Annotated in this window: 52 protein-coding genes and 1 other RNA gene (2 of these 53 cut by a window edge); 9 read left to right on the top strand and 44 right to left on the bottom strand. The window is 40.4% G+C overall.

Features of this window, described 5'->3' with window-relative positions; all coding sequences use genetic code 11:
* The 21 genes from ACO1XM_RS05490 to ACO1XM_RS05590 form a co-directional block, all read right to left on the bottom strand.
* Positions 1 to 744, bottom strand: partial view of a glutamine synthetase III family protein gene (locus ACO1XM_RS05490; protein WP_486226660.1) — the beginning only. It extends 1419 nt beyond the left edge of the window; the window shows 744 of its 2163 coding nt (coding positions 1-744); the start codon lies at positions 742 to 744; the stop codon falls past the left edge of the window.
* Between the two features lie 274 nt (positions 745 to 1018).
* Entirely contained in the window at positions 1019 to 1645 is a 627-nt protein-coding gene (locus ACO1XM_RS05495; protein ID WP_486226662.1) for a hypothetical protein, read from the bottom strand.
* Between the two features lie 383 nt (positions 1646 to 2028).
* On the bottom strand, positions 2029 to 4431 hold the full coding sequence (locus ACO1XM_RS05500; protein WP_486226664.1) for a serine hydrolase: 2403 nt from the start codon (positions 4429 to 4431) through the stop codon (positions 2029 to 2031).
* Between the two features lie 87 nt (positions 4432 to 4518).
* Positions 4519 to 5550 carry a helix-turn-helix domain-containing protein gene (locus ACO1XM_RS05505; protein WP_486226666.1) on the bottom strand — a complete coding sequence of 344 codons (1032 nt, stop codon included), beginning with the start codon at positions 5548 to 5550 and terminating at the stop codon, positions 4519 to 4521.
* A 162-nt stretch (positions 5551 to 5712) separates the two neighbouring features.
* Complete coding sequence (locus ACO1XM_RS05510; protein ID WP_486226668.1) at positions 5713 to 6369, bottom strand: 3-oxoacid CoA-transferase subunit B; 657 nt, start codon at positions 6367 to 6369, stop codon at positions 5713 to 5715.
* Positions 6370 to 6413: 44 nt separating this feature from the next.
* Positions 6414 to 6791, bottom strand: coding sequence for a four helix bundle protein (locus ACO1XM_RS05515; RefSeq protein WP_486226670.1), 378 nt, complete (start codon positions 6789 to 6791; stop codon positions 6414 to 6416).
* A 61-nt stretch (positions 6792 to 6852) separates the two neighbouring features.
* Positions 6853 to 7551, bottom strand: a complete 699-nt coding sequence (locus tag ACO1XM_RS05520) for a CoA transferase subunit A (RefSeq protein WP_486226672.1) — start codon at positions 7549 to 7551, stop codon at positions 6853 to 6855.
* Between the two features lie 19 nt (positions 7552 to 7570).
* The gene (locus ACO1XM_RS05525) at positions 7571 to 8497 is read right to left on the bottom strand and encodes a bifunctional riboflavin kinase/FAD synthetase (protein ID WP_486226674.1); all 927 of its coding nucleotides are present in this window, start codon (positions 8495 to 8497) and stop codon (positions 7571 to 7573) included.
* Positions 8498 to 8509: 12 nt separating this feature from the next.
* Positions 8510 to 9190 carry a tRNA pseudouridine(55) synthase TruB gene (gene truB, locus ACO1XM_RS05530; protein WP_486226676.1) on the bottom strand — a complete coding sequence of 227 codons (681 nt, stop codon included), beginning with the start codon at positions 9188 to 9190 and terminating at the stop codon, positions 8510 to 8512.
* Entirely contained in the window at positions 9190 to 9981 is a 792-nt protein-coding gene (locus ACO1XM_RS05535) for an undecaprenyl-diphosphate phosphatase (RefSeq protein ID WP_486226678.1), read from the bottom strand. The genes truB and ACO1XM_RS05535 overlap by 1 nt, the downstream gene beginning before the upstream one ends.
* 37 nt (positions 9982 to 10018) lie before the next feature.
* Entirely contained in the window at positions 10019 to 10228 is a 210-nt protein-coding gene (locus ACO1XM_RS05540; RefSeq protein ID WP_486226680.1) for a DUF3098 domain-containing protein, read from the bottom strand.
* 22 nt (positions 10229 to 10250) lie between these two features.
* Positions 10251 to 11165, bottom strand: a complete 915-nt coding sequence (locus ACO1XM_RS05545; protein ID WP_486226682.1) for a cell division protein FtsX — start codon at positions 11163 to 11165, stop codon at positions 10251 to 10253.
* Between the two features lie 148 nt (positions 11166 to 11313).
* Positions 11314 to 12183, bottom strand: coding sequence for a hypothetical protein (locus ACO1XM_RS05550; protein ID WP_486226684.1), 870 nt, complete (start codon positions 12181 to 12183; stop codon positions 11314 to 11316).
* A 4-nt stretch (positions 12184 to 12187) separates the two neighbouring features.
* Positions 12188 to 12748, bottom strand: coding sequence for an RNA polymerase sigma factor (locus tag ACO1XM_RS05555; protein ID WP_486226686.1), 561 nt, complete (start codon positions 12746 to 12748; stop codon positions 12188 to 12190).
* 55 nt (positions 12749 to 12803) lie between these two features.
* A complete protein-coding gene (locus ACO1XM_RS05560; protein WP_486226688.1) occupies positions 12804 to 13226 on the bottom strand; it encodes a DUF2147 domain-containing protein in 423 nt (140 codons plus the stop codon).
* Between the two features lie 83 nt (positions 13227 to 13309).
* Positions 13310 to 15622, bottom strand: coding sequence for a sodium-translocating pyrophosphatase (locus tag ACO1XM_RS05565; protein ID WP_486226690.1), 2313 nt, complete (start codon positions 15620 to 15622; stop codon positions 13310 to 13312).
* Between the two features lie 169 nt (positions 15623 to 15791).
* Positions 15792 to 16166 carry a hypothetical protein gene (locus ACO1XM_RS05570; protein WP_486226692.1) on the bottom strand — a complete coding sequence of 125 codons (375 nt, stop codon included), beginning with the start codon at positions 16164 to 16166 and terminating at the stop codon, positions 15792 to 15794.
* Positions 16167 to 16168: 2 nt separating this feature from the next.
* Entirely contained in the window at positions 16169 to 16696 is a 528-nt protein-coding gene (locus tag ACO1XM_RS05575; RefSeq protein WP_486226694.1) for an acyl-CoA thioesterase, read from the bottom strand.
* On the bottom strand, positions 16696 to 16935 hold the full coding sequence (locus tag ACO1XM_RS05580) for a type II toxin-antitoxin system HicA family toxin (RefSeq protein ID WP_486226696.1): 240 nt from the start codon (positions 16933 to 16935) through the stop codon (positions 16696 to 16698). Before ACO1XM_RS05580 ends, ACO1XM_RS05575 begins: the two co-directional genes overlap by 1 nt.
* The gene (locus ACO1XM_RS05585; RefSeq protein WP_486226699.1) at positions 16932 to 17135 is read right to left on the bottom strand and encodes a 2-oxoisovalerate dehydrogenase; all 204 of its coding nucleotides are present in this window, start codon (positions 17133 to 17135) and stop codon (positions 16932 to 16934) included. The genes ACO1XM_RS05580 and ACO1XM_RS05585 overlap by 4 nt, the downstream gene beginning before the upstream one ends.
* 75 nt (positions 17136 to 17210) lie before the next feature.
* Positions 17211 to 17861 (bottom strand): protein-L-isoaspartate(D-aspartate) O-methyltransferase, encoded by a 651-nt coding sequence (locus tag ACO1XM_RS05590; RefSeq protein WP_486226701.1) that lies wholly within the window; start codon positions 17859 to 17861, stop codon positions 17211 to 17213.
* Between the two features lie 105 nt (positions 17862 to 17966).
* Here ACO1XM_RS05590 and ACO1XM_RS05595 point away from each other — a divergent pair, with 105 nt between their 5' ends.
* From ACO1XM_RS05595 to ACO1XM_RS05605, 3 genes are all read left to right on the top strand, one after another.
* Positions 17967 to 18386, top strand: a complete 420-nt coding sequence (locus ACO1XM_RS05595; protein WP_486226703.1) for an HYC_CC_PP family protein — start codon at positions 17967 to 17969, stop codon at positions 18384 to 18386.
* A 70-nt stretch (positions 18387 to 18456) separates the two neighbouring features.
* Positions 18457 to 18822 carry a heavy-metal-associated domain-containing protein gene (locus tag ACO1XM_RS05600; protein ID WP_486226705.1) on the top strand — a complete coding sequence of 122 codons (366 nt, stop codon included), beginning with the start codon at positions 18457 to 18459 and terminating at the stop codon, positions 18820 to 18822.
* A 10-nt stretch (positions 18823 to 18832) separates the two neighbouring features.
* Positions 18833 to 21166, top strand: a complete 2334-nt coding sequence (locus ACO1XM_RS05605; protein WP_486226707.1) for a TonB-dependent receptor — start codon at positions 18833 to 18835, stop codon at positions 21164 to 21166.
* Positions 21167 to 21211: 45 nt separating this feature from the next.
* Here ACO1XM_RS05605 and argH read toward each other — a convergent pair whose 3' ends face one another.
* The 9 genes from argH to ACO1XM_RS05650 form a co-directional block, all read right to left on the bottom strand.
* Complete coding sequence (argH, locus tag ACO1XM_RS05610) at positions 21212 to 22543, bottom strand: argininosuccinate lyase (RefSeq protein ID WP_486226709.1); 1332 nt, start codon at positions 22541 to 22543, stop codon at positions 21212 to 21214.
* Between the two features lie 226 nt (positions 22544 to 22769).
* On the bottom strand, positions 22770 to 23825 hold the full coding sequence (locus ACO1XM_RS05615) for a M20 family metallo-hydrolase (RefSeq protein ID WP_486226711.1): 1056 nt from the start codon (positions 23823 to 23825) through the stop codon (positions 22770 to 22772).
* A gap of 9 nt (positions 23826 to 23834) precedes the next feature.
* Positions 23835 to 24623 carry an acetylglutamate kinase gene (argB, locus tag ACO1XM_RS05620; RefSeq protein ID WP_486226713.1) on the bottom strand — a complete coding sequence of 263 codons (789 nt, stop codon included), beginning with the start codon at positions 24621 to 24623 and terminating at the stop codon, positions 23835 to 23837.
* A 9-nt stretch (positions 24624 to 24632) separates the two neighbouring features.
* On the bottom strand, positions 24633 to 25586 hold the full coding sequence (locus ACO1XM_RS05625; protein WP_486226715.1) for an N-acetylornithine carbamoyltransferase: 954 nt from the start codon (positions 25584 to 25586) through the stop codon (positions 24633 to 24635).
* A complete protein-coding gene (locus tag ACO1XM_RS05630; protein WP_486226717.1) occupies positions 25583 to 26704 on the bottom strand; it encodes an aspartate aminotransferase family protein in 1122 nt (373 codons plus the stop codon). The genes ACO1XM_RS05625 and ACO1XM_RS05630 overlap by 4 nt, the downstream gene beginning before the upstream one ends.
* 58 nt (positions 26705 to 26762) lie before the next feature.
* Complete coding sequence (gene argC, locus ACO1XM_RS05635) at positions 26763 to 27740, bottom strand: N-acetyl-gamma-glutamyl-phosphate reductase (protein ID WP_486226719.1); 978 nt, start codon at positions 27738 to 27740, stop codon at positions 26763 to 26765.
* Positions 27741 to 27776: 36 nt separating this feature from the next.
* Entirely contained in the window at positions 27777 to 28973 is a 1197-nt protein-coding gene (gene argG, locus ACO1XM_RS05640; RefSeq protein WP_486226721.1) for an argininosuccinate synthase, read from the bottom strand.
* Positions 28974 to 28977: 4 nt separating this feature from the next.
* Complete coding sequence (locus ACO1XM_RS05645) at positions 28978 to 29760, bottom strand: GNAT family N-acetyltransferase (RefSeq protein ID WP_486226723.1); 783 nt, start codon at positions 29758 to 29760, stop codon at positions 28978 to 28980.
* A 455-nt stretch (positions 29761 to 30215) separates the two neighbouring features.
* A complete protein-coding gene (locus tag ACO1XM_RS05650) occupies positions 30216 to 30617 on the bottom strand; it encodes a TerB family tellurite resistance protein (protein ID WP_486226725.1) in 402 nt (133 codons plus the stop codon).
* A 146-nt stretch (positions 30618 to 30763) separates the two neighbouring features.
* Between ACO1XM_RS05650 and ACO1XM_RS05655 the strand changes: the two genes are divergently transcribed.
* On the top strand, positions 30764 to 31444 hold the full coding sequence (locus ACO1XM_RS05655) for a head GIN domain-containing protein (protein WP_486226727.1): 681 nt from the start codon (positions 30764 to 30766) through the stop codon (positions 31442 to 31444).
* 25 nt (positions 31445 to 31469) lie between these two features.
* Here ACO1XM_RS05655 and ACO1XM_RS05660 read toward each other — a convergent pair whose 3' ends face one another.
* The gene (locus tag ACO1XM_RS05660; RefSeq protein ID WP_486226729.1) at positions 31470 to 32384 is read right to left on the bottom strand and encodes a hypothetical protein; all 915 of its coding nucleotides are present in this window, start codon (positions 32382 to 32384) and stop codon (positions 31470 to 31472) included.
* A gap of 33 nt (positions 32385 to 32417) precedes the next feature.
* Here ACO1XM_RS05660 and ACO1XM_RS05665 point away from each other — a divergent pair, with 33 nt between their 5' ends.
* On the top strand, positions 32418 to 33407 hold the full coding sequence (locus ACO1XM_RS05665) for an acyl transferase (protein WP_486226731.1): 990 nt from the start codon (positions 32418 to 32420) through the stop codon (positions 33405 to 33407).
* A 212-nt stretch (positions 33408 to 33619) separates the two neighbouring features.
* Here ACO1XM_RS05665 and ACO1XM_RS05670 read toward each other — a convergent pair whose 3' ends face one another.
* The 7 genes from ACO1XM_RS05670 to trhO form a co-directional block, all read right to left on the bottom strand.
* Positions 33620 to 34771 carry a sigma-54-dependent transcriptional regulator gene (locus ACO1XM_RS05670; RefSeq protein WP_486226733.1) on the bottom strand — a complete coding sequence of 384 codons (1152 nt, stop codon included), beginning with the start codon at positions 34769 to 34771 and terminating at the stop codon, positions 33620 to 33622.
* Between the two features lie 77 nt (positions 34772 to 34848).
* An RNA gene (gene rnpB / locus ACO1XM_RS05675) (RNase P RNA component class A) lies at positions 34849 to 35227 on the bottom strand.
* 18 nt (positions 35228 to 35245) lie between these two features.
* A complete protein-coding gene (locus tag ACO1XM_RS05680; RefSeq protein ID WP_486226735.1) occupies positions 35246 to 35662 on the bottom strand; it encodes a YybH family protein in 417 nt (138 codons plus the stop codon).
* A gap of 95 nt (positions 35663 to 35757) precedes the next feature.
* Entirely contained in the window at positions 35758 to 38433 is a 2676-nt protein-coding gene (locus tag ACO1XM_RS05685; RefSeq protein ID WP_486226737.1) for a DUF2225 domain-containing protein, read from the bottom strand.
* Between the two features lie 2 nt (positions 38434 to 38435).
* Entirely contained in the window at positions 38436 to 39383 is a 948-nt protein-coding gene (locus ACO1XM_RS05690) for a hypothetical protein (protein ID WP_486226739.1), read from the bottom strand.
* A 272-nt stretch (positions 39384 to 39655) separates the two neighbouring features.
* Positions 39656 to 40636: a M23 family metallopeptidase gene (locus ACO1XM_RS05695; protein ID WP_486226741.1), complete on the bottom strand. Its 981-nt coding sequence runs from the start codon at positions 40634 to 40636 to the stop codon at positions 39656 to 39658.
* A 16-nt stretch (positions 40637 to 40652) separates the two neighbouring features.
* The gene (gene trhO, locus ACO1XM_RS05700; RefSeq protein ID WP_486226743.1) at positions 40653 to 41708 is read right to left on the bottom strand and encodes an oxygen-dependent tRNA uridine(34) hydroxylase TrhO; all 1056 of its coding nucleotides are present in this window, start codon (positions 41706 to 41708) and stop codon (positions 40653 to 40655) included.
* A 355-nt stretch (positions 41709 to 42063) separates the two neighbouring features.
* Between trhO and ACO1XM_RS05705 the strand changes: the two genes are divergently transcribed.
* Genes ACO1XM_RS05705 through ACO1XM_RS05715 form a run of 3 tightly spaced genes read left to right on the top strand, consistent with a single transcriptional unit; the run spans position 42064 to position 48465 of the window.
* Complete coding sequence (locus tag ACO1XM_RS05705) at positions 42064 to 42495, top strand: T9SS type A sorting domain-containing protein (protein WP_486226745.1); 432 nt, start codon at positions 42064 to 42066, stop codon at positions 42493 to 42495.
* Between the two features lie 4 nt (positions 42496 to 42499).
* Positions 42500 to 43132, top strand: a complete 633-nt coding sequence (locus ACO1XM_RS05710) for a hypothetical protein (protein WP_486226748.1) — start codon at positions 42500 to 42502, stop codon at positions 43130 to 43132.
* Between the two features lie 11 nt (positions 43133 to 43143).
* Positions 43144 to 48465, top strand: a complete 5322-nt coding sequence (locus ACO1XM_RS05715) for a tail fiber domain-containing protein (RefSeq protein ID WP_486226750.1) — start codon at positions 43144 to 43146, stop codon at positions 48463 to 48465.
* A gap of 274 nt (positions 48466 to 48739) precedes the next feature.
* Here ACO1XM_RS05715 and ACO1XM_RS05720 read toward each other — a convergent pair whose 3' ends face one another.
* From ACO1XM_RS05720 to ACO1XM_RS05730, 3 genes are read right to left on the bottom strand one after another with little or no spacing between them, the layout of a single operon-like run.
* Positions 48740 to 50203: a TolC family protein gene (locus ACO1XM_RS05720; RefSeq protein WP_486226752.1), complete on the bottom strand. Its 1464-nt coding sequence runs from the start codon at positions 50201 to 50203 to the stop codon at positions 48740 to 48742.
* On the bottom strand, positions 50196 to 51575 hold the full coding sequence (locus ACO1XM_RS05725; protein ID WP_486226754.1) for an ABC transporter permease: 1380 nt from the start codon (positions 51573 to 51575) through the stop codon (positions 50196 to 50198). The genes ACO1XM_RS05720 and ACO1XM_RS05725 overlap by 8 nt, the downstream gene beginning before the upstream one ends.
* A gap of 1 nt (position 51576) precedes the next feature.
* Positions 51577 to 52899 carry an efflux RND transporter periplasmic adaptor subunit gene (locus ACO1XM_RS05730; protein WP_486226756.1) on the bottom strand — a complete coding sequence of 441 codons (1323 nt, stop codon included), beginning with the start codon at positions 52897 to 52899 and terminating at the stop codon, positions 51577 to 51579.
* Between the two features lie 629 nt (positions 52900 to 53528).
* Between ACO1XM_RS05730 and ACO1XM_RS05735 the strand changes: the two genes are divergently transcribed.
* A complete protein-coding gene (locus ACO1XM_RS05735; protein WP_486226758.1) occupies positions 53529 to 54302 on the top strand; it encodes a hypothetical protein in 774 nt (257 codons plus the stop codon).
* A gap of 1719 nt (positions 54303 to 56021) precedes the next feature.
* Here the strand turns inward: ACO1XM_RS05735 and ACO1XM_RS05740 are convergent.
* The 3 genes from ACO1XM_RS05740 to ACO1XM_RS05750 all read right to left on the bottom strand — a co-directional run.
* Positions 56022 to 56474 (bottom strand): DUF6438 domain-containing protein, encoded by a 453-nt coding sequence (locus tag ACO1XM_RS05740; protein WP_486226760.1) that lies wholly within the window; start codon positions 56472 to 56474, stop codon positions 56022 to 56024.
* A gap of 43 nt (positions 56475 to 56517) precedes the next feature.
* Entirely contained in the window at positions 56518 to 57357 is an 840-nt protein-coding gene (locus tag ACO1XM_RS05745) for a substrate-binding periplasmic protein (RefSeq protein WP_486226763.1), read from the bottom strand.
* Positions 57358 to 57536: 179 nt separating this feature from the next.
* A protein-coding gene (locus tag ACO1XM_RS05750) for a hypothetical protein (protein WP_486226765.1) crosses the window boundary here: on the bottom strand, positions 57537 to 57671 show its 3' portion. It continues 99 nt past the right edge of the window; 135 of the gene's 234 nt are visible here — the last part of the coding sequence; the start codon falls outside the window, past its right edge; the stop codon is at positions 57537 to 57539.

Consider the following 57671-nt stretch of genomic DNA (forward strand, 5'->3'; position numbering starts at 1 on the left):
CTCTAACTGCTGACCACGCGCAGGGGCATGACCAAATACTGAACGACCGGCCATTACCAGGTCAGGACGCGCCATGTATAAAGCCTCGTCTACCAGGAAATATTCTTGTTCAATACCCAAGGACGCAGTAACCTTTGTTACTTCTCTGTCAAATAATTGCGCCACTTTAGTAGCTGCTTTATCAACTACTTTGATTGCTTTTAATAAAGAAGCTTTTGTGTCCAGCGTCTCACCAGTGTAGGAAACAAAAATAGTTGGGATGCACAAAGTCTTTCCGTATAAAAACATAGGAGAAGAAGGATCCCAGGCTGTATAACCACGGGCTTCGAATGTGCTGCGGATACCACCACTTGGGAAAGAAGAAGCATCCGGTTCCTGTTGTACTAACTCGCTTCCTTTAAATTTTTCGATGCCAGAGGTACCATCAAAAAAACTATCATGTTTTTCAGCAGTACCACCTGTTAATGGCTGGAACCAGTGTGTAAAATGCGTAGCACCTTTAGTGATAGCCCAGCTTTTAGCAGCTGAGGCCACTGCATCGGCAGTTACTTCATCAATTTTTTCACCATTGCGAATAGCTTGGCTTACTTTTTTAAATACTGCTGGAGCTAAAGTCGCTCTCATTTCTTCAATGGTGAAAACACTTTCACCAAAGAAATCAGAGATTTTAGCAGCAGGCAATTCAACATGAATTTTAGGCCTTGTCGCTAGTTGGTCAAGGGCTTTGAATCGTAAATGTGCCATAAGTGGTTATTTTTTTAAGCTATTATGGCGGCAAAAGTAGTTATTTTCTGCCATGAAGGGTTAAAAACTAACTAATTTTTAAAAATAGTGTTAAATTATCTTGTTTATGAGGTTTTTTTAAGGGTTTTGAGTGAGACCCATCAACTTACACCCCATAGCGTATAAAGATGATGGTCTCACATAGGAAAATAGAAGGGGCTGGAGGATGCAGACTACAGAGGTGCATCCTTACGCTTTAGCCAACAATTAGCTTCTAGTAATTTTTACTAGTCTTTCAGCTTCTGAAATAATAGGATACCCCTAGATTCACACCGCCATAGTAAAGTGTAAATTGATTTGTTTTAGTTTCTGTGGTGAGGTTTCTACTAAAGCTATGATTAAGGGAGGCCAGGCTTAATTTAAAACCCCATTGAGGAGAAGGTAAGAAAAAAAAGGTAGGGCGTAGTGAAGAGTTGATCGAGTAATGCAATGTTTTGTAATCAATATATCCTCCTGTTAATGGATCATATTGTGGTGAGATATTATTTCCTCTGGAGAAATTAGATTGTACAAGGAATGCGAAAAGAAACTTATCAGTCAGGGGAAAATATTTTTGTGCATACAAACCTGTTGTTAATGATTGGGATTTTGAAGTATAGTCAATAGAGCTTGCACTGGCATCAACACGCTGGTAATATGAACTGTAGCCGAGAGCTCCGCCAATTTCTAACTTTTCATTTATAAAAACACCCAGATGAGGGAGTACAGAGAAATTCCTGTATCGATATTCCGATCCATCTACGTTTCCTTGGTCGCTTGTATTGAGTTCCAAATTGCCACCCAATACTTTAACGCCCTTGGTAAATTGAGCTTGCGTGCATAAAGGCAGCGTAACTAAAATCATTAACAAAATCTTTTTCATGGTTGACTGGGTTTAGTAAGTTATTATTTTTTTACAGAGAATCTCTATCAAGTATTGCTGCAGCAAAGCCTCGAAGTAAATTCGATGCTTAAGAACAATATTCTTGCCAATTGCTTAGTGAATTGATTCGGTGATTGTGTCGAAAATATTTTTATGGAGTTTATTAGCGAAAATCGAATATAACTTTCTGAACCTAATCTGATTTTAATCTGATCTTAATGTAAATCTAATCTGCTCAGCCTCACGCATCATAATAGCGAGCGAGACTGAGCAGAGAAATGATCAAAGAACTACTTCTGCGCATACGCTGTATAGAAAATTTTCTATCAGAGTAGATGATTTAGATCTATTGCTGTTTATCAGCATCTGTGACTAAGTAAGCATTACTGTATTTTTTCGAAAAAAAGATTTTTAATCCGATCAGAATCTATATAGAACCCTGAAATGCTATGTTGCTTGTCACGAACAAACCGAATACCTCCAAAATTTCTGGCACTACTTAAGAATAAGTCTGCTTGAATAGGTGTGAAGCTTATAGTGGGGTGATTTTTATTGCTTGTAAATAAACCCGTTGAATTTTGAGACAATGTGTACGTTGTCTTTAGCGCATCGCAGTAAAATGTACCTGTGTATTCATTCAGGGTAGCAGGCGAGTGTTTTACAGCGTTGAAGACTTCATATACATATTCATCACTTTCGCCTGAAGTGTAAACCATTTTTAAGACATTCGCTTCTTTACGAAATTTCACCTTCCGTATATCATCACCATCAACCACCATTTGGAAAACATTCTCTGATAGCGGTACTAACAGACTTTCGTCCAAGCTGCCTAAAATTTGGTAGTGTAGTGTATCATTTTTTACATACACGCTGCGAGCCGCTACATGCTCATTGTCCCAGTAGTAACCGCTGAACTTTTCTAATTGTTGGTTTGTCAGCTTTATGACTTTAAGCCTACTGAAATCAATACTTGGAGGTTCCGGAAATACGTCACCCATCACTTCAATCGCCATGTTCATGGCAAGACTGCCGTTGTATCTATTGTTGTTGCCAAGCACAAAAGCAGTTACATTTTGACCAGGGAAAATGAAAATATTGCTTGCATAACCATCCTCTAAACCAAAAGCCCAAATTTTGGCAACACCTCGCTCTGCATGAAGATGTTGTTGCCCGTACAGCAATCTTCCGGCTGTAGGATTAAAAGTGGTGACACCATCATTGAGTGTAACTGGTGACGTCATTGTTTCAATCAATTTTTTGCTGCCTACTTTGGGGTTTTCAAAATTGAGATACCAACGACTTAGATCTGCCACCGAAGTGTAAAGATTGGTAGTTCCGGTAATGGAGTTGTTGCTACGACTATTCTTTATCCCGGCTTTACCAGCTTGATAAGCAACAGCCACGTTGGGTATTATCAATTCGGAGTCATCAGAAAATAGGGTGTTGGTCATGCCCAAGGGCTGAAAAATATTTTGTTGAGCAAAGACAGCCAGGGTTTGTCCTGTAATTTGCTGCACAACTTCAGTCAATAAAATAAGTCCTGATGAAGTCTGAGAGAATTTTGTACCCGGTACATAATCCAGTTTCTTTTGCTGAAAGATTAAACCCAACGCATCTTTTTGTGTGAAAACATCTTTATCTCTCCACCCTGCAATTTCTTTCAGAGCTAAAATATCATGCAAACCACTTGATTGACTTAGTAAATGTTTAAGGGTGATGGTATACCCGAAATCAGGCAGTTGAGGAATGTATTTACGAACATCATCAGATAATGAAAGTTTACCCTGTTCTTCCAGCAGTAAAATGGCAAAGGCTGTAAATGGCTTTGACATGGCACCTAGGTTAAATTTGGTATCTGTTGTTATGGGTAATTGGTGATTAACATCAGCACTTCCGAAACCTTTTAAATAGATAACTTTACCATCCTTTATTAGTCCTGCTGCAACACCTGGTTTAAGAGTTGCATTGCTCCACTCCAAGAATACCTTGTCAAGATTTTTTAGTCTTGCTTTCTCAATAGGATTTGTGTTGGCTTCAATAAGCGCTATGATTTCATAAGCCATTTTTGTTGCAGAACTAGGATCTTGTCCAGTTACAAATCTGCCATCAACAACCGTAAAGCTGTCCCAACCCTTATCAGAATACACAAAGTTGCCATTATTGCTTTTTATGGCTTGGTCAATGGCAAAAGGAAATGTTTTGTAATATTCTTTTTCCTTGCTTTCAAACTTGTCAGGAAAGCCGGTTATTTTCTTTCCACTGTACAACGATTCTCCAGCATCACCTTTCAGGTAGGCTAAGCCTGCTGTACCGTGACAAATAGCAGCAATAACTCCATTCGTATTATAAATTTTCCTTGCAATGCGTTGAATCTCCTGGTTTTCGGCTACACCAAACATGGCTGCTCCACCGCCACTATAGAAAATCGCACTATAATTATCTGCGTTGATAGCTGATGGCTTGAAGGTATGCTTCAGCTTGTTCATAAAAAGGGCATCATAGAGATGTTTTTTCTGAATACTATCAGAGGAATTGATATAGCCAATCGGAATGGCGCCTCCCATGGGACTAATGAAATCTACGGTAAATCCTGCTTTTATAAATTGATCATAGGGAATGACAATTTCTTCAAAGTGATTGGCCGTAGTAATTTTACTGTTTCCGTAAAACGCCTGGTTGGATGTTACAAACAAAACCTTTTTTTGAGCGTAGCCAGATGTAAGCCATGCGCAGAATAAAATGCCCATAAAAAGCACTCGATAAAATTTAGATGTTGATCTATACATAATTTTTTTTTGGCGTAAATGTATAGGGACACTTTGCCCTTCAGGGCTTAGTTCGCAATATGAGAGTACGGTTTTATAGATCCGAACTCATTTTGAGTACTTTTTCTGATATTCAGCAGGCGTTAGGCCTGTTGTTTTTTTAAAGGCGGCAAAGAAGGTTGACTTGGAGGTAAAACCACTATCGTACCCTAAACTTTCGACTGTGTAGTTTTTTTGGGTTTCTAGTAGTTTTTTTGCTTTTTCAATTCTAAAATCTTTAATAAGTGTTGAAAACGATTTGCCTAATACTTCATTTACATACTGAGACAATAGATGCTTTGCAATTTTCAGTTCTTTTGCGGCTTCGTCAAGACTGAAGTCTGGATTGAGATATAGTTCCTTATTAATGATGATAGCTAGTTTTTGGCCAATTAAATCCAATGTTTCCGCATCCATCTCCTTGTTTTTGTATTTCTCTTTTTCTTGAAAAAAAGTAGACTCGTTACTGTTTCTAAAAATCAGGAGTAGGACAAGTAAATACAAGATAAAAGTAAAGGATAAGGCACCTACTATATAAGACGTGTAGGCTGCAATGATATAGGCTAACCAAATACATACAACCCCAAGGTAGATGCTAAGCGACCAGATGTCGATTCTTTTTAAATTTTCTCTGCCTTTAAATTTTTGAATAATGGGCTGAAGGTATTTTAAGGCCAAAACAAGGTAGAGAAACCATTGAGCGTATATAACACTTACAATCCATCCGCTCCAGATTTCAACATGCTCAACATATGGATAAAAAACTCCTAAAATTGTGATGACTGCCAAATAAGGAATCACATGTATTGTCCACTTTTGCTTTTTATCTTCTGCGAGTGCTTTTAGGTACAAGAAAAGAAATGGCCCAATCAGTACGCAAGAAGAAAGACCGATCTGAATGAAGATATTGGATAAGTCAGGATTAAAATAAAAAAACACTGATTTGGCAATTCTAATGCTTAACACCAGTAAGAGTAAGGATAGAAAATAGTTTGTGAAAATTTTCTTTTTAGCCTGGAGGGCAAAATATATAGAAAGTAAGAAGCCATTGAATGCTCCCAATGCGCTGAAGAAGAAAAGCAACTGATTTGCCCCTGTCATTAGTAAGTTAAATTAATAATTGGTTCAGTAAGACTGCTGAGACTTTTTGTGCTTAGTGAGTTTTAGAACAAAGACTGAACCTTATATATCTATGGATACCGAAATCAGCACACCAACTCATTAGCACATTATCGAGTCTTCAAATTTTCAAATCATTTCTGATTAAATCACCATCTCCTTCACATCCCCCTCAATCAACAACCTCCCTGCAGTCGCGTTCTTAATTTCTTCTACAGATACGCCTGGGGCACGCTCCAGTAATTTAAATCCGCCTTCAGGTAATACATCCAGCACAGCCAGATCGCTCACAATCTTTTTTACACATTTAATACCTGTTATTGGGAGAGTACATTCTTTTAATAATTTGGATGCGCCATCCTTACTGCAATGCTGCATGGCCACGATGATGTGTTTGGCCGAAGCAACCAGGTCCATAGCACCCCCCATACCTTTTACCATCTTACCGGGTACTTTCCAGTTAGCAATGTCTCCCTGCTCAGATACCTCCATGGCACCAAGAATAGTTAAATCCACATGACCGCCACGGATCATGGCGAAACTTTCGGCAGAGCTGAAGAGTGCGGAGCCGGGCATCATGGTAATGGTTTGTTTACCGGCATTGATCAGATCCGGATCAACTTTATCCTCGGTAGGGAAGGGGCCAATACCCAGCAATCCATTTTCTGATTGGAGTACTACATGAAGGTTTGCAGGGATGTAATTGGCAACGAGCGTAGGGATACCAATACCCAGGTTGATGTACATACCATCTCTTACTTCTTGTGCAATGCGTTTTGCTATTCCGGTTTTATCTAACATAAACTTGATTTTTTGATGTGCTAATGTGTTGATGTGCTTATGGATTAATGTACTGATGATTTTGAAGAGGAGATGATTTTGGATAATACTTTTTTGATACTCAAAACCTGCTCAAGAAGGTTTCCGCAATTTGGGTAGGATTCTGTTTGCTGACAAATCTCTAACCAGTACTCGGTCTCCTCTGCTTCTTTTGCAGCGATTTTTAATTTATGGATAAAATCAGCTTTTGATTCTGCGTGCTGTGCTTCGCGAACATTGGCACCGATAGAGGTGCCGGATTTGATGAGTTGATTTGCAACAGCATATTTTCGATTGTTCTCTAGTATTTCGACAAACTTTACAATCTCTAAAGCAAATTGAAAAGTCAAAGAGACAATCAAATTCTCTTTTTCAACTGAATCGGTGTTCTTGGTAGTCCCCATTTTCATCAGCTAATTATCACATAAGCACATCACCTCATCATATCTTCAAATCCTTTAATCCTCAAATTTTGGTTATGGTGCGCTGTTCAATCCGCTTCTCATAATCTTTGCCTTGAAAAATACGCTGAACATAAATACCTGGTGTGTGAATATTGTTAGGATCTAATTCGCCTAGTGGTACAAGTTCTTCTACTTCGGCTACAGTAATTTTTCCTGCAGCGGCCATCATTGGGTTAAAGTTACGTGCCGTGCCTCTGTATACAAGGTTACCTGCCGTATCGCCCTTCCAGGCCTTTACAATAGAGAAATCAGCACGGAGCCAACGCTCCATTAAATACATCTTGCCATCAAATTCTCTTGTCTCTTTTCCAATAGCCACTTCGGTACCGTAACCTGCAGGTGTAAAGAAAGCCGGAATACCCGCACCGCCCGCCCTTACTCTTTCAGCAAGCGTGCCTTGTGGAATTAACTCAACCTCCAATTCTCCTGATAATAACTGGCGCTCAAACTCTGCATTTTCACCAACATAAGAAGAGATCATTTTCTTTACTTGTCTTGTCTTAAGGAGTAGGCCAATGCCAAAATCATCTACACCGGCATTGTTTGAAATACAGGTTAGACCCTTCACGCCTTTTTTCAGAATAGCCGAAATACAATTTTCTGGTATACCGCTAAGTCCGAAGCCGCCTAACATCAACACCGCATTGTCATTCATGTCGCGTAAGGCTTCGTCTGCATCTTTTACAACTTTGTTGATCATAGCATTTATCTTAATATCATTAATTTAATAAGCGAAGCGCATCAATTTTATCTAATGCTAACTGTTTGCTGAGTCCCTCCAGATCACTGAACTTACTATCATTTCTGATCAGGTGGTGGAAAGAGATGGTTAGTGTATCACCGTAAACATCCTGATTGAAATCAAAGATATTCACTTCAATATTTCTTTTAACACCATTCACTGTAGGTCTGTTACCGATGTAGAGCATGCCTTTGTAGACTATGCTTTGGTAATGGACCTTAACTGCATAAATGCCGTCTGCAGGCACTAATTTAAACTTAGTGTCCATTTCAATGTTGGCGGTAGGGAATCCCAACAGTCTCCCAAGCTTATCGCCAGGTACAACACGTCCCGTCAACTGGTAGTTGCTGCCTAAAAAATGATTGGCCGTTGCAATGTCGCCTGCTTCTAATGCTTTTCTGATTTTAGTAGAGCTGACACCTACGTTGTCAACATCCTGTCGGGATATTTCTTCCACTTCAAAACCATAGCGTGGAGCATTCTCTTTTAGCTGTTCAAAACTGCCTTCACGATTTTTGCCGAAATGGTGATCGTAACCAATAACCAATTTTTTTGTGCCGATTTTGTTTACAAGAATTTCAGTGATGAATTCTTCGGAACTCATCTGTGAAAATTCCTTAGTGAAAGGAATACGCACCAGGTGTTTAACACCATGTTGACTTAATAACTCAGCCTTTTCTTCAAAAGTGTTAAGCAATTTCAAAGAATCGTCTTCCGGGTGTAAAACAAGGCGTGGGTGTGGCCAAAATGTAATCACCACTGTTTCAGCTGTATGCTGTTTAGCTACTTCAAGCAAGCGATGTAGAATTTTCTGATGCCCAATATGAACACCATCAAAAGTACCACTGGTGACCACCGCAAAGGGTAGTGTTGAAAAATCAGCTATACCATGGTAAATCTTCATACGTAAATGTATCTATTCTGAAGCAAGTGTCTGCGGTGGAGGCATTACTTCTTCTACCTGTAATGCATCTTCTAATTTGAAAGTTCCAATTCGGGTTCTGCATAAAGCAGACAGGTAAGCACCTACGCCCAGGGCTTCACCCACATCGCGCGCCAAGCTCCTGATGTAAGTGCCTTTCGAGCACACAACGCGAAAGTCTATACGCGGCAAATCTATGGCAACCACTTCAAATGCTTTGATCTCTACTTCACGCTTTTTCAACTCAGTCACTTCACCGGCACGCGCCAGTTCGTATGCTCGCTTGCCATTTATCTTAATAGCTGAGTGGAGTGGAGGCGTTTGCTGAATCAAACCAATAAAGCTGTTAACAACGTTTTGAATAGCCTCTGCGTTGATGTGTTTAATATCAACAGGGTCTGTGGGGGGTGTTTCTAAATCATAGGAGGCAGTAGTTTGCCCGATAATCAAACTGCCTGTGTATTCCTTCTCCATGCCCATAAAGTCGTTGATGCTTTTGGTCATTTTACCACTGCAAACAATGAGAAGACCTGTAGCTAATGGATCAAGTGTACCGGCATGCCCGATCTTCTTGATTTTAAGTTTGTAGCGTAGTTTTTTAACGACATCAAAAGAGGTCCAGCGCAATGGCTTGTTAATAAGCAGTACCTGCCCTGGTTGTTGATTTGCTTGCATTAAACAATTGATAATTCAACGCCACTGTATAAGAGAATCAAAAGAATAATACCAAGGATAATGCGGTAATAACCGAATATCTTAAAGCCATGTTTTGTTAAAAAATTAATAAAGGAACGAATGGCCAACAGTGCAACCACGAATGCAACCACATTGCCAATAACCAATAATGTAATCTCTGAGCCACCAAAACTGGCCCCACTATCAAAATACTTATACATCTTGTACAACGTAGCAGCAAACATGGTGGGTACAGCCAAAAAGAATGAAAATTCTGCTGCCGTTTTTTTATTCAACCCTTGCGACAATCCACCGATAATGGTAGCTGCAGACCTGGAAACACCAGGCAACATGGCAATGACCTGAAAGAAACCTATGCGAATGGCTGTAAAGTGATTGATGGTTTTTTCCTTCTTCTCATTTTCTTCAAATAGCTTATCGACAAACAGGAAGATAATACCACCTGCTATCAGCATGTAAGCAACAATATCAACGCGCTCTAATAATTGATCGATGTAATCGTTAAATAAAAAACCCATAATGGCAGCAGGCAAAAACGCCAGGAAAAGTTTTACGTAAAAATCGATCGTTTGAAAGAATCTTTTCCAATACAACACAATCACCGACAGAATAGCGCCAAACTGTATAGCCACGGTAAACATTTTAGTGAACGGATCTGCAGCAATGCCCATCAACGAAGAGCCGATAATCATGTGCCCAGTGGAAGAAACCGGGAGGAATTCGGTCAACCCTTCAATAATGGCTAGTATAATGGCATGAAAAATATCCATGATGGAATTTTTTTACAAAAGAAAAAAGAACAGAAGTTTATGCAGACTTCTTTGGTGAATAAAGAATGGCTACAATGCCTAAGATAAACCCGGCCATTACTACAATAGGGCCAAGGGTAATGCCAAGGAAACCAAAACCAAATGGTTCTGAATCAATGGACATAATAATGAAACCAGTTACCAGTGTGATGAGGCCTGCAATCATCAATTGATAGTTTTTTTTGCTAAAGGGAAGTTTTGAATCCACGGTTTGATGATTTAGTTAATGACTAGAATAATTCGTCTAATGATAAATGTAAGTATTTGCGAATAGAGAAAAAGGAACTGATAACGGAGATGAGTACACCAGTTAAAACCATACTCCCCCCCAGGATGATGAAGTGCTCCTGATTGTGTAGTAAGGTTAAATCCTCTATTTCCGATTGAGCATAACTGATTACTGAAAACAGAAGCGCTATGGCGATAATGGAGCCGACAAGACCAAGCATGGCGGCTCTGAGTAAAAAAGGCCTTTGAATAAAACTTTGACGGGCGCCCACCAATTGCATGCTGCGGATTAAAAAACGCTGGGAAAACAATGCTATGCGCATAGTATTATTGATTAGCAGGATGACTGTGAGTAGCAGCAGACTGACCAGCCCGAGAAGTATAAGACCTATTTTTTTGATATTTTGATTAATAGATTCAATGAGTCCTTCTACGTACGAAGCTTCAAATACCCCGTTTATCTTTTCAATGTCTTTCTTGATTTTTTCAATGTCTGACTTAGAGTGAAAACCCGGATCAATACTGATCAGGAAAGCATCTTTTAGCGGATTGTCACCAATGAATTTGGTGAAATCTTCTCCTGTTTCGCCAATAAATTTTTTAGCCGCCTCTTCTTTAGAAATGTATACCATCCCTTTATTGTCTCCGCTTTTGTTTACGAAGTTCATAGAAATGATTTTGTTTTCAATCTGAAGTCTTTGGGTTTCGGTCAGGTTGCCATTTAAGTATACCTGCATTTTTACATTTTCTCTGACAACCCTTTCTAACTGGACTGAGTAAATGATAAGTAAACCGAACAAGCCAACAACAAACAGCGCCAGTGTAATGCTTACGATTACACCAATAGTGGGATAGCTGCCTAGTTTTTTGCGCGAAGTATACTTCATGACTTCCAAAGGTATAGTTTTTAGAAGCATGCCCAAGGGGATGAGTAAAAAAAATACCCATTACCCCCGTTAAGTGACAGTTAAGAAGATATCCTTTATGAAGAACAGAAAGGTGTAAATGCCAGTTCTTTAAGAACGGCATCGGTTAAATGCCCAGCCTGGCTTTTTTGAAGGAAACTTAATTCTTGGTTCTATACTGCCTTAATTTGTTGAGGAGGGCGGGATCTTGTACAGGCGTAAGGGCCAGGGTCTTGTCAGTTTCTTTTAGATAATAGTAAGATTTTTTATAGTACAAGAAGGCCGTTCGTTTATTGTCGCTGATAAACTCGAGAATTTCAAATAAATTTCTCTCGAATGGCCCATAGAGTAACAGGGCATCTTCCTCTAGTTTGTAGTGGAAATTATGCCTGCGACTGGTGGAGTCCACCGTAACCATTATGCTGGGCTCAAACGTTGAAGGAATATCATCATTTGTTAAAATCTCTGACTCACCTGGCTCATTGGAATTATCGTCTAATTCAGCCGTGGGATCAAACACTTCAATTTTAGGGTCGGCAACTGGTGCTGGGGGCACCTCTTTTTTTGCCTTTTTTATACTATTTGAAGCTTGAGTCTTTTTGTTTTCTTCTTCTTCTACTATCGCTGGTTGTTCTGATAGCGCTCCCGGTTGCTCATTTTGTGGCTGAGGAACTTCTGTCTTACTAACCTCATTTTGTATTGGAACCACCACTTCCTGTTTCGCGGGCTGATTCAAGAAATAATAAATGGATGTTCCGATTAAAGTAGTGATGGCTACACCTGCAGCTACTTTTATGAATGCAGTGCTGGTACTTCCCGGCAAATTATGAACTGGGACATTATTCAGCAAGTTTTTCAGTTCGGCCATGCGTGCATTCCGCAAAGAGGTAACAATATCTTGTTGAAGTTGTACTTCTTTTTTAAGACCAGCTTCAGCCTCTATTCTTTTTTCAAAAGCAGCACGCTCCTCTACCGGCATTCTGTTTGCCAGGTAATCATCCATCAATTCCAAATCTTTTTCTACTGCCATGATATCAATCCAGGAAATCCTGCTCGCTGTATTGTGATTTTACCAATTCATCAAGCTTTTGTTTACACTTATATTTTTTTGTTTTTGCTGTATCGGTGTTGGCGAAACCAAGCTTGTCTGCAATTTCCTGCATTGAAAGTTCATCGAAGTAATAATACATCAACACTTTCTTACAAGTTTCACCTAGCTGATCAATACAACGCGCTATTATCTTTTCTCGTTCTGCCGATTCCGTGTCAATGGCCACCGGCATATCTTTTTCTTCGTTAGAGAGTCGCTTTTTTCTGTCCAGCTCTTTTCTCCACAGATTTTGACAAATACTGTAGATATAGGTGCTGATCTTAGAAGTCATCACCAGATTACCTGATGTACACTTTTGCCAGAATACGATCAGCGCCTCTTGGTAGATGTCGCGAGCCTCTTCTTCCGTACCACTGTTGGTGATCACCATTTTGGTCATCATACGGTAGTATTTTTTGTAGAGGTATTCAAGAGCCTTTTCATCACCGCCTTTAATGCGGTCAAAAATCTCTGTCTCACTCATCTCAGTCGACTTAGATGCCATGTCGGGGTTAATTGTAACCAGCTATGTTACTTTAATATTAAATTTATCTTTGAATCTACTTAAAAGGCAGCCAGGTTTGTGTTCTGTAAAATGGGCCCAGGTATCCTCTCACCTTTAACTCGCTGCCTTCAATCCATATTTTACACCGGTAAACCTTGCCATTGTTGGGGTCGAGAATGGTGCCTTCGGCAAATTCAGTTCCAGCCTTTTTCATATCTCGAATGATCTCCATACCTATAATTTTCTTTTTGTAACGATCATCTTCTTCATCGCATTCCAGGCAAATGGGGTCCTGATCCTCGCCTTTTTCACGGAAAAGCTTGGTTATTTTACCATATACCTTTCCACCCTTTTCAAAAATCTCCACCACCGATTTTTCCTTACCAGTCTCATCATCAATGGTTTTCCATTTACCTATTACAGCGTTTTGTGCATAACCAGACGCAGAAATGAACAGAAGTGCCAATAATAATCGCATAATTTTTTATTCAGTTGACCAAAAATAACAAAAGCCCCGACAATTGCTTGTCAGGGCTTTCGGATAACGTATAAGAGCCTGGCTTATTGCTGCTCAGTAACGCCTTCGCCTTCCGCTGAAACTTCCTCAGCAGGTGTTTGGCTAACCACTTCAATGGTTGGCTTTACCGCTGCCGTTTTAGGTTCTTTGTCAAGGGCGATGAGTGGCGCAATAACAAGGGCCACAACCGACATTAACTTTAATAATATATTCAATGAAGGGCCAGAAGTGTCTTTAAACGGATCACCTACTGTATCTCCTACAACAGCTGCTTTGTGTGGCTCAGACTTCTTGTAATACATCTGTCCGTTGATTTCCACACCCTCTTCAAAGCTCTTCTTGGCATTGTCCCAGGCACCACCGGCATTTGATTGGAAGATCGCCATCAATACACCCGACACAGTAACACCGGCCAGCATACCACCTAAGGCTTCTACACCAAAACCAGGTAAGAAGGCAATGAGCACTGGAATTACTACGGCCATTAAGCCTGGTAATACCATTTCGCGGATCGCAGCTTTAGTAGAAATATCAACACATTTAGCATATTCTGCTTTCCCATCAGCTTCATGGAAAGTTTTCTGGTCCTCTGCAGTCCAGTCTTTCATTTCCTTGTCGCCATTTTTACGCATCACATCCAAAGCAGCCTTTAGCGCAGGAATGGTGGTAAATTGTCTTCTCACTTCTTCAATCATGCTCATGGCTGCACGACCTACCGCACCCATTGCCAAAGCAGAGAATACAAAAGGAAGCATACCACCAATGAATAGGCCTGCCATTACATTAGCCTTCGAAACATCAATTGTACTTACGTTGGCTGTGGTCATAAAAGCACCGAAAAGTGCAAGGGCTGTCAATGCAGCTGAAGCAATTGCAAAACCTTTACCGATAGCCGCGGTTGTGTTACCCACAGCATCCAATTTATCTGTACGCTGACGAACTTCTTTAGGAAGCTCAGACATTTCAGCAATTCCACCGGCATTGTCAGAAATAGGTCCGTAAGCATCTACCGCTAACTGAATACCTAAATTAGATAACATACCTACAGCAGCAATGGCGATACCATACAAACCACCGAAGTGGAATGCACCGATGATAGAAAGTGCAATAATGATGATGGGAATAGCGGTAGACATCATACCCACGCCTAAACCTGCGATGATGTTGGTAGCAGCACCTGTAGAAGATTGACGTACTATTGAAAGTACCGGCTTTTTGCCCATGGCTGTGTAATACTCAGTTACTAAACCAACCAACACACCTCCAACAAGACCAATCACTGTTGCCCAGAATACACCAAGAGAGGTGTAATGATTTCCAAGCTCAGGATTTTCCCATGCATACAAAGGATCTTTAAACCACCATTCGGCAGGTAGCATCCATGTAATGATAAAATAAGAAGCGGCCACCATTAAGGCAGAAGAAATGAATTCACCACGGTTCAATGCAGCTTGTGGATCGCCACCTTCTCTTACTTTTACAAAGAAGGTGCCCAGGAATGACATCACAATACCAACCGCTGCTAAGGCCAAAGGCAATAATACAGCAGAAAGACCACTGAAGTTATCTGTAAAACCGGGCACCATAAAGGCAGCACCCAATACCATAGTACCTACAATAGAACCGATATATGATTCAAATAAGTCGGCACCCATACCGGCCACATCTCCTACGTTATCGCCTACGTTATCGGCAATGGTAGCAGGGTTCAGTGGATGATCTTCAGGGATACCCGCTTCAACTTTACCAACAAGGTCAGCACCTACGTCAGCAGCTTTGGTATAGATACCACCACCTACGCGTGCAAACAAGGCAATAGAGGAAGCACCAAAAGAGAAACCGGTTAAGACAGTAATTACTTGATTTAAATTAGCTTGTGTATCAAGACCAAAAATAGAAGCATAAATAATGAATAAGGTACTAAGACCAAGAACACCCAGTCCAACTACGCCCATACCCATAACAGAGCCGCCTGTGAAGGCTACTTCCAGGGCTTTACCTAAAGAAGTGCGTGCTGCGTTTGTAGTGCGTACGTTAGCTTTTGTAGCTACACGCATACCAATGAACCCAGCCAGGGCTGAGGTGAAGGCACCCAATACAAAAGAGACTGCAACTAAGGGTGATGAAGTTTCGCTATTTGCTGTTACGCCTAAAAGTATGGCTACACAGATTACGAAGATGGCGAGCACTTTGTACTCAGCTTTCAAGAAAGCCATAGCACCTTCAGCGATGTGTCCGGCAATTTTTTTCATTTTGTCCGTGCCGGCATCCTGTTTAGCAATCCAGGCGCTCTTCCACACTACGAAGATCAGACCCAGTGCCCCGAAAACAGGCAAAGAATACAGTACATTTTCCATGATATAGTTAGGTTTCAGTTAACAATAAAAACCATCTGCCCGATGTAATCGTAGGCAAGGTGGTCTTTTAAAGCGTGGCAAAGATAGGAGAACTCACAAAACACGCAAATACGTTTTGTTTGACTTATTAAGCTGATAATCAGGTTAATGTAAATTAAGAAAAGCCTGACTAGGCAAACATCTGTTTCAATGCACCCCAAAGGTTCTTTTTCTTTATATCATCCAGTGCTGATAATGCATCGGAAGTAATAAAGGCAGTTTCACCTTGTTTCTGATTTTTGTAGGGTGCTTCGCTTTCTGAAATAATTGTCCCGAAGGCAATTATTCTGGAAGGATTGTATTGAATTAAATTGGCCAGACTTATTTTATCCGCCTGAAGAATATTTACCTGATCCATAGAAATCTTAACTGATCCAAGAATTTTACTCAATAAAACCTTGTCAGCTTCACTCATGCTTGACCATGGCTGGTTGATCAGCACCATTGTAGTATCTGCAGCCTTGTATAAATCTTCAGGGTATAAAAATTCGTATGCATTACTCATGCCTAAGCGTCTTTAATGTCAAATAGAGACTTTAGTTCATTCGCTTCACTGGGCTTCATACGACCTGCCAGGATAAGGCGAAGTTGTCTTCTGCGTAAGGCACCATTGTAATACTCTTTTTCCAGTTCGTTTTCTGGTTCTATCTCAGGTACGTCTATGGGTCTTCCGCTTTGATCAACCGCGACAAAAGTAAAATAGGCACTATTACTTTCTACCTTTTGACTTGCTGGTATGTCTTCAGCATCTACATCGATGCGTACTTCCATAGATGAATTGAAGGCGCGTGTTACCCTTGCTTTCAAAGTCACCACATTGCCCAGGCGAATAGGATGTTTAAAAGAGATATTATCCACAGAGGCCGTTACCACAATTCTGTTGGAGTGCTTCTGCGCAGAGATGGCCGATACAATATCCATCCAATGCATGAGTCGTCCACCCATTAAATTATTAAGCGTATTGGTGTCATTAGGCAGCACGAGTTCAGTCATGCTTACAAAGGATTCGCTGGGTGTCTTTTTCTTTTTTGCCATTAAAATAACTCTTTTATAATCTCCTCTTTAGACTTGTTAAAATGCTCAGCTACATCTTGTAAGATTGCCGAAAGTGTTCCAATTTTAATTGGATCGTGATTAGGTATTGTTAAATGGTGCTCTCCCTTCTCCAGTGTAGTAAGCCTGATATGACTGCCTGATTGCCTTGTAGGAATGTAATGATACTTTTTTAAGGCTTTGATCAAATCAGCTGCACTGATATCACGGGGTAACTTCATGCGGCAAAAACAAAATCTTTGACGACATGGAGTCTTACTAGACGAGGCTTTTGCTCATCAAAGTGGCAGCGGATGGCATCCTTGATTTTGTCTTGCAAAGCCTCGATTGAATCGGCCTCAGTAAAAATGGAGAAGCCCAAAGCTTTTGCAGTGAGACCTCCTTCAGGGCTCTCTTCAACTAAAAAAATGATTTCTTCCATCTTGATAAAACTAAAATGATTACAAATAACGGCATTTTTGAAGGAATAAGAGTATAGAAAAATGTCAGAGTTATCTTACTTATTCCAGCCCTGCTCACCCAACAGAGGAACAAAAGCAAAATAATCAAAGTCTTCGCGAATCAGTTTGCCATGCTTCTTACGGATGCGAACCATTTGCTGTTTTTCCTTGTCGCCAATTGGTATAATCAAAATACCCCCCTCCGCCAGTTGATCGGTAAGCGCATCAGGAAGTACCGGAGCTCCGGCTGTTACGATAATCTTATCAAAAGGTGCTTTGGCAGGTAAGCCTTTAGAGCCATCACCATAAAAAAAGTAAGGTTTGTATCCCAATTCGGGAAGAAATTTTTTAGTCCGTTCAAAGAGCACCTTATTGTACTCAATTGTGTAAACAGTGGCTCCTAATTCAGCTAAAATGCAGGCCTGGTAGCCTGAACCGGTGCCAATTTCCAAAACCTTGTCTTTTGGCTTTATTTCCAACTTCTCACTTTGAAAAGCCACCGTATAGGGCTGAGAGATGGTTTGTCCTTCACCAATCGGAAAAGCTTTATCCTGGTAGGCATGTTCTAATAAAGCGTTCTCAAAAAAAACATGTCTGGGAACTTTTGCGATGGCTTGCAAAACGCGTAAATCTGTAATCCCCTTATTTTCAAGGACTTTCACTAATTTGTTGCGTAAACCGCGTGTTTTATAGGTATCTGGAGCCATGCTATTTTGGCACGAAAAAAGCCAATTTTTCCGCTTTAACAAAGTTTCTAAAATTCTTTAGGAAAAGTGAAACCTACCCCGTTATTTTAGGGTTCTCTCCACACAGTGATAAAGCTTTTTGCCATAGCGTTCACATGTGTTTACCTGCACCTGTCAGTAGGAGTGGTTAAAACCACCCACTACTGCATGGGCAGGGAGAGTTCCTCTATTTTCTATACTTTCGAGGCTAAACGATGTGGTTGCAGCCTATTTCTCCCAAATTCGGAAAAAAATTCATGCTGTCATGACGAGTCTGAGCTCATCGTAATAGACGAGGATCAAACCCTCGCTTCATCGCTTTCTTTAACTTCTCCAGAATACTTTCCGATAGCCGAACTTTATAGCATTGACTTAGAATTAACGTCTTTGTTGACTGAGCATGAGTCAGATTTATATCTGAATAATAGCCTTCCACCTCCAAAAGAGCCACTCTACAAAATATTGTGTGCTTATACCCTCTACGAGGAGGATTTGTCGACTTGTTAATGATCAGTTTTGTACTGACGTGCCTTTGGCATAATTTTATCTTTAAATATTACTAACGACAAACATCAACATGAAAAATACTTTCATTTTTATATTATCCTTACTCTTATCTGTTGCAGCTTTTGGTCAGTCCTCAAAGTTGGTTAAAGCTGAAATCAAGGTTTACGGCAATTGCGGTATGTGCAAGGCACGTATTCAAAAGGCGCTAGACAGAACGGGTATCAAGACTGCCACCTGGGACACAAAAACCAAAAACCTCTCTATCGTTTATAACTCCGATAAACTGACAGAACTGGACATACATAAATTTATTGCAGAGGTTGGTCATGATACTGATAAGGCCAAAGCAAAAGATGAAGTGTATGCCAAACTTCCTTTCTGCTGCTTATACCGCGACCACGATCATAGTGGTATGGAAGATGGCGACCACCGTTAATTCATAATCCATGCGATATCAATGGATTAAATCCATTCCTGTTTTGATAGGAATGGTAATGTGTATTGCTCTGGAGAGTAATGCACAAAAAGTAATGGGCTTAGTGGTTGAAAAAAACGCCAATGGTGTTGATCAGGCCTTGCCTGGAGCCAATGTTTTTTGGCTGGGTACAAGTAAGGGTACTAATACTGGAGAAAATGGCGTGTTCATGATCGATCGTGTTGAAGGTGCAACAAAGTTGGTGATCAGTTTTGTGGGCTATAAAAGCGATACGCTCACCATCACTAATCAAACAAGCGTAAAGGTTGTACTCATCTCAGATCAGGTGCTGGATGAAATCACGGTGCAAGGGTGGCGATCTTCCAGTGGACTGGATCAGTTGAAGCCGATCAATACAGTAGTCATGACAGAAAAAGAATTGTTCAAGGCAGCTTGTTGTAATCTTTCAGAAAGCTTTGAAACAAATCCTTCTGTTGATGTTGCCTTTACGGATGCCATTACGGGCACAAGACAGATACAGATGCTGGGTTTGGCAGGACCGAATACGATGATCTCCATCGAGAACATGCCTGGTGTGCGTGGGTTGGCTGGAAGTCAGGGTATACAATTTATACCAGGCACCTGGATCAATTCCATTCAGGTAACAAAAGGTGTAGGTTCTGTCGTGAATGGTTATGAGAGCATTGCCGGACAAATCAACGTTGAATTAAAGAAACCGGAAGAGAGTGAAACTTTTTACCTGAATGGTTATGTGAATGAATCGGGTAGGAGTGAACTGAATGCGAATGTGACAGCGCACCCAAGTAAGAAATGGGCAACAACTGTTTTGCTTCACGGCAGCACGCGTCCTTTTGAAATGGATCAGAATAAAGATGGCTTCCTTGATTTTCCTACAGGCTCGCAAATCAACTTTATTAACCGCTGGGTGTACAGCAGTGGCACTGGTTGGTTAGGTCAGTTTGGTGTAAAGGCTTTACGTGATACCAAGCAAGGTGGGCAGACTGATTTTACGGATGAAGATAAGTTCACCACGAATAGATATGGTTTTGAAATCAATACGGATCGCTATGAAGCTTGGGGAAAGGTTGGCTATCAGTTTAAAGGTCAGCCTTACAAGAGCGTAGGCCTGCAATTGTCAGCGACACAACATCAGCATGATAGTTATTTTGGTTTTAACATACATGAAGCTGAGGAACGTTCTGCCTATGCGAATTTGATTTACCAATCCATCATTGGCAATAACTCTCATAAGTTTAAAACAGGACTTAGCTTTTTGTATGATGATTATGATGAACAGTTTGCTGTGAATACAGTCAACCCCGCATCATTCATTATTATTGAAAACCAGAATGGTAGCACGGATGTAACACAAGCTGTGGATTTCGGCAGAACAGAAAATGTAGCAGGTGCTTTCTTTGAATATGATTATGACAACCATAAAAATATTCAGGTGATTGCAGGCATGCGTGTTGATTACCACAATTTATTCGGTACGCTTTTTACACCACGGTTGCATACACGCTTTTTATTAACAGAAACCACAGCACTTCGTGCATCTGCTGGTCGTGGCATTCGTCTGGCGAATTTGTTAACAGAGAATACAGGTGTGCTGGCTTCGGCACGCCAATTGGTTTTCACTAGGCTGCAATCTGATTATGCTTATGGGTTTAAACCAGATATGGCCTGGAATTATGGGGTTAATTTTTCACAGGATTTTACCCTCGATTACCGTTCGGGTAATATCGTGATCGATTATTTCTACACAGATTTTGAGAATCAGGCGGTGCTTGATTTTGATCGTTCGACCCGACAAGCTAACTTCTTTGGTTTAACCGGTAAATCGTTTTCGCATAGTTTACAATTCCAGGTGGATTATGAATTGATAAGAAGGTTTGATCTTCGCTTAGCCTACCGTTGGCTGGATGTACAAACTGATTACCTCGATGGCAGGTTGCAGCGCCCGCTGATTCCGAAGCATCGTGCATTTGCTAACCTGGCATATGAAACACGCAATGGCTGGAAGTTTGATTATACGGTGCAGTGGCTAGGTGAACAACGCATACCGGATACTTCTTTAAACGAAGTGCAGAATCAGTTGCCTTCAACTTCACCTTCGTATGTATTGATGAGTAGTCAGGTAACCAAGGAGTTTAAAAAACCGTGGAGTGTTTATCTGGGCGTTGAGAATTTGAGTGATTATACTTTAGATAGCCCGATTGTAGGGGCTAATGATCCTTTTAACGCAAATAATAATTTTGACACATCGATGGTGTGGGGTCCTATTTTTGGAAGAATGTTTTATGCAGGATTCCGTTATAGAATAGGCGAAGCACATCAGGAATAATAATTACATGAGTCTTTAGTGTGTCGTGCACTAAAGACTCATTTTTTAACTCACCAACTTGTTGATGGCTTCATTTGTTTTCCTGAAATTGAATTCAGCCACAGCTTTCTCCAGCATCCTTTTAATTTCTTTAGTGCAAAGATTACCAAGACTACCTTCATGGGTATGGTTAATATTTTTGGCGGGCTTATATTGATTGTTCTCTATATCCTGACCAATTTTTTTATAGGCATCTCTGAAGGGCATTCCGCCAAGCACTAATTTATTAACTTCTTCTACACTGAAAAGAAATTTATATTTCTCGTCCTCCAAAATATTTTCCTTAATGACAACATTAGCTAACATCAGCTGAATCATCTGTAAACAATCTTTGAGGTTTTGGATGGCTGGGAAAAGCAATTCCTTAGTCAATTGTAAATCGCGGTGATAACCTGAAGGAAGATTTGTAGTCATCAGGGCAATCTCATTCGGCAATGCCATTAACTGATTGCACCTGGCCCTTACGAGTTCAAACACATCCGGGTTTTTTTTGTGAGGCATAATGCTTGAGCCGGTAGTCAGTTCATCAGGAAAAGAAATGAATCCGAAATTTTGGTTCATGAATAAACAAGCGTCCATTGAAAGCTTGGCCAAAGTCGCTGCTACATTCGATAAAGCGGATGCAACAATACGCTCAGTTTTACCTCTGCCCATCTGGGCATACACAACATTATAGTTTAAATCTTCAAAGCCCAACAATTGTGTGGTTAGTGTTCTGTTGAGCGGAAATGAAGATCCATAGCCTGCAGCCGAGCCAAGGGGATTTTTATTAGCGACTTTGTAAGCACTTTGTAACACTAACACATCATCCACCAGACTTTCGGCATAGGCACCAAACCACAAACCAAAAGAGGAGGGCATGGCCAATTGTAAATGCGTATAACCAGGAAGTAAGTGCGCCTTATGCTTTTCACTTTGCTCTAACAGAAGCGAAAAAAGTTTTTGAATTTCAACAACTATCGTTTCTATTTCAGCTCTGAGGTAGAGTTTGATGTCAACGAGCACCTGATCGTTGCGCGACCTGCCGCTGTGAATTTTTTTACCTACATCGCCCAACCTTTTGGTGAGTTCAAACTCGACCTGTGAATGTATGTCTTCAATCCCCTCTTCAACAACAAACTTCCCTTCTTTAATACGTTTGTAAATACTTTTGAGTGCTTCAGTGAGCACTACTAACTCTGATTGATTCAGCAGCCCTACTTGCTCCAGCATACGGATGTGCGCCAACGAACCAAGCACATCAAATGGAGCGAGGAACATGTCCATCTCCTGATCTTTGCCGATAGTAAATTTTTCGACAGCCTTAAGTGCGGTTTTATCTTTTTGCCAGAGTTTCATTTGTTGATAATTTTTAATGTGAGGATAACTAGATATCCCAATAATAATTAATGCTTATTTGTGTCTTTACCTAAAATCCGTCTGACCGCTGTTTACATCCGCATTCAGCGGTCTGACGGATTGCCTGATGGCTAAATTCATGTTGTTTTAAAACCTAGTTGTTTCAAAACAGATTAACATTTAACAAATAGCTACCCTTGTCTCATAGATTTTATTATCCATTTCATTATATGATTTCGTTTAGCAACCTGATGTAGGTTTCAATGCCCCGTTGTATTTCTTTTACATAGATAAACTCATCTGCACTATGCGAGCGGGCGGAATCACCAGGACCTATTTTTACGGAGGGTGTCGGTATTAATGCCTGGTCGGAAGTAGTAGGGGAGCCGTAAAGATTGATGTTAAATTTTTTGGCAGCTATCACCAGTGGATGATCGAGTTCAATACCTGAAGGCCTGAGTCGTATCGAGCGCGGTTTGATTTCACTTTTGCAATGCTTTTGAATCGTTGTAAGGACTCCTTCCATACTGTAAGCATCTGTTAGACGCACATCAACGGTGAAATGACATTCAGCAGGCACTACATTGTGCTGTTGCCCGGCCTGTATAATGGTTACACTCATTTTAACAGGGCCAAGCGTTGCAGATACTTTAGGAAATTGATAAGACTTAAGCCAGTTAATATCTTCGATGGCTTCATAGATGGCATTGACACCCTCTTCTCTTGCCGCATGTCCGGCTTTTCCGTGTGCAATGCAATCGAGCACCATCAAACCTTTTTCGGCAATAGCCATTTCACATAAGGTGGGCTCACCTACAATAGCAAAATCTATATTGGGCAATAATGACCAAATGCTTTCTATGCCTTCAGTTCCTGAGATTTCTTCTTCTGCAGTAGCAGCCACTACTATATTGTACTTCAAATTTTCTTTATTGTAGAAATAAAGAAAGGTGGCAATAAGGGACACCAGCGGTCCTCCGGCATCGTTGCTGCCTAGGCCGTATAGTTTTTCTTCAATGATACTTGCCTCAAAGGGATCTCTGGTGTACTGAGAATTGGGCTTAACGGTATCGTGATGCGAATTGAGTAAGATACTGGGTTTGGAAGCATCAAAGAGTTTGTTCAGTGCCCACACATTATTTCCTTTCCTTTGTGTTGGAATTCCTTCTTGCGCAAAAAAAGCTTCCAGGGCAGCAGCAGTATTGTGCTCCTCCTTGCTAAATGAGGGAATGGTAATGAGTTGTTTTAGCAGTTCGAGGGCTTTGTTGCTCAATTCTTTCATAGCCTTTTATCAAAGTGTAATAAGCGTGCCTTCTGTCATTTGTCCTGTATTTTTTAACAGGTCGCTAGCCTCACCAATCAATACTTCTTTTACCCCTGATTTAATGGCAGCAAAAGCATTTTCTAATTTAGGAAGAATTCCGTCCTTCAATACATTTTGTTGAAGTAAGCTGTTGTAAGTATTTTGTGTGATGTGTCGGATTACTGAATTTTCATCATCAACATGCTGAAGTACACCCTTCTTTTCGAAACAGAAAATTAACCTGATATCGAAATGTTTGCTGAGGGCGATTGACAGAACAGATGCGATGGTATCAGCATTGGTGTTTAGCATCTTACCATCGGCATGAGTAAGTGGTGCAAAAACAGGTATGGTATTTTGTTTTAGCAACACATGAAGCAAGGGTGTGTTAACATCTCCTGGCTTGATATCACCCACAAATCCGTAATCAATGTCTTTTACAGGGCGTTTCACTGCTTTAATCATGTTTCCATCTGCCCCTGAAATACCAATGGCATTGCAGTGCAATTGTTGAAGCGTGGCAACTATTTTCTTATTGACTAAACCCCCATACACCATCGTTACCAGATCAAGGGTTTGCTCGTCAGTTATTCTCCTTCCATTAACATAGTTAGATGCTATCCCTAACTGATTGCCTATGTGTGTTGCAATTTTCCCGCCACCATGAATTAGAATTTTCGGCTCACGAATAGAAGAAAAATCTTTCAGAAAAGAATTGAGATGCTCTTCATTGTCGAGCACATTGCCACCAATTTTTATGATAAAGAGTTTATTCATGATTCTCTATTACTTATTTTTTAATAATTCATCCAACACAGCTTGGGCAGCCCATACTCTATTCCCGGCTTGTTGTGTAACAATACTACTGGCGCTGTCCAACACCTCATCGCTCAGTTCAACATTTCTTCTTACGGGCAGGCAATGCATGACTTTAGCCTCGTTTGTGTCGACAAGTTTAGCTTGTGTTAACATCCAATTTTTATCTTCAATGAGTATTTTTCCGTAATTCTGGTAAGCACTCCAGTTTTTAACATAGATGAAGTCTGCATCTTTCAGGGCTGTATCCTGATTATATTCTATGTTGGCACCTTTTGTAAATTGTTCATCTAATTCATAACCAGCAGGGTGACTGATGACAAAATCTGCTTTACCCCAGGCATTGATCCACTGTGCAAAACTGTTGGCAACACATTGGGGTAAGGCTTTTACATGTGGTGCCCAGGTAAGTACAACCTTTGGTTTGCGCTTCTCATTAAAAATTTCTTCTATGGTAATGATGTCTGCCAGACTTTGCAAAGGGTGTAGCGTAGCACTCTCGAGACTGAGTATTGGAATGCCTGCATACTTGATGAATTGCTGCAAATAGAATTCACTGTAGTCAGCTTCCTTGTCTTTTAAGCCTGGAAATGTTCTAACACCAAGGATATCGAAGTAGGTGCCAAGAATAGGAGCCGCATCTTTGATGTGTTCAACACTTGTTCCATTCATCACAGCACCCTCTTCAAATTCCAGCATCCAGCCGTCCTGATTTACATTCAGTACTATGGCTTTCATACCAAGGTTTTCAGCAGCGATCTGTGTGCTCAGCCTTGTACGCATACTGGGATTTAGAAAAACCAACCCTATTCTTTTACCAGCACCTATTTGCTGACTTACAAGCGGGTTCGTTTTGAATTGTAGTGCCTTATTTACTAAAGCATCAATGTCTTCAACATCGTAAACGGATAGGAAGTGTTTCATGCTACTTCTTTTTCTATTGCGTGAAGGAAAATATCAGCTTCTGCTTTTGTAAGTGTGAGGGAAGGCAACAAACGAATGGTGTTGGGTTTAGCTTCACCTGTAAAAATCTTTTGGGTTTTAAGCAGGTTTGTTCTCACGTTTTTTTTGTCGTCTGGTAAGTCAACACCAATCATCAAGCCTTTACCCCTGATTTCCAGTAGGCCTTTTATCTTTCCGAGTTTCTCCAATAAATAATTACCTACAGTTGATGCATTGTTCATCAACTTTTCTTTTTCCATAACATCAAGCACAGCGATGGCCGCGGCACAGGCCAGATAATTGCCGCCAAAAGTTGTTCCCAACATACCACTCCAGGGCTTGATATCCGGATGGATCAAAACACTGCCAATAGGGAAACCGTTGCCCATACCCTTGGCGGTGGTAATCAGGTGTGGGTGAATATTTGCGAATTGATGCGCAAAGAACTTTCCTGTACGACCGTAACCACTTTGTATTTCATCAAGTATCAGCAAGGCATTGTGTTGCTTGCATTTCTTCTCAATGTATTGCAGAAAAGAGTCTGTTGGCAACTGAATGCCACCTACACCTTGTATACCTTCAATGATAACAGCAGCAACATCTCCATCCATGACTTCATCAAAAGCTTTCTCATCGTTAAGGGGTACGAAAGTGATGTTATGTCCGGCATTGAAAGGTGCTACTATTTTTGGATTATCAGTTGCCGCCACGGCTCCTGACGTACGGCCATGAAATGCTTTGTGAAAAGCGACAATCTTTTTTCTACCCGTAACAAACGAAGCAATCTTCAAAGCATTTTCATTGGCTTCCGCCCCAGAGTTACATAAGAAAAGATTGTAGTCAGTGTAGCCGGATAAGGCGCCTAATTTTTCTGCCAGTGCTGCCTGTAATTTATTTTGAACACTGTTGGAGTAAAAACCAATATTGTTCAGTTGCTCAGTAATGGCTTTTACATACTGTGGATGCGAATGACCGATGGATATAACGGCATGTCCACCATATAAGTCGAGGTACTTTTCACCTTTCTCACACCAAAGCCATGAGCCCTGTGCCTTAACCGGATTGATATCAAAAAGAGGATATACGTCAAAGAGATTCATTTTAAAATATTTTTAATGACAATCAAACTGTCTTATGACTTTTGTTGGTTTTTTTGCGTCATAAGACAATGCTTTTAAGTTTAAGACCTGACGTTTCGTTAAAACCAAACATCAGGTTCATATTCTGAACAGCTTGTCCACTGGCACCTTTTAATAAGTTATCAATAGCTGTATGGATGACAACTTTATTCCCTTCTTTCTCTATACCGATGATGCACTTGTTTGTGTTGACTACCTGTTTTAAATCAATCGTATTATCAGAAACGATAGTGAAGGGATGTTGTGCGTAGAAATCAGTGAACAAATTCCGGATCTGTTCAATTGTTAAATCTGAACTGATTGTAGAGCTAACAAAGATACCCCTTGTAAAATCTCCCCGCCATGGAATGAAGTTAATCGGTGCTGAGAAATGCTGTTGAAGTTGAGTCAGCGATTTTTTGATTTCTCCCAAATGTTGGTGAACAAGTGTTTTGTAAGCAGAGATGTTATTGGCACGCCAGGTAAAATGTGTAGTGTCTTGCAATTTCTGCCCGGCACCTGTAGATCCGGTAATGCCGGTTGTGTAGACTTCACTTAACAATCCTGCTTTGGCTAAAGGCAACAAGCCTAGTTGGATAACCGTAGCAAAGCATCCCGGATTGGCAATTGATTTCGCCTGCGTAATATCTTGCTTATTCAATTCAGGTAAGCCATAAACGAATGATCTGTCTCTAAAATTTCCATCAAGCCTGAAATCCTGACTCAGGTCTATAATGTTTGTTGCTGCTGAAATAGTATTCTCTTCCAGAAACTTCTTGCTTTCCCCATGTCCCAGGCAAAGGAATAGTACATCGGCTTGCTCAAGCTTGTTCGTGAATGTCAATTCACTTTCGCCAAGCAAGTCATGATGAATGGTATGTATTTTTTTTCCTGCATTGCTTCTGCTGTGAATGAAGCTGATCTCAACCATCGGATGATTCAGTAATAAGCGGATTGTTTCGCCACCAGTATACCCTGCTCCGCCAATAATGCCTGCTTTTATCTTCACTTCGCTCATAATTTTAAATTTGAAATTTGAAATTTAAAATTGCCGTTAATCCTTAACTGCTTCTTTAACTTGATGGTAAATGGCGGTTTGGTTCCCAAATATTTTAGTAAAACCTTTCACGTCATCACCTGTCCATCCCAGATTCATTTCACCATACTTGCCAAATTTGGACGACATCAGGTCGAAAGCTGATTCTATACCAAGAATGACAAACCTGTAGGGAAGTAGTTCTACATGGACGTCACCACTAACTTGTCGTTGAGTACTTTGTAAATACGCTTCGATATCGCGCATTACCGGATCGAGGTATTGACCCTCATGCAGCCAGGTACCATAAAATTGTGCCAGTTGTTCTTTCCAGTTCAATTGCCATTTGGTTAGTACGTGCTTCTCAAGGGCATGATGCGCCTTGATAATCAGCAAAGGTGCAGCCGCTTCAAAACCCACACGGCCTTTAATACCGATGATCGTATCACCTACATGAATATCTCGGCCAATACCAAAAGGTGCCGCGATGTTCTGTAAATGTTGTATCGCCTCACTTGGATGCGCAAAAGATTGGCCATTGACTTTGATCAGTTCACCTTGTTTAAAAGTCAATGAAATTTGTTCGCTCTCAGTTTTGCTGATGGGGGTAGGCCAGGCTTCTTCCGGCAGCATGCCCAGCGACTTCAGGGTTTCTTTTCCGCCCACAGAAGTTCCCCACAAACCTTTATTAATGGAGTAAAGCGCTTTTTCAAAATTGAATTGTACACCTTTTGATTTCAAATAGTCAATCTCGGCTTCTCTCGATAACTTCAGTTCGCGAATAGGGGTAATAATTTCTACACCAGGCACTAGGATATTGAGCACCATATCAAAACGAACCTGATCGTTTCCGGCACCGGTGCTGCCGTGTGCCACAGCATCTGCTTTTATCTTTTTAGCATAATTGGCCACAGCCAATGCCTGCGACATACGCTCAGCACTTACACTTAATGGATAGGTGTTATTCTTTAATACATTTCCATAAATAAGGAAGCGGATTACAGTGTCGTAATAATTTTTCGTTTCATCCACTGTCTGGTGCGAGGCCACGCCCAGTGCTTTTGCCCTTGCTTCAATTTCTCCGATTTCTTTGGCATCAAAACCGCCAGTATTAACAGTCAGGGTATGCACTTCATAACCTTTGTCTTCACTTAAATATTTTACACAGAAGGAAGTATCCAAACCTCCGCTAAATGCTAAAACAACTTTCTTCATGATGTTACCAGAATAGTGTTAGAAATGATTTCTTTTCAATGTTTGGGTTTTCGTCCTTCCTGCGAATTGACTTGAGCAATACGAATTGCTTGAAGCGAATCCAACGATCGAATAGTTTAAAGTTGCCCTTAAATTTTCTTCGTGGTTCTTGTTCTTCTTTAACAAGGTTAGTCACCAGTGCTGGCTGACGTACACTTTCCACCTGCGCTTTGCGCAACAATTCAGCAGCCATGATCTTAGCTTCTGCCTCTGCAGGATCAAACAGCATACCAGTGCAGATGCAGTTCTTTCTGCCTTTGCTCATCAGTATTTCATAGTTCACACAGCTCTGGCAGCCTTTCCAGAATTCATCGTCACTGGTAAGCTCTGAATAAGTCACTGGCTCGTAACCTAACTCTGAATTTATTTTCATTACAGCCAGTCCCGTGGTGAGGCCAAATATTTTAGCTTGTGGGTATTTCTGTCGCGACAGTTCGAAGATTTTGCGCTTGATCTCGGTAGCCACACCACTTTTTCTAAAAGCAGGCGCCACAATCAAACCTGAGTTAGCTACATATTTTTCGTGTTCCCACGCTTCAATGTAACAAAACCCGACCCAGGTGCCATCGGTGGTAAGTGCAATAACAGACTTACCCTCCTGCATCTTCTTTTCAATGTAAGCAGGCGAGCGTTTGGCAATACCTGTACCGCGTGCTTTAGCTGATTCCTCCATTTCTTTTGTAATGGTTTCGGAATAGCGGATGTCGTCAGCTGTTGCCAGTCTGACAATGATAGGTTGATTCTCCAATGTTGTATGAACTAAAATGAAAGTAAATGATACAAATGCACAGCACACGAAGTACTGTAAGCACAGAGACACTGCATCCTGGAGACAGTGTGGTTAACTCAATAAGATGTTAAGATGGTATCAGATACGCGCAAAGCGAGTCGCGCTTGGTCGCCTGGTCACCGTGCAGGCTTCTTTTAGGAACTGAGATGTTCTGCTAAAGGTTGGGGTAGCCGTAGCTACTGTTAAGATGGTGATCGATGTTTTCAATTTCTGTCTGATGGTTAATGTGAAACGCTAGATAAAAGGCATAAATGGTTTTTTAGTCCGGTGCAAAGGTATAGTAAAATTATTTTTTAATGCGCAATTTTTTTTTGGCGTGGGCGAACAGCAGTTAGGCTAATGGATAAGAATGGTATAAAACAAAAGATCCGGCTTGAAGGCCGGATCTTTATTAAGATTGTTTTCACAAAGTCTTATTTAAAAAACTTCAGCGCCTTTTTCCAAAGCATATCACGATCGCTGGTAATGGAAGGATCGCTGTAAATGTTTGCAGACAACTCAGAGACAACACCTTTCTTGAAGCCAAGCTTCTCGGCCATTTGTTCGCAGAAAATGATTTCACTTCTAAAAACCTGACCATCCATTTTCATGAGTTGGATAAGGTAATAAAGGTGTTCAAATTTTTCCTCCTGTGTCATACCACTGACGTTGTGAATGGGCTTAGGATTTTTGATCATCACTTCTACTTCTTCTTTGCTGATCCCATTAGCCTTTGCAATGGTGTGGATAAGCTTAGACTCTTTCTCTTCCACTTTGTTGTCGCTGGCAGCCAGGTTGATAAGGATGTTAAGCTCTGATTTCTTATCGAATGTCATAACGTATAGTTGGTTTTGAAGGGCAATTTTGTTAATAAGGTTTAGAAATTTAATGAAATTTACATGGATTTTGTACATCCGAAGTAAAAAAATGAAATTATTGTGCAACCTAAGGCTTAGCTTACTGTCTTTTAGAAAAACGAAATATGAAAAGGATTTTTTTAACCATTTGGATAAGTCTTTTTAGTCTTGTAGCCCTTGCTCAGGAATCTGAAACCAGAAAACTTTCATCTTTTAGTGGTATAAAGGTGTCGGAAGGAATTGATGCCTACCTGAAAAAAGGTACTAAAGAGGAGGTAAGGGTAGAGGCCAGTGGTACTGATCTTTCTAATGTAATTACCGAAGTATCTGGCAATTACCTTAAAATACACATGGAGGAAGGTGTGTACAGAAACAGAACAGTAAAGGTATATGTAACCTATGTGTCTATTAATAGCCTTGGTGCCAGTTCTGGTGCCAACGTCTTTCATGAGGGAATTTTAAAAACAGATGACCTGATATTAAAGGCTTCGAGTGCCGGCACGATTGAGTTGAAAACAGAGGCTAAAACAGTAGAGGCGGGTGCCAGTAGTGCAGGTGAAATTGTGGTGGAAGGTAGTGCCGGAGCTGTGGAGCTGGATGCCAGTAGCGCGGGTGAAATAGATGCTTATAACCTTACATGCGATAAAGCCGAGGCCGAGGCTAGCAGTGGCGCCTCAGTGAAATTAACCGTGGTAAAAGACTTGGAGGCTAGGGCAAGCAGTGGGGGTAGTATTCGTTACCGGGGCAATCCAGAACGTTCAAATACAAACGCCAGCAGTGGTGGGTCGGTAAGAAAATCGAACTAAAATATGAAAGGGCTTTTTGGCCCTTTCATATTTTGTCTAGCGTAAATTCAGGCGTATAAATCTCATTACTTCTGTTCAACAGCCTGTCTTTCACGGATATCTTAAGTTTTATTGTTTTAACACTAAATATAGTTTTGAAACCCGTAGACCCCATGTTGTAAGTGAGTATACCGTCTAAAGGTGTTGGAGAATCGCTGAGCTGAGGGAATCTGCCATCATAGGTCGTGCAGAACTCTTTACGCCAATCATATTCTCTGAAACCACTAGCATCTGCGTTGGGATGGCCGGGCTCTTTTACATAAAAATCTACCTCTATGGTATAATGATTCGGATTAAACTGAAAGTAAAGCGTGTCTTTTAAGTGGATAAAATCATTGCCAAAAGCATCGCGTAAGGTGTCTTTTATTGCGTAACGCTGATCAATAATATTCCAGTCGTCAATAAATACAAAATAGCTTTGCAGCGTAAAGTTCTGACATTCTTTCGTGCTGGCATTAAATGCCGGAAGGGCGCTGTAACCGGCCTGATTCTTTTTGGTAATAAGTTTACCGCTTTGTCCTCGGGTAGTGAAGATCTTAAGCGGTACGAGTTCAGCAATACCATTTTGTAGCGTATCGGTATAAAAGGTCTCTGTACCTATTTCTTTTAAAGAAGTACCACCATCAGAAAGATAAAAATTGGAGTCGTGGAAAGGGTCGTTTATGTTATCAATCAAGTCACCTCTGTTGGTAGTAATCTTATCAATGCCCAAATTTCCGTCACCATCCTGAAACTTGATTTTTAAAATCAGCGAGTCAGGGTCAGCAAAGCCTCCAAACTCTCTAAACTCAATACTTTCAAACTCGATGGTAGGTGTGTCGGGAAACACGGGAGGGTCAAAACAGCTGCTCGTGGCAGAAATAATCAATAGGCTACCTAAAAATTTATACGCTAATTTCACGGTGTAATATTAAACGTTTAAGATACAGAACACTTGGATACTTTTAAAAGTTTTGAATCGCTTCTACCTTCTTTAAACGCACAAAGCTTTAATGAAATTGCATTGCGCCTGTTCAGGTTTCAAGCCACTGAAAATCCGGTTTACAGACGTTATTTGGAAGCTTTGGGCGTCAATCCTGATAAGATTGACAACATCGTTGATATTCCATTTATACCCATCCGTTTTTTTAAAGAACATGTATTAAAAACCGGAAATTGGGCGGAAAAGTTGTTTTTTGAAAGCAGTGGCACCACGGGTAGTCAAACCAGCAGGCATGCCATTCAGGATATTGACAGTTATTTGCTGCATGCTGAACAAATTTTCGCCAAAAATTTCGGCCCCTTAACTAATTATCACCTGCTGGCATTATTACCTTCTTATTTGGAAAAGGGTAACTCATCGCTGGTGGCCATGATTGATCATTTTATAAAAAAAACAGGTTCTGCAGACTCAGGTTTCTATCTGAATAATTATTCAAAATTGGTTGAAGATGTTGATCGGCTGAAGGCTTCATCAAAAAAAATAATTGTATGGGGAGTTACGTATGCCCTATTAGACATAGCAGAGAAATACCAGCCCGACTGGCATGACGTTGTAGTTTTTGAAACAGGGGGGATGAAAGGGCGCAGAAAAGAAATTACTCGCGAAGAATTGCATCAGGTGTTAAAAACCAAACTGAAACTTGATAAGGTCTATTCTGAATATGGAATGACCGAATTGCTGAGTCAGGCTTACACACAGGGGGAGCACCTTTTTTACCCTTCACATAGTATGAATGTGGTAATCCGTGAAATTACCGATCCCCTCAGAAAGGGCCTTATTGACGAAACCGGTGGCATAAATGTGATAGACCTGGCCAATATTTATTCCATTGCTTTCATTGAAACTGAAGATTTAGGAAAAGTTAACAAAGCTGGAAATTTTGAGGTTTTAGGCCGTTCTGATAATAGCGATGTCCGTGGCTGTAACCTGCTGGTTGAATAGTCGTATTTTACGTTAAGGTGAATTATCTGGCCTTGAATTTGTTTTATAGAAGCTTAAGTTTAAATTTGTTCTTCCCTAACAGCCACTAAAATGAAGAAATTAGTTGTAATTATCGTAGCAGTTATCTTTTTAGCTTCTTGCAGCCAGTACACTTGCCCTACTTATAGCAAAGCACCTGCACCTAAAAAAGTAGAGAATAAGATCTAAGACCTTTAAAGGTATTTTTTGACATCTTCTGCAGTAATGGTTTCGTTGGCCATTATTATCAGTCGCTCCACAACATTTCTTAACTCGCGTATATTTCCTGTCCAGGAATGTGCCTTTAATAGATCTAAGGCAGCTTTATCGATTGCCTTCACTTTAGTTCCGTAATCTTCAGCGATATCATTTAAAAATTTTGGTACCAGTAAACTAATGTCCTCTTTCCGCTCATTTAAAGCAGGGACCTTAATCAGGATTACACTGAGTCTGTGATACAAATCTTCACGAAAACGATTCTCTTCAATTTCTTTTTTGAGGTCTTTATTGGTGGCAGCCACTACCCGCACTTTTACCGGTATTTCTTTGTCGCCACCCACCCTTGTTATTTTATTTTCCTGTAGTGCCCTTAGTACTTTAGCTTGTGCAGACAAACTCATGTCTCCGATTTCATCCAGAAAAAGAGTTCCTGCTTCTGCTAATTCAAACTTGCCTAACCTTTGTTTAATGGCTGAAGTGAATGCACCTTTTTCATGACCAAATAATTCACTCTCTATCAATTCTGAGGGTATAGCCGCACAATTTACTTCCACCAAGGGTCCGCCAGATCGCTTGCTTAACTCGTGCAACTGACGCGCTACCAACTCCTTGCCCGAGCCATTAGGGCCTGTAATAAGAACACGTGCATCGGTAGGGGCTACCTTCTCAATCATTTCTTTTACAGCCTGTATGGCAGCACTTTCTCCCACTATTTCAGTACGCTTTTGTACTTTTTTACGAAGTACTTTAGTTTCTTCTACAAGCGTGGTTCTTTCTAATGCATTACGTACTGTTATCTCGAGGCGACTTAAGTCAAAAGGTTTTGAAAGAAAATCAAAGGCGCCTTTCTTTACGGCTTCTACAGCTACATCGATGGTGCCGTGTGCGGAGATGATAATAAAGTTAGTAGGGATGCCGTTGCTCATGGCTTTACTCAGTACCTCCATGCCATCCATCTTGGGCATTTTAATATCGCTCAGGCAAAGCTGGTATTCTCCGCTTTCTAACTTTTTATACCCCTCAACGCCATCAGCAGCTTCATCAACCTGATGTCCTTTCTCCGCCAGTATTTCTTTTAAACTGTTTCGAATTTTTTGATCGTCTTCGATGATCAGAATTTTAGCCATGGTAAAAGAATTGAACTGTAATGATAGGAATAAAATGAGTAAAGCCGCCTACCTGTTCGGTTCAGCGGCTTTATGTTTAAAAATGCAAGTCTGTAAGCCAGGTTCTGTCTCCCCGACAAGTCAGGGACTTCTACCATTTATCTAAGCGATCTACCCATTCCGATACTCCGACAAGTCGAAGGTTGGTTCAAGCACCCAAAATCGGAACTTATTTGATCTTACAACCCGCAAGGTTTGCCATGCTGCCGATGTTGCCATCAAGCACGGTGGGCTCTTACCCCACCTTTTCACCTTTTCCCTGATCCCGACAAGTCGGGTTGGGGTAGTTTGTTTTCTGTGGCACTGTCTGGCTTCCGTGTTAGCGGAATCCCCTCCTTTCAAAGGGTGCGGTGCTCTTAGTTGCCCGGACTTTCCTCCCTCCCGATAAATCGAGACAGCGGTAGAACAACTTGCAATACAAAGGTAAGCATAAAATCAACTTGTGTGATCGGCCACAATAACCCAGCGGCCGGCTATCTTTTTCCAGAGAAGTGTAAAATGTCCTTGGGGCTCGTCTTTTGTTCGCTGCAAATGCCACTTGCCAATGACCATGGACGACTCATCTGAAAGTTTTTCGATACTGATAATGGTGAAGGTAAGTTTACCCATAGCTTCTGTTGTAGGGTAACCTCTTTTATAACCATCAAGCGTTGCCTGCCATCCATAATTAATGCCTCTGCTGCTGATGAATTTTAAGCTGTCGGATTTCCAATAACCTTGCATGAATGATTCGAGATTACCACTGTTCCAATCTTGCTGCTGTTGGCTTAATACTTTGCGAATGGCTGTTATATCTTGATCTTGAGCAGCAAGAAATGAGTAAGAGAAAAGCAAGAGTATTATAATTTTCATAAACCTTATCTTTAGTTTCTTAATCCTTAGAGTCCTTCCGCTCATTCCTGCCCACTTTCCAAGAGACTTTGAGGAGAGATAGAATACTTCTTATATTAAAACCCAATTAAAACGAATGGTGCCCAATAGTAAGGTGAGTGATATTCTTTACTGTTAAGCATTTTTATTTTCACCTGTTGCAACGATTGTGCGAATGTGCTTTTTGTTTGTAAAGTATTTGTGTAGAAATCTTCCATCAGCTGCGCAGTAGATTCATCGGCTACGCTCCAAAACGAAACCATGATGTTTTTGGCGCCAGCGTATATCAATGCTCTTGATAAACCAATTACACCTTCGCCTTTGGCTATTTTCCCTAAGCCTGTTTGGCAGGCAGAAAGTGTAACCAGTTGAGCGTTTAATTTAAGGTTATAAATTTCTCCACTATATAAATACCCATCTTCACTATTACTCGCTTTTAAAAATATTTTTGATAGTTCAGGGTTTGATTCATCAACAATGCCATGCGTAGCAAAATGAACGAGGTCAAATTTTTCAAGTTCATCTGACTTGATCCTTTCTTCGCTAGCCTGCGCGTTAGTAATAACGGTAGCCTTAGCCGATGCTTGATCGAACAATTTACCAATATTGCTTACCTCATCATTTGTGCCTGGTAGCGAAGAAAGGTTATCTATTTCATTGAAGGTGATCGGAGCACATAATAAAATAGATTGGATAGCTTTTTTATTACCACTGTGTTTCTGCAAGGCTAATGATGCAGAGAATTCATAGCGCACTGCATATCGATTTACCAGGTATGAAGGAATTGAAGTCTCATCTTTTACAGGTTTGGCGATAAGTGCTTCAAATGGGATTACACCCAAACGGCCTGTCGGGAAGATCACCAAGCTATTAATGCGCTTGGGTAAAGGTGGGATAAGCAGCCTGTGAAGCTTGTTGGCAACCGTATGAAGGGTTTTACTTTCGTTATAGTACAACGCGTTTCTGAACCCAGTCAGGTATTTATTAAAGTTAGCATCGAGCGTATGAGATACAATGCTTATTTTCTTTTGGGTAATTACAAAAATGTACAATCGGGCAGCGCTGTTTATTTTACTGTCATCGATAAAATAACTTAACAATGCGGTATGATCATCTGTAATTTTTTGCAGGTCGCTACCAGAAGGTGTTTTGGTGTTGAATTTCAGATTGAAATAATCAGGGTATTGCGTCTCTAATGCTTTAGTAAATTCCTTATACTGTTTGTTGAGTGCATATAGTGACTCACGCAGATATGTCTCTTCTTCTGCAGTTGGCTTTTGAGCCAGCTTTTGCGTAGACAGTGTTATAGCAGACTTTATATTTTCTTCATCTTCCAGCAGATGAGCAGGTATTCCGGCAAATGATTTGGCATTTACATCAGAGATGGCTTCCAGAAGAACAGCTGATTTACTTTTTTCAGAGAAGTAAAAAGCTTTTTCTCTATAATAGTCTCTATCGCCAAAGGCTACTTCACTCATCGTTGAAGCCAGACGCACCGCATCAGCATAAACCTCGTTGGCTACCGTGCCCAAGGTAATTTTGTCTGCTTCATTATTACTTTGCTGACGCAAATCATCAATCAACGAATCGCAAGCCATCAGGTGTTGTAGCCCTGTACTTAGATCCGAAAATTTTAAGGTCTTGCCAAAATAACGTGCTTCAAAAGTTTGGGCTTTATACATCATGGAGAACAGCAAGTATTTTCCATTATAGAATTCAACAGCCTCCGGGATGTTGTTAATATCAGGATTGGCATAACTTTTAAGGTTACTGATTAGTGCCCGATGGAAATAGGTAAGTGCTTGTGCGTAATTGTCTTTTAATCTTTCCAGGTTACCTAACGCATTTAACACGGAAGCAATATCAGGATGTTTTTCACCATAACTCTTTCTGTATTCATCCAATGCTTTTAGGTAATAGACTTCAGCATTTTCATTGTTTTTCATTTGCTGATAAGTATAACCGAGTTGATACAGCACAAAGGCCTTTCTCGGGCTTGGTGTTTTTATTAAGACATTCCAGATGTTCAGCGCTTCTTCCAAATTATTGATGGCATCACCATATAATTCAAGGTTGCCGTAGATAACACCTGTGTTGGTATTGTTAATGGCAATTTTAGCATGCTCTTTTCCGTGTAGTGCCAAATAAATCGGGAGTGCTTTTTCATAATAGGAAAGGGCCTTGTCCGGGTCGCTTTGACTGTAAACCAGACCAAGATCATTATACGAAGCGGCAATCATCTCATGTTTTGCAGGCAGTATTTTGGATCTGATGGATAAGGCCATCAACAGGTGCTCTTCAGCTTGTTTAAATTTGGCATCATTATAATAGGCGAGTCCTAACCCAGTTAATGTTTTAGCCATCTGTAAATTAGTAGCCTGTCCTTCCGCTGTCAGGATTTGCTCTGCTTCTACTAAAATTTTTTCTGCTTGTTCATTCTTTCCCTGATAGAGAAATAGGTAGCCTTCCACTGATTTTAATTCGGCCAGTAATAATCCGCTGGCATTCCCTTGCTTAACCAAATCAATAAAAGCTTGTGCTTTATCATATTGTTGAAGCGATAACCATGACTCGGCTATTTTAAGTTGCAGATAGGGCTTATCGTTAACGTTTGCTGTAGGTAAGGCCTCGTTAAGCAAGCTAATAGCTTCATTGGCTTTATTATCTAATAATAGGGAATCGGCTTTGCTGATGCTGCTTTGTGCCAGTGTAAATTGACTTGCGATTAAAACTAAAAATAGGGCTAGTCTCATGCTCAGAATCTGTAGTTGTAACTAAAGGTTGTTACTAATTCCCTGGTTAAACCGTCAGGGTTGCGTTCGCGCTGTACAATCTTATGACCTACCAATAAACGAACTGAGTTTCTAACATTGAGGTTATAACCTGCTGTTACTATGCCAGACAGCGCAAGCCCTCTTGCGCCATCGGGTTTAATTCTATTTCCATTGATGCCTGTAATTTCATCATTTGTAATTCTGTAAATAGGCAATAACCCTGCTGAAAAATTGAATTGAGAGAACCTGAAATTTCTTTCTGCGCGCAGCATCACATCAATACCGCGTTTTAACTCTTTGGCTTGACTATATTTTTCTAAATAGCGCTGGTCAGGGTAGTCAGCCCATTCGTTCCAGAGAAACTGATTGTTATTCTCGTTTAGCGGAATCTGTATACCCGTGGCAAACAACCAGTTCTTTGTGAGTACAGAAATGCCAGAGATAGCATCGTAAGTACCCAAACTGGTTTGATAATACATAGGGAGTGGCTTGCCTTCAAATCTTCCTTTCGCTTTTAAGTTTGAATCGTTGCTTGGTATTTTGGCACCAATAGAAAGATTGATATCAAATCGTTCTGAAGTAAAGAGGCTTCTGGTTAAGCAAAGTGAAATGTCGCCAAGCCCACCGGTTTGATCGAAAGTACCACTTTGCACTGTCTGGTATGGTAATTTAATCTGAAATGAGTTTTTGCTATTGAGACTAAAGCTGACATCAGCATTAGCAACATAAACAATGGGGGTGGCAGTAGTCGTACCTCTGTAGAAACTGATCTCCATGGATCTGAGCCTCACTTGTAATTTTTTATTGAAAGGCTGGTCAGGTTTCATGGCACCCATAGTACAAAAACCAGCATCGCTGCATCCTTGTGCATTGCTTTCAATAATGGATACTGATACCAAAAACGCCAATAAAAGTCGGGTTGTGGACATGGTGAGGTTTGGTTAATCAAATTTAAAAGAAAAAACTAATCCATTGGAGGATGAAGGTTGTTAGTTACATGGCATGAGCATAATATATTTGCTTAAAATCAACGTAAGCTAAAAACATCATGGATAAGGCATAGCCATGCAAATACCAAATCTAAGTTATTAGGCCAGGTTACGGCATAAATTCTTTTGATTTGATTAAAAGAGGAACAATACCTTACTTAATTAAACGCTGATCAAGATCCGAACGCTAACGGATGATGTAACTTAATAATTTACATTCCTAACGACTGATTCTCCACAGAAGCCAATTCAATAATCTTCTCGTACTCAGCAGCGGATAAGTCATTGAAGAAATAGTGCACAGGATTAATGTGTGAACCATTCAGCATGACTTCATAATGCAAGTGTGGGGCAGTAGAGAGGCCCGTGTTGCCGACATAACCGATTAAGTCGCCCCGTTTTACGTTTTGCCCCTGGCGAACAGCAAAACCATGCATGTGCGCATAGCGGGTACGGTAACCGAAACCATGATCGATTTCCACCATTTTTCCATATCCACTGAAACGTACGCTTACTTCAATTACTTTGCCATCGGCTGTTGCATAAATAGGTGTACCAATAGATGCGGCAAAGTCAATACCCGTATGCATTTTCTTTACTTTATAGATAGGGTGTACGCGTAGTCCAAAGCCAGAAGCCAAGGCAATTAATTGCTTATTGGCTACAGGTTGTATGGCGGGTACTGCGGCCAGTTGCTTTTCTTTGTTCTCCGCAAGACTCACCACTTCATCCTGCGACTTAGATTCGATATAAAGTTTTCTTCGCAGCATGTCTACTTTTTCATGCAGTTCAAGAATTAAATCCTTTTGTACTATGCTCTTTTCTTTAATATCGGCATAGCGATCTGCACCACCTACACCGGCATCTCTCACTGATTTGTCAATGGGCTCCGCACCCAACACTACGCGGTAAATGTTATCATCTCGATGTTCGATATTGCCCAGAATTTTACGCAACTGGTCTACTTCGTTATTCAGGTTGTTGTAATAAAATTCAAGTTCTTCAACCTGATTTTTCAGCATGACTTCTTTCGGGGAAGCAAAGTAGTTGCTGTATAAAATAAGTAATCCAACAGCAAGCGAAAGCGTTAATGATACAATGCCCAACGTATTTAAAATAATATCGCTGTTCTTGGTTCTTACCCTTTCGTACTTACAGGTTTCTGTATCGTAATAATATTTTATGCGTGCCATGTTGCGGGCTTAATTTTTAAAGTATGGAGGGTGATTGATGGTTAACCTTTCTAAAAGCAATTTTCTCCGAACGACCTTTTCTGAAAACCTGACGACCTTTGTTAATGCCTTTTCTTAATTCTTTTTGCGCTTCAACCGGCATGGCAATAATCTCCTTGCATTCATCAGAGCAGCAACCGTTAAAATGAGTTGCGCATTCATCGCATTGAATGAAAAGCAAATGACAACCATCATTTTTACAGTTGGTGTGTGTATCGCAAGCCTTACCACATTGGTGGCAAACACTTACTATGTCTTCAGAGATGCGTTCGCCCAAGCGTTCGTCAAATACAAAGTTTTTACCTATAAATTTATTTTCAAGGCCTTCACTTTTTACCTGTCTGGTATATTCAATAATGCCACCATTTAATTGAAATACATTGTTAAACCCTTTATGACGCATCCAGGCACTCGCTTTTTCGCAGCGTATGCCACCAGTGCAGTACATGAGCAGGTTTTTATCTTTATTATCTTTCAGAAGGTCTTCTGCAATTTGAAGTTCTTCTCGGAAAGTATCAACGTCAGGAAGGATAGCACCTTTAAAATGTCCGACTTCGCTCTCGTAATGATTACGCATGTCGATGATGATGGTATTGGGATCTTCCGCAAGTTTATTAAAGTCGGCTGCATTTACGTGTTGACCGGTTTGTGTTACATCAAAGGATGCATCATCCAAACCATCAGCCACTATTTTTTTACGAACTAAAATTTTCAGTTTGAAGAATGATTTTCCATTATCGTCAACGGCAATATTTAAACGCACACCGTTTAAAAAAGGGATCGAATATAATTTTTCTCTGAAAACTTCAAGGTTTGCTTTAGGTGCACTGATCTGCGCGTTGATGCCTTCATGCGCCACATAAATCCTACCCATTACCCCCAACTGGTCAAGCAGCTTATAAAGCTCATCCCGAAAAGTTTTAGGCTCAACAAGTTGGTGGTATTTATAAAATGAAATCGTGATGCGCTCTTCTGTAGTGTGGAGCATCTTTTCTTTTAAAATCCGCTTATCGATTCTATTGTGCAGGGCCATGGTCTATGTACTTGAAAATCAACCGACAAAGATAAGGAAAATGCCCTACAATACCCAATCCTTAACCAGGGTGAAGATTGATAATTTACCGATGGGTTCAGCATTTTACCGATTAGAATCACAGAATTTCGGGCATAGGTCATTGCACCATTGAATCTTTGGGAAAATTAGCTTAGGCCAATAGTGATTCTTTAAGAAATATCTGGTACAGCGTTTTATGAATATCATTTGAGCTTTTAAGAACACACTAAGTGATTTTTAAATATTTTCTTGTACAGAAAATATGTTGGCCATTTTTCGCAATTCTATTTTACTTTTTTTTGCTTGTTCTGCAATAGCGCAAGATGTTAAACTCATGAAATCAACTATGGGTGCATCGGCCAGTGGCATACCTAATCTTGCTACAGGTACAGTATCCATAAATCATACCATTGGTCAGTCTTCTGGTGTCAATCATTTTATATCTGGTCAACTTCATCTCTTGCAGGGTTTTCAGCATCCCTTCCTTCTAAATTGTAGCGATTGTTACTTTCAAACGGCTGCACTCAGTGTTTATCCCAATCCCTCTCAGGGTATAATTTCTATTCGCTGGACTGATGATGTACAACATGATTGGGTATGGATGAATGTGGTGGATGTTCATGGAAAAATTATTATCAAAACGCTTCTGGAACGCAAGGGTCAAGCAGTAAGTTTTGATGCCTCATCTCTGCCAAAAGCAACCTATATACTCCAGCTGAGGGGTAATAAAAGTGGCTATGCAACCCATATACTCATTTTGATTTAGCTATATGAAAAAAATATTTTTTGTGATGCTGTTGGCGATACCTTCAAAAGTTATTGCACAACAGCTTGGTTTTAGTCTAGGCACTAACATTCAGAATCTTACCTACACCAACTCAGATGGTATTAAGTCAGATCAGCTTAAAGGTCTTCCGGCTGCATCTATTTCATTTTCGTATTTATATGCTTTAAAAACAAAAGCAAAATCCAAAAGTGTTTTTTCGAATGCCATCAGTGCCCAGCTGGGTTATAAGGGAGGTCACTTGAAAGATCAGGGAAGTCATTTGCTAACTACCTGGTCAATGAATTTTTTATCGACTTCAGTAAATTTTATAAGTCAGTACAGCTCAAAGCGAAAAGCAAATCCATTTTTCGGAGCAGGTATTGTTAACGATTTTCTTATCAGCGGAACCCAAAACAGAGGCTTTGAACAGTATGATCTTACCAATGATCTGAGTGTATTAAACGTTGGAGCAAAAGTCTTCACAGGTCTCTGCTATAAAATATCCAATGAAGCCAACTGTTCACTGGAGCTTAACTATATGCGCGGCTTCCGCAACATGGAAAAAAGTGCTGGGCAAACAGCCATGCTTCACGCATGGCAGTTAACAGCCACACTCTACTTCCAACTAAAAAAGTAAAATATCACATCATGAAAAACTTATTTTTCACAATCTTGATTTTGTTGATAGGCGCAAGCGCCTGGTCACAGCAAATCGGCTTTACATATCAGGCAGTAGCCTTAGATGAATCCAAGGCTGAGGGTTTTGGGCGTGACTCCAAAGGGCAAGTGTTACTTAATCAACCCTTAAAAGTTCGCTTCACCATACATGAACAAAGTGCAGATGGTGTGATTCAGTATCAGGAAATGCATGCAACAACAACGGACATTTTCGGAATCTTTCGTGTAGTAATTGGTTCGGGTGAAAAACTGTTGGGAACAAATTTAGAAATGCTGCGGTGGAGCGATCAATCGTATTTCATGCAGGTTGAGATCGACTTAGGCAATGGTTTTATTAATATGGGGGAGGAAGTTATTGTAGTACCTCCCTTCGGATTCAATAATACAATCCAATTGTTAAATTTAACGGGCACGCAATTATCAATCAGTGAGGGTAATAATGTTGATTTATCCAACCTGCTGGGGGCTGCTCGTTTAAGTGAGCAGGAGGTAGATGCTTATGTAGCAAACAACGGATATCTTTTGTCTGAAGTCGATGGTTCCACCACAAATGAAATCCAGGATCTTCAGCTATCAGGCAGCCAATTAACGATCACGAATAACCCTAATTCGTCTGTTATAAATCTCAGTCCCTACCTGGGTAATAATTTGACTGAGGAAGATGTGGATAATATGGTTGCCAACAACGGGTACTTGACTGAGGAGATTCAGGATTTGAATTTAAATGAAAACACACTCACCATCACCAATAATAATACAGCAACTAACATTGATTTGAGTCCTTATCGAAATGTATTTGAAACGACTGGCAGCGTTACTTCAAATGCTAACGGCAATTATGGTACTGATGATTTTGTGTTTGGAGGTCCCATGCTTGACCATCCGGCAGAAGAGGCGAACCGAAATAGACTATTTTTCGATAAGAGCAAGGGTGCATTACGTGCGGGCTATACTAACGATGCTTCATGGAATGATACCAATAGAGGATTTTACTCCACGGCATTTGGCTTTAATAACATTGCACTTGGGGTATCATCTTTTTCTGTGGGCGAGAACAATAGTAGTCTTGGTGCAAGTTCGGTCTCGCTTGGTGTTGGCAATACCGCAACAGGTTCGTATTCGTTTTCTGCAGGTACAAGTAATGCAGCTTCCGGGTACTCATCTTTTGCGGGTGGTTTTGCCAATCTCGCTTCAGGATTCAACGCCTTCGCTTTAGGCGATCATTCCTCTGCTCTTGGCGATTACTCAAAAGTTTTTGCCCATAATAGTACCGCTTACTCGTACGGTGAAACCGTTTTGGGAACTTTGGCTACGGAGTATGCACCCGTTGGTGATGTAACACCTACTGATAGATTATTTACAATCGGTAATGGTATGTATGATTTTAATTCAACACCACCTTATTCCTTTACGCGCTCCGATGCCCTTGTCATACTCAAAAACGGCAACACCCGCCTACACGGCCGATTAACTATTGATGCCGATAACCTGATCGGTACAGGAGAAGAATACACTTTGCCAGGACAGGATGGAAATACCAACCAGGTCATGACAACCGATGGCAACGGAAATGTAACCTGGAGTAATACCGATGCCAGTTCATCCAATGAAATTCAGGATCTTAATTTAACTGGCAATACTCTCTCTATCACGAACAATACCAATGCAACTCAGATTGATCTGACTCCATATCAAAATATTTTTGAACGAACGAATGGTGTCATCTCCAACGAAAACGGAGATTATGACACAGATGATTTTGTGTTTGGAGGGCAAGACTTAAATAGTAATGGAACAAAGTTTTTCTTTGACAAAAGTAATTTTGCGTTTAGAATCGGCTTGACGAATAATAACGCTTGGGCTGACGCCAATATTGGTATCGGGTCATTTGGATTTGGTATCAATTCGCTAGCCTCTGGTGCTGGTGCTATATCCTTTGGTGTCGGAAGTTCGGCCACTTTTAATGGAAGTATTGCCATGGGAAATTCAAACCAATCAGCTGGCATCAGCAGTTTTGCTGCTGGACAACAAAACACCGTGAATGGTCATTGGTCAACTGCATTTGGCCTAACATCAACAATAGACCCCGCTGCATTTAGAGCGGTATCAATGGGGGGTGGTAATACAATTTCTGGTTGGGGAGGTGTTGGTATTGGCAATAGGCTCCAATCTCGAAGTACCAGCGAAATTACATTGGGTTACGGGAATACTGATGTCTCTCCCGCTTCAAACACTCTGTGGATTCCAACAGATAGATTATTTGTTATCGGTAATGGTACACCGCTCGTTTTTAATGATTTAGCGTTACCTCCAACTCGCTCTGACGCGCTCGTGATGCTTAAGAATGGAAACACACGCCTTCACGGCCAACTCACCATCGATGCTGATAATGTATCAGGTGCTGGTGGTGATTACACCTTGCCAGGTCAGCGCGGAACAAACGGACAAGCGCTAGTGACAAACGGATCAGGAGTTGTAAGTTGGTCGACCCTGCCTGTTCCTGCATTCAACACCGTTGCAGGGGTGACTTCAAACTCACCAGGAAATCCTGCCAGCGATGATTTTGTGTTTGGAAGTACGCATTTGGCAAATAATGGAAATTCAGCACATAACAACAGAATGTTTTTTGATAAAAGTAAGGGGGCATTTAGAGCGGGTGGCGCTCCCTTTACCGATTGGGATGATGCCAATGTTGGGGTATATTCTGTGGCGCTGGGATATCGGACACGCGCAAGCGGAACATCATCTTTTGCGGCAGGCGATAATTCGCGGGCCAGCGGGTCTAATTCGATAGGCATGGGCAATGGTAACAACGCTTCTGGAGATTATTCGTCAGCGATAGGGCGACAAAATAATGTTTCAGGATTAAATTCTCACGCTCACGGCTTCGGAAATATTATCACTGCGGCCCAATCAGCCGCGGTCGGATATAGCAATAATATTTCTAGCCCAGTACCGAACAACAGTACTGGTGGATACGCACTTGGAGAAAATCACATCATTTCCGGTTTAGGTGGAGTAGCTGTCGGTATCAGCAATAATGCGCTGGATATTTACACATCATCATTTGGCACTGGTTCATATGCTTTCGGTCAATATTCAATGACCCTTGGGCGAGCGGTTACCGCATTTTCCTACGGAGAAACTGCCATGGGTACGTATAGCACTAATTATGTAGGTTACGATGTTGCTAACTATGTTGGTACAAATCGGTTATTCGTGATCGGAAACGGCCCCAATCAAAGTTCGCGTTCCGATGCCCTCGTCATGCTCAAAAACGGAAACACCCGCCTTCATGGTCAACTCACCATCGATGCGGATAATGTAGCGGGTGTGGGTGGCGATTATACTTTTCCCGGGCAACGTGGAACGAATGGACAAGCACTGGTTACAGACGGATCAGGAGTAGTAAGTTGGTCTACACTACCCATGCCTGCGTTCAACACTGCTGCAGGCGTAACCTCAAATTCACCTGGAAATTATGCAACCGATGATTTTGTGTTTGGTAGTCCGGTTTTGGCAAATGATGGTGATGCGACACATCAAAATCGAATGTTCTTTGATAAAAGTAAAGGTTCGTTTCGTACTGGTCGTGCAACAGGAACTCAATGGGATGATGCAAATGTCGGGCAATACTCAATGGCCATTGGCACAAACTCAACAGCCAGCGGGAATGGCTCAGTTGCCTTCAATGGAGGATTGGCTAGCGGTACAGGGTCTTTTTCAATTGGACCCGGAAGTGCGATGGGTCTCCGTTCGTTTTCTCATGGTGGTTCTGCATCCGGTGACGTCTCAGTTGCCATGGGAACCATGTCTCTCGCATCAGGAAACGGGTCAATAGCGATTGGAGCAAACTGTATATCAAATGATTGGAGCTCGGTGGCAATGGGAAATAACGCAACAGCATCCGGTTATGCTTCGGTATCATTAGGGTACTACTCAAGCGCCACGGCAGATCTCTCAGTTGCTCTTGGAAGTGATAATATTGCCTCAGGAATCAGCTCCACAGCATTGGGATTTGCCAATTTTGCGCGTTCGTATAGCGAAACAACTCTCGGTTTAATGGCTACCGATTACACACCCTTGTCAACAACAGCTTTTGAATTAACAGACAGGCTATTTACCATTGGTAATGGAGAAGGAGGTCGCTCCGATGCCCTCGTCATGCTCAAAAACGGAAACACTCGCCTTCATGGTCAACTCACCATCGATGCGGATAATGTAAGCGGAGTAGGTGAGGCCTATACTTTACCAGGACAAGATGGTGCTGCTGATCAGGTATTGACCACCGATGGCAATGGTGCAGTAAGTTGGCAGGATGCTGCGGAGTCAATACTTGGCAGAACAACTACTATTATCTCTAACGAAAATGGGAACTATACTACAGACAGTTTTGTCATTGGCAGCCCAGGTCTTGATGATGATGGCAATGCCGATCATCATACCCGTATGTTTTTTGAAAAAACTACGGGGGCTTTTCGTGTAGGTACCGTTACAGATACACGTTGGGATGAAGCCGAACGCGGAACCAACTCTGTGGCGATGGGATTAGGTAACATTGCCCGGGGTAATTCTTCTTTATCCTTAGGCCAGAACAACCTTGCGCATAGCGCTTCTTCGGTGGCCATTGGTACGAACAATCAAGCGGAAGGATATAATTCAATTGCACTGGGAAGAAATGTGGCGACAACGGGTGTGCACGCCATGGCTCTGTCACTGTATAGCGCTTCGCGTTCGTATGGAGAAACTACCATGGGCATTTATGCAGTGGATTATGTACCCAACTCCACTACAAACTTCGATGGCAACGATCGTTTGTTTACTCTGGGAAACGGACTTGATGATGCCAACCGATCGAATGCCTTAGTGATTTTTAAGAATGGTGATGCCACACTTTTAGGTACACTGACAGATGCATCCGACATGCGCCTGAAACGCAATATCAAAGCTTTACAAAACAGTTTATCTTCTTTAAACAATTTGCAAGGTGTTCACTATCAATGGAACGGGAGAAAACCACAAGACACACTTGCCCTTCAAACTGGATTAATCGCCCAGGAAGTAGAAAAAATTTTCCCTGAATTAGTAAAGACTGACGAAGAAGGTTTTAAGTCGGTTAACTACATCGGTTTAGTGCCGCACCTGATTGAGGCCATTAAAGAATTGAAGAAAGAAAATGAAGAACTTAAATCTGAAGCCATAAAGACAAAAGCATCTACTGAGCAAAGGATAACTTATATGGAAACTAAACTCTTACGATTTGAAGCACTCCTGAATAAGGCTAAGTTTTAATACATTCTTGAAACTAATTCAATATAGTTTCAAGAATAAGGAGACTTTCTTCATGATTTTTCTAATAAGAAAGGAATCCCTTAGCTTACAACAACCAGGGCGCAATCTTATATTATGAAGTACTTGTATTCAGTTATAACCTAATAGATTATTCCCTTCATTTTATTACAAAGGAAAAATTTGACAATCCTCTGCTTACATTTTTTTACAATATTGTCTCAGATATCAAATGCATGTAGGCTAATGAAGATCCAAAAAACTTACTGCGTAATGGCTACTCCGCGATATACAACAATTGCTTCGTTACAAAATCGTAGAGAGTTAACCTTCTCAATTCGTAGTATGAAGTCCAGAATGATTTGAGTGCTTGCACATAACTTCTTTTGGCATTATCTTTTTCAGTTAGCGCAATGTTAAGATTGGTAATATCAATTTTGCCAATCAGGTAACGATTTTGAGCAACTTTGTATCGTTCTTGCGCCACCTCATCTGCTTTTTTGGTTATTTCAATTTGTAAGCGAAGCATTTCGAATTGACTCACTTTGGTGATAATCTCCTGCTCGAAGTTGACTTCATCCTGTGCAATTACGTAATCGTTCAGTTTTTTATTGGCAATGGCTGTTTGCATGCGTGATTTGTTACGCCCCCAATCGATGATGGGTACACTTAGCGACAGGTTAAATTGTTGCTGAGGTAGTTGCGGATCCTGGTAGACATCGTTAATAACTGTTCCATCATTATTTAAACCAAAGGAGGCGACCAGGTTACTTTGAAAGCGTTGTCCACGCGCTTGTGCTACTTCACGCTCAGCCTCTGTGCGCCTGCGTTCGAAAGCGAGATAATCAGAGCGGTTTTTACGGGCATATGCCAAGGCATCGTCAATTGATATATCAAATGAGGGTATTGATTCTGGTAATATTAATTGGAGCGCTTCATTCTGTTGCAGCCCAATGTAAGAACGCAACTGAAGACTGGCTGTTTGCAGATTTAAACGCGCTTGTGCTACATCTTGGCGGGAACGAAGCAATTGCAACTCAACCTGTAGTAATTTGTCCTGAGAGGTGGTGCCAATGTTGTAGCGCCCCTGCTCAATTTTATAGATGGTATCGTTATTAGCGATATTAAAATTAGCGATCTGCTGGTTGATTTGCGCCTCCAGTACATTAAAGAATAATCCGACTGATTCTTGTGAAATGGCTTCCATCTGTTCCACATACTCGCGTCTCGATTCTTCGTATCGGATAGGTTCAGTTTTCTTATTCCAACGTAAAGGATTAAATGCGAATAAAGGCTGACTGAGTTGTACGTTTACCATGGTGCCACGCCATTGTTCATTAGGGGTGCCAGGATTCAGATTATTGTAGTTGTTAATATAGCCTAATAAAGAATTGACGGATAATGAGCCGTTAGTCCATGGGATGGGTTGTGATAATGAAAGCCCCATATTGCTGTTCAGCTGATTAATGCCTGTGTTCACAAACGTTCCATCATTTTGTTCTATAGGCGAAACTATTTTATTGTATGGCAGGTTTCCGCTCAATCTTAATTGAGGGTTATAATCGCTTTTATAAAATCTATACTGCCAATACCTATTTTCTTTTCTGGTCTCTGCCTGTTTGGACGCAGGTGACTGCGATTTTGATCTGGCGATCAGTTCATCAATAGTAAGCGTTGTTTGTCCGAAACTAGTCAACGAGATCAGGATGAAGGCCATCCCACACATAATTTTTTTATTCATAACGTAATGAGGCTATTGGATCCTGGTTTGCAGCTCTTCTGGCGGGGGCAATTCCGAAAATAAGCCCCACAGTAGCGGCAACACCGAAGGATAGTAAAATAGAACTGATGGTTATAATGGTTGGAATGCCTGCCACAGCCGACACAATGAATGCGAGCGAGACTCCGAGGATTACACCGATCAACCCGCCACCGATGCTGATCATCATGGCTTCGAAAAGAAATTGCTGCACCACGTCTGTTTTTTGTGCACCAATAGCGAGTCTTAGTCCGATTTCTTTTATGCGCTCCAGCACCGAAGCAAGCATGATGTTCATAATACCAATACCACCTACCAGCAAAGAGATTCCAGCAATAGCGCCAAGCACATAATTAAAAATATCATTCGTTCGTTGCTGTTGTTTTAACAGGAGTTCAGGGATTTCAATTTCGAAGTCAATTACATCATAGTGTTTACGTGCTAATAAACGCGATAGAATTTCGGCAGTAGATTGAAGCTTTTCTGTTTCTGATACTTGTATAACGAGTCTATCGAGCTGATGATAGTTTTTACTATCGGCATCTTCTTCTTTATTACTGTTACCATCGATAATCACCATGCCTCGACTACGCATGGCTGCTTTGCGCAAGGCTTCGGCTGTTATCAGGTCTCTGTTTTCGTAGCGTATCAACACACTTTGTAAGGGGGCATAAACGTCCATATTAAAGTCGCGAATGCCGAGTTTACTAATGCTGGCTTGTGACACCATTCGTTCACGCAGTACCCCCACAATGATGAGCCAATGACTGCCTACTTTAATACTTTTACCGATAGGATTTTCTGTAGGGAAGAAGCGGCTTTTTATTCCAGAACCAATGATACAAACAGCGGCTCCAAGTTTTCTTTGCTCTTCGTTAAACATCTGCCCTTCAAAAAGTTGAAAATCATAGATGTCGAAATAAGTGGGTTCTACACCCACCAGTTTAGCGGAGCGCCTTATGCCATTCCGGATGATATTGGTGTTTAATAATATTTCAGGGCTTACCGTGGTAAGGCCAGGAATGGTGGATTGAATACTGGCAACATCACGCACTGTTAGTCCGGGTGAAAATTTTTTCTTATCAGTTTTTCCACCAGTCTCCTCTAGCTTTTCTTCCTTTTGCTCAATGATAGGCTTGATAACAATGTTATTGACGCCCACCAGCTTGATTTGGTTTAGAATCTCCTGTTGTGCACCATTGCCAATGGCGAGCATGGCAATAACAGCAGCGACTCCGAAAATGATACCAAGCGCAGTGAGGAGCGAACGAACTTTATTTGCCAGCACAGCATCAATGGCTAATAGCAGGTTTGCCAGCAAACGGGGTGAGAAAAAAGCAGACAAGAATTTCACGTTACTGGTTTACAGGTTTAACTAAACTGGCAGTAACTTTTGCGTCTTGCTTGTCTTTGCTTCGCTTACCGTTCATTTCGGGCAATAGCTCTACAGACTTATTATCCAAACCAGACGGTACAGAGAGATAGAGCTTATCATCAGGGGTTAAGCCACTCGTGATAATTGCGTCATTGGCATTAGTCTCACCCACAACTACTTCTTTCTTAATGATGTCCAATCCTTTTTTTAGAAACACATACGTAATGGTGTCAGATTGGCTGTGTAGGCTTTCTAGGGGAACATAAATGGCATCATTGATAACGTTAGCAATAATTTTATTGCTGGTAGTCATGGACGGACGCAAGCTTGGGTCTGTACCATTTATTTCAACACTTACTTCAAATACTTTTGCATCTGAGTTGGGACGTTGTTCGCCTACGTTGGCAACATTTGTTACCACGCCTGTAAGTTTCTTGTCAGGATATGCGTCTAATCCTACTTCCACTACTTGTCCAGCTTTAACCTTGCGTACGTCCACTTCGTTTACATAGGTCTTCGACATCATTTTAGTGAGGTCTGGTAGGGTAGCGACCGTAGGTTCCCACATTTGTATCTGTGATCCCGCTTTAATGGGTTTACCGTCCCAACCTTTTTCATAAATAACCATTCCGTCTTCGGGTGCCAGAACATTGAAGGATTCCATCACTTTTGTCATGCCGTCAAATTCTGCCTGCACTTTGCGAAGTTCAGCCGCTACTTCACGCATCTTTTCTATGTTCTGTTTCTTTTTGATTTTATTATTTTCTACGGCTTGATCATATGCTCGTTTTGATTTATCGAGATTGATTTCGGCTTGCTTAATGCTGGCAGGAGGTTCAAATTTAGATTGTTCTAACACAATCCGGGATTCATCTACAGAGTAAGCAAGATTGATGAGTTCATCGCGTGACTGACGCATGGTAAGGGTAGTGTCCAGCTGTGTTTGGTTAAACTTGGAGGTGGCCTTGTCTAGTTCAATCTGCTTGGCGGTATATTTATTTTGAAACTCTGATCTGTCTAATGTGGCTATCCAGTCACCCTTTTTCACTACCGTTCCTTCATTTACAATGTCCTGGATGGTAACCTGCCAAATCTGAAAGTTTCGAAGCGACTGAGGCCCCATAATCTTTACAGAGTTTTTAGCCTCTAACTCACCTGTAGTTTCGATTTCAACGCGGAACTCACCCTTTTTAACGGATGATAAAATGGAGGCTGTATCGCCATCCTTGCCCTTTATTATCAAGAAATACAAGAAGATTGATAAAAGGGCAACTGATGAGCCAATGAGGATTTTCCGTTTCATGCTGCGGTAGAGGTAGGTTTATAGTGACGGTTTTTTAGTTATGCTTACCGATCTTAATTCAATAGGTTACAAAAAAGACACATTTCTTTAGAGTAAGGTATCTATAAAAAAGTTTTAATGTTCAATATTTTTTTGTGAACCTGAGTTAAGTTGGTAGCTAACTAATTTATATTGTAAGCTTAACGCACTGCAGAGGATTTTGATATACCATCAACCCGTGTTTTACACTTTTTTACAACTCAAAAGTCAATAAACAGAACAGGGTTTAATAAATGATGGGGTGTAGAAGCGTGTTTGTCTGCACGGTCACTATGCATAAGACTTTCCATTGATGTTAACAAATTGGTCGCCAATCCTTACTTACTTCAAAAGGTCAAACGAAATGCTGCATAATTACTTAGTCATGCCTATCGGGGTAAGTAATAATCAAGGCTCAAAGATTATACTTTAGTGTATCATCAGGGCTAGATGGTACCATTTTTACCAGAATCCTACCGTGATCAAAAATTGTTATTCAATCTGTTTCTTTTTATATCTGAGAAAGCTCTGGAATTGCTTTCTATTCCTAGCTATTAATACATTGTATAGAGTTTACACCTCGCCACTTACTGCGACTTAATAAATTTATCATGAAGCACATTGCTATAATTTTTGTTTTGGTATCTATAGTCAATAAATCAAACGCACAAATAACAATGGGTTTAAAACTAGGCGGGCATTTGCCGACTTCAAGAATTGCATTGCCTGGCTTTGTGCAGATAGAAAGTGATGGTACACAAAAAGTGTTGCTAAGCACCCTGGGTGGAGGGATTGATTTTAATGGATTGATCTGTTTTGACATAAGCAAAAATGTGGCATTCGGGCTTGACATGGGTTATTTCAGTGGATTTAAGATTGACTACTACCAGCACGTTAACAGTAGCGGAGTGGGCGATCCTAATCGAATAGATTTTGCCACCAGGGGTACTTTTTTTAATGTATCACCCTACCTCATTTTGAAACCAGGCATTAAAGGCAACCCGGGTATTATTCCTTATGCAAGACTTGGTTTACTTACTGGATTGGCTTCAGTTACTTCAATCAGTACCATGACTAGGGCAACAGGTAAGAGTATTGATAAGTATTCAGGTAACTGGAGTTTTGGGCTTATTAGTGCTTTGGGGCTTTCCAGGCAACTAAACAAAAAAATAAACTTGTTTGCAGAGCTAACCATTAAAACAATTGGATTTAAACCTAAGCAGTTGCGAAACATTGAAAACTTTGATGGACAAGATTCTGGAAATGTTACGCGATTTGTAAAGGAAGTAGATCCGAATGGACCTACAAATAATGAACTTGCTTTTTTGATTCCGTTTAATAGTGCAGGCTTATCATTTGGATATGAGTATAAGTTAGGAAGATAGGGATGAGCTTTTAGAAACCAAATTACACTTATGATGCTTTGTTTTATAACTGATTTCATGGAGTGGATTCTCCAAAACATAAAAGCCTTAGTATAATAAATCAATTCTGAAAAAAATAATAAAGCAGATATACAACCCAGTGTAATTACTTCACTTTATATGCGCATATTATTTTACTTAGGTCTATTCGCCAACATCATAACAGTCATAGGTTATATTAGACTTTCAAATATGAATAATACCCTGGGTTATATTTTTTTTTGGATGCCCATTTTTTGGATACTTGTATTTTTAACATGCATCATTATACTGATTATAAATCACAAAATCGCATTCAGTTCCGAGAACCGATTCTATAGTATAATGGCAATTTTAATTTGCACCCCTTTACCCAGCCTGCTACTTTACTATATGATTTTATTTATTTTGCCACCTAACATAAAACGATAGTATTCATCACAGAGGAGGCTTACTAAAGATTACCAATGGTGGGTCTTATGATCTTGCTCAAATTTATCCGTTCTGGGCTTACAAAGGCAGATTTGTTCTGTATGCGCTTTAATATTTCGGATAATTATGATTAAACCTGTTAATTGACTTGCTTGTTGTACGTACGGATATTTTTTTTGATTTTCCATAGGCACGTATAACTATTGCTGTATCGTATACTTAAATACTCATAACTACTATCACATTAGAATATTTTCAAACGCCTCAAGACAAAGTAAAAGACCCGTATTTGCTTATTGCTTAGTGGATAGTGACATTAGTGTTGTTAAAATGCTGCATAGACTATAATCAAATTGTCTAGCCTTTTTTATAAATGATAGTGAATACGTACATGGTGTATTTTCTTATACTTATAAATACTGAATAAACAGCTGAAAAGCTTCAGGTAGTTGTTTGGCAAAGCAAGTGGAGCAAAAAAACAAAATCCAAAAGATTCATCGGAAAATTACCGTAGTTTGTTTAGTGTATAAGATCATGACTTACGCTTTTCGTTTGCCAGGTGACCAGCTATTCAATGACTTTTTTTAAATAGCTACTAGTCTTTGGACGCTGAGTACAGTTAGGGTGTTAATTGAAATGGTACGGTCTTAGACTGAAATTGCTTATGGGCAGAATTTACTATTGATCCTTTCCATGAAGCTTCTTACTTTATTTAAGTAATTAAGGATTTAATATTTGTGTGTCCCCTGAATCACTCATACATCTTTTCTGTTATTAATCCTTTGTAAAGTATGGTCTTATCCTTATCGTTTGATGAAAAGTAGTGTTTAAAATTTATCAACGCTTTATTATACTTTTCCATTTTAACATAAAGTGTGGCTGCGTTAGAATATATAACTGGGTTAAGCTGAGCCACTGGCAAGCATATAGAGGGTATGCGTGTATTCTTTTTCTAGACCGTAAAGTGGTTCTCTACTCTTTCTAGTATACTTCATCAATAAGCACCAGTTTAAGACTCTTATTAGGTATAAACATGGATATTCAGTTTGGAGTTAGGGAAATTGCAGGATAGACAAGTTTATTGCTAAATAACTATTCCTCAATTGCATGAACTGATACAGTAAATTTTCCAGGAGCTAACTTTAACTAGTTTAAATATTTACCTTTTATTGTTTTTCTTTTTTCTGAATAGTCTCCAAATGTAATTCTCTGTAAAAAATGTTATGATTGCTTCAACTATTAGCTCTATTGTATGCATCTTCGTCACTTTTACCTAAGCTCTAATTCAAATTCTCTTAAAATAGAAAAGACACTTTTTAATTCGTCAGGTTGTGTGTTGCGCATGCTTACCACCTTTGTTTTTCCATTAGCATGTACGGTTAAAGTTATATTGGTACCATCCAGCACATCCATATCTGCATAGCGAGTTTTGAGTTTAAATACGTTAGCATGCCGTACGGCATTATACAAGCTTTGAACGCCATCGTTACTTAGTGTAAGTTGATGGATTGTGTTGTCATAATTCCGGATAAGTTCGTATTGATTATTACCGACTTTTCGCCTGATGATCAGAGAGTAATTGCCATTAGCACCCGGCTGTATAGCTGTACTCTGCAATATTAATTGAAAGTCTTCGGGAATTTGATTGGGTAATTGGTTACAGCCGATGGAAAATATGGAGATAATTAGTTGAAAACTTGTTTTAACAATCGGGACTTTCATAAATTTTAATAGCAGATCATGGATGTACAGTATTAATGACACGTTACATCTCTATTAACGACAAATAACTTGAACCCAAGTTATTTACAATGTGTTTCCTGTATTTAGTAGATTGCTTATACTCTGGGGTGAGAAATTCATCCCAAGGTACTTGCCAGTCATTATTCAACTGCATAGCAAAGCCTAGCTCTTCATTTTTATCACTGATTTTTACATTTTGCCTCTTTAGCGGTAATTGATTTCTTGCCGCGTATATAAATTCAGTAAGATCAATAACCCCAAAAGTTTTTTGATTTTTAACAATTTCATTCATTAAAACTACACCGGATGTAACTTTCATAATGCTGAGACTAGGGAAGTAGTTATTTTTGATGAGTTGTACGTAAGCTTCATGGGTACTTTTGTCAACAACCAAGGCAGTGTATGATTTAAATTTTTCTGATGCTTGCGTAATCGCAGTTATGTCGGGAGCATTTTTGTGACTTAACAGGATTACAGGATTTGTTAAAAAAGGTTTGGTAAAGCGAAGGAACTTTTCGCGCTCGGGGGTAATGGTTATATTACCAACACCCAAAATAAATGGAGTTGTTTTAATGCGTTCAATAAATGATCTAAATACTGCATCTTCACCAATGTAATGGATAGTGATTTTCTTCCCGTATTTTTTGTATACAAAATCAGTAAAGTCATTTAGGATATCTACACATAAACCACTGAGCTCGCCAGTTTTATCTTTTTGAATGAGCCCGGGTTGCTGGTAGTAGATAACTCCCAATGTCCCTTCTCCTTTTTTGTTCACATCGCTCCAGCTATCCTGGCATAGGCCTTTAGAATGGCAGCTTAAAATGATTGCACATAGGATTGGTAAAACTGACTTTTTCATTTATGCTGAATATTTACCTGGGTAGGCAAGTAGTTAAGTAAAATGATAAAGAAATGGTGTAATAAGCCTAATTGATAGCTTATTTAGCTCAGTTTTTAGAATTAGTATCTATCCAGTAAATCAATGTTGGGTCTGCAGGCCTTTGTAATTGTAAATAAACTTTAAGACCCACCTGCTCATTACTTTTCTCGTCCTTTTACTTCAATAGCAATAATCTTGTCAATCCTGAAAATCGCATCGTAATATTCTTTATCGACAATTTCGCGTAAGGTAAAGTAATTAACATCATTTGATCGCTTCACTTTTCCGAAATA

The organism is Chryseotalea sp. (assembly GCF_057350905.1).

Coding starts and splice junctions, on each gene's coding strand:
- trhO (WP_486226743.1), bottom strand. CDS start 41,708: ATGGCCCTGCACAATAGAATCGATAAGCGGATTTTAAAAGAAAAGATG.
- ACO1XM_RS05685 (WP_486226737.1), bottom strand. CDS start 38,433: ATGAGACTAGCCCTATTTTTAGTTTTAATCGCAAGTCAATTTACACTG.
- ACO1XM_RS05680 (WP_486226735.1), bottom strand. CDS start 35,662: ATGAAAATTATAATACTCTTGCTTTTCTCTTACTCATTTCTTGCTGCT.
- ACO1XM_RS05745 (WP_486226763.1), bottom strand. CDS start 57,357: ATGAAAAAGTCAGTTTTACCAATCCTATGTGCAATCATTTTAAGCTGC.
- argH (WP_486226709.1), bottom strand. CDS start 22,543: ATGAAACTCTGGCAAAAAGATAAAACCGCACTTAAGGCTGTCGAAAAA.
- ACO1XM_RS05515 (WP_486226670.1), bottom strand. CDS start 6,791: ATGGGGACTACCAAGAACACCGATTCAGTTGAAAAAGAGAATTTGATT.
- ACO1XM_RS05505 (WP_486226666.1), bottom strand. CDS start 5,550: ATGACAGGGGCAAATCAGTTGCTTTTCTTCTTCAGCGCATTGGGAGCA.
- argC (WP_486226719.1), bottom strand. CDS start 27,740: ATGAGCGAAGTGAAGATAAAAGCAGGCATTATTGGCGGAGCAGGGTAT.
- ACO1XM_RS05575 (WP_486226694.1), bottom strand. CDS start 16,696: ATGGCAAAAAAGAAAAAGACACCCAGCGAATCCTTTGTAAGCATGACT.
- ACO1XM_RS05545 (WP_486226682.1), bottom strand. CDS start 11,165: ATGCTTCTAAAAACTATACCTTTGGAAGTCATGAAGTATACTTCGCGC.
- ACO1XM_RS05735 (WP_486226758.1), top strand. CDS start 53,529: ATGAAGCACATTGCTATAATTTTTGTTTTGGTATCTATAGTCAATAAA.
- ACO1XM_RS05720 (WP_486226752.1), bottom strand. CDS start 50,203: ATGAATAAAAAAATTATGTGTGGGATGGCCTTCATCCTGATCTCGTTG.
- ACO1XM_RS05690 (WP_486226739.1), bottom strand. CDS start 39,383: ATGTCCACAACCCGACTTTTATTGGCGTTTTTGGTATCAGTATCCATT.
- ACO1XM_RS05655 (WP_486226727.1), top strand. CDS start 30,764: ATGAAAAGGATTTTTTTAACCATTTGGATAAGTCTTTTTAGTCTTGTA.
- ACO1XM_RS05535 (WP_486226678.1), bottom strand. CDS start 9,981: ATGGATATTTTTCATGCCATTATACTAGCCATTATTGAAGGGTTGACC.
- ACO1XM_RS05555 (WP_486226686.1), bottom strand. CDS start 12,748: ATGGCATCTAAGTCGACTGAGATGAGTGAGACAGAGATTTTTGACCGC.
- ACO1XM_RS05715 (WP_486226750.1), top strand. CDS start 43,144: ATGAAAAACTTATTTTTCACAATCTTGATTTTGTTGATAGGCGCAAGC.
- ACO1XM_RS05730 (WP_486226756.1), bottom strand. CDS start 52,899: ATGAAACGGAAAATCCTCATTGGCTCATCAGTTGCCCTTTTATCAATC.
- ACO1XM_RS05615 (WP_486226711.1), bottom strand. CDS start 23,825: ATGAAAGAATTGAGCAACAAAGCCCTCGAACTGCTAAAACAACTCATT.
- ACO1XM_RS05560 (WP_486226688.1), bottom strand. CDS start 13,226: ATGCGATTATTATTGGCACTTCTGTTCATTTCTGCGTCTGGTTATGCA.
- ACO1XM_RS05495 (WP_486226662.1), bottom strand. CDS start 1,645: ATGAAAAAGATTTTGTTAATGATTTTAGTTACGCTGCCTTTATGCACG.
- ACO1XM_RS05740 (WP_486226760.1), bottom strand. CDS start 56,474: ATGAAAGTCCCGATTGTTAAAACAAGTTTTCAACTAATTATCTCCATA.
- ACO1XM_RS05670 (WP_486226733.1), bottom strand. CDS start 34,771: ATGGCTAAAATTCTGATCATCGAAGACGATCAAAAAATTCGAAACAGT.
- ACO1XM_RS05565 (WP_486226690.1), bottom strand. CDS start 15,622: ATGGAAAATGTACTGTATTCTTTGCCTGTTTTCGGGGCACTGGGTCTG.
- ACO1XM_RS05585 (WP_486226699.1), bottom strand. CDS start 17,135: ATGGAAGAAATCATTTTTTTAGTTGAAGAGAGCCCTGAAGGAGGTCTC.
- ACO1XM_RS05605 (WP_486226707.1), top strand. CDS start 18,833: ATGCGATATCAATGGATTAAATCCATTCCTGTTTTGATAGGAATGGTA.
- ACO1XM_RS05550 (WP_486226684.1), bottom strand. CDS start 12,183: ATGGCAGTAGAAAAAGATTTGGAATTGATGGATGATTACCTGGCAAAC.
- ACO1XM_RS05580 (WP_486226696.1), bottom strand. CDS start 16,935: ATGAAGTTACCCCGTGATATCAGTGCAGCTGATTTGATCAAAGCCTTA.
- ACO1XM_RS05705 (WP_486226745.1), top strand. CDS start 42,064: ATGAAATCAACTATGGGTGCATCGGCCAGTGGCATACCTAATCTTGCT.
- ACO1XM_RS05510 (WP_486226668.1), bottom strand. CDS start 6,369: ATGTTAGATAAAACCGGAATAGCAAAACGCATTGCACAAGAAGTAAGA.
- ACO1XM_RS05630 (WP_486226717.1), bottom strand. CDS start 26,704: ATGAATCTCTTTGACGTATATCCTCTTTTTGATATCAATCCGGTTAAG.
- ACO1XM_RS05500 (WP_486226664.1), bottom strand. CDS start 4,431: ATGTATAGATCAACATCTAAATTTTATCGAGTGCTTTTTATGGGCATT.
- ACO1XM_RS05600 (WP_486226705.1), top strand. CDS start 18,457: ATGAAAAATACTTTCATTTTTATATTATCCTTACTCTTATCTGTTGCA.
- truB (WP_486226676.1), bottom strand. CDS start 9,190: ATGCAAGCAAATCAACAACCAGGGCAGGTACTGCTTATTAACAAGCCA.
- argG (WP_486226721.1), bottom strand. CDS start 28,973: ATGAAGAAAGTTGTTTTAGCATTTAGCGGAGGTTTGGATACTTCCTTC.
- argB (WP_486226713.1), bottom strand. CDS start 24,623: ATGAATAAACTCTTTATCATAAAAATTGGTGGCAATGTGCTCGACAAT.
- ACO1XM_RS05695 (WP_486226741.1), bottom strand. CDS start 40,636: ATGGCACGCATAAAATATTATTACGATACAGAAACCTGTAAGTACGAA.
- ACO1XM_RS05525 (WP_486226674.1), bottom strand. CDS start 8,497: ATGAAGATTTACCATGGTATAGCTGATTTTTCAACACTACCCTTTGCG.
- ACO1XM_RS05625 (WP_486226715.1), bottom strand. CDS start 25,586: ATGAAACACTTCCTATCCGTTTACGATGTTGAAGACATTGATGCTTTA.
- ACO1XM_RS05710 (WP_486226748.1), top strand. CDS start 42,500: ATGAAAAAAATATTTTTTGTGATGCTGTTGGCGATACCTTCAAAAGTT.
- ACO1XM_RS05650 (WP_486226725.1), bottom strand. CDS start 30,617: ATGACATTCGATAAGAAATCAGAGCTTAACATCCTTATCAACCTGGCT.
- ACO1XM_RS05570 (WP_486226692.1), bottom strand. CDS start 16,166: ATGAGTAATGCATACGAATTTTTATACCCTGAAGATTTATACAAGGCT.
- ACO1XM_RS05590 (WP_486226701.1), bottom strand. CDS start 17,861: ATGGCTCCAGATACCTATAAAACACGCGGTTTACGCAACAAATTAGTG.
- ACO1XM_RS05520 (WP_486226672.1), bottom strand. CDS start 7,551: ATGATCAACAAAGTTGTAAAAGATGCAGACGAAGCCTTACGCGACATG.